The sequence below is a fragment of the Blastocatellia bacterium genome, assembly GCA_025055075.1.
In the GTDB taxonomy this organism is placed as follows: Bacteria; Acidobacteriota; Blastocatellia; order HR10; family HR10; genus HR10.
The window spans coordinates 1-57,671 of record JANWYV010000009.1 but is presented as its reverse complement, the minus strand read 5'-3'; the positions used below and the strand labels follow the sequence as shown (position 1 = coordinate 57,671).

Annotated in this window: 43 protein-coding genes (1 of these 43 running past the window's edge); 35 read left to right on the top strand and 8 right to left on the bottom strand. The window is 61.1% G+C overall.

The window, feature by feature from the left end; translation table 11 throughout:
• The 5 genes from fdhD to nfi all read left to right on the top strand — a co-directional run.
• Positions 1-447, top strand: the 3' portion of a protein-coding gene (gene fdhD / locus NZ746_02860; protein ID MCS6816303.1) for a formate dehydrogenase accessory sulfurtransferase FdhD. Its footprint begins 408 nt before the window's first position; 447 of the gene's 855 nt are visible here — the last part of the coding sequence; its start codon lies beyond the left edge, outside the window; it ends in the stop codon at positions 445-447.
• Between the two features lie 74 nt (positions 448-521).
• Positions 522-1,583 carry a recombinase RecA gene (gene recA / locus NZ746_02855; GenBank protein ID MCS6816302.1) on the top strand — a complete coding sequence of 354 codons (1,062 nt, stop codon included), beginning with the start codon at positions 522-524 and terminating at the stop codon, positions 1,581-1,583.
• A gap of 12 nt (positions 1,584-1,595) precedes the next feature.
• Positions 1,596-3,155 carry an L-aspartate oxidase gene (gene nadB, locus NZ746_02850; GenBank protein ID MCS6816301.1) on the top strand — a complete coding sequence of 520 codons (1,560 nt, stop codon included), beginning with the start codon at positions 1,596-1,598 and terminating at the stop codon, positions 3,153-3,155.
• On the top strand, positions 3,155-4,156 hold the full coding sequence (locus NZ746_02845; protein MCS6816300.1) for a TerC family protein: 1,002 nt from the start codon (positions 3,155-3,157) through the stop codon (positions 4,154-4,156). The genes nadB and NZ746_02845 overlap by 1 nt, the downstream gene beginning before the upstream one ends.
• Positions 4,153-4,860 carry a deoxyribonuclease V gene (nfi, locus tag NZ746_02840; GenBank protein ID MCS6816299.1) on the top strand — a complete coding sequence of 236 codons (708 nt, stop codon included), beginning with the start codon at positions 4,153-4,155 and terminating at the stop codon, positions 4,858-4,860. The genes NZ746_02845 and nfi overlap by 4 nt, the downstream gene beginning before the upstream one ends.
• A gap of 11 nt (positions 4,861-4,871) precedes the next feature.
• Here the strand turns inward: nfi and ftsY are convergent, their stop codons facing one another.
• Positions 4,872-5,897, bottom strand: coding sequence for a signal recognition particle-docking protein FtsY (ftsY, locus tag NZ746_02835; protein MCS6816298.1), 1,026 nt, complete (start codon positions 5,895-5,897; stop codon positions 4,872-4,874).
• Positions 5,898-6,027: 130 nt separating this feature from the next.
• On the opposite strand from ftsY, the gene NZ746_02830 reads away from it, so the two are divergent.
• Together NZ746_02830 and lysS are read left to right on the top strand one after the other, a co-directional pair.
• A complete protein-coding gene (locus NZ746_02830; GenBank protein MCS6816297.1) occupies positions 6,028-6,276 on the top strand; it encodes a hypothetical protein in 249 nt (82 codons plus the stop codon).
• A 65-nt stretch (positions 6,277-6,341) separates the two neighbouring features.
• Positions 6,342-7,907 (top strand): lysine--tRNA ligase, encoded by a 1,566-nt coding sequence (gene lysS, locus NZ746_02825; protein MCS6816296.1) that lies wholly within the window; start codon positions 6,342-6,344, stop codon positions 7,905-7,907.
• Positions 7,908-7,910: 3 nt separating this feature from the next.
• Here lysS and NZ746_02820 read toward each other — a convergent pair whose 3' ends face one another.
• The gene (locus NZ746_02820; GenBank protein ID MCS6816295.1) at positions 7,911-9,329 is read right to left on the bottom strand and encodes an aspartate ammonia-lyase; all 1,419 of its coding nucleotides are present in this window, start codon (positions 9,327-9,329) and stop codon (positions 7,911-7,913) included.
• Between the two features lie 276 nt (positions 9,330-9,605).
• On the opposite strand from NZ746_02820, the gene NZ746_02815 reads away from it, so the two are divergent.
• Positions 9,606-10,928 (top strand): FG-GAP-like repeat-containing protein, encoded by a 1,323-nt coding sequence (locus tag NZ746_02815; GenBank protein ID MCS6816294.1) that lies wholly within the window; start codon positions 9,606-9,608, stop codon positions 10,926-10,928.
• A 1,370-nt stretch (positions 10,929-12,298) separates the two neighbouring features.
• On the opposite strand, the gene folP is transcribed toward NZ746_02815, so the two are convergent.
• From folP to NZ746_02800, 3 genes are read right to left on the bottom strand one after another with little or no spacing between them, the layout of a single operon-like run.
• On the bottom strand, positions 12,299-13,207 hold the full coding sequence (gene folP, locus NZ746_02810; protein MCS6816293.1) for a dihydropteroate synthase: 909 nt from the start codon (positions 13,205-13,207) through the stop codon (positions 12,299-12,301).
• Positions 13,208-14,245, bottom strand: coding sequence for an AIR synthase family protein (locus NZ746_02805; protein ID MCS6816292.1), 1,038 nt, complete (start codon positions 14,243-14,245; stop codon positions 13,208-13,210). It lies immediately after the preceding gene.
• A gap of 23 nt (positions 14,246-14,268) precedes the next feature.
• Positions 14,269-14,607 (bottom strand): hypothetical protein, encoded by a 339-nt coding sequence (locus NZ746_02800; GenBank protein MCS6816291.1) that lies wholly within the window; start codon positions 14,605-14,607, stop codon positions 14,269-14,271.
• A gap of 143 nt (positions 14,608-14,750) precedes the next feature.
• On the opposite strand from NZ746_02800, the gene htpX reads away from it, so the two are divergent.
• From htpX to NZ746_02780, 4 genes are all read left to right on the top strand, one after another.
• A complete protein-coding gene (htpX, locus tag NZ746_02795; protein ID MCS6816290.1) occupies positions 14,751-15,602 on the top strand; it encodes a zinc metalloprotease HtpX in 852 nt (283 codons plus the stop codon).
• Between the two features lie 42 nt (positions 15,603-15,644).
• Positions 15,645-16,364 carry a nucleotide exchange factor GrpE gene (gene grpE, locus NZ746_02790; protein ID MCS6816289.1) on the top strand — a complete coding sequence of 240 codons (720 nt, stop codon included), beginning with the start codon at positions 15,645-15,647 and terminating at the stop codon, positions 16,362-16,364.
• A gap of 87 nt (positions 16,365-16,451) precedes the next feature.
• Complete coding sequence (locus tag NZ746_02785) at positions 16,452-18,674, top strand: ATP-dependent Clp protease ATP-binding subunit (protein MCS6816288.1); 2,223 nt, start codon at positions 16,452-16,454, stop codon at positions 18,672-18,674.
• Between the two features lie 10 nt (positions 18,675-18,684).
• Positions 18,685-19,458, top strand: coding sequence for a hypothetical protein (locus NZ746_02780; GenBank protein MCS6816287.1), 774 nt, complete (start codon positions 18,685-18,687; stop codon positions 19,456-19,458).
• A 15-nt stretch (positions 19,459-19,473) separates the two neighbouring features.
• Here the strand turns inward: NZ746_02780 and NZ746_02775 are convergent, their stop codons facing one another.
• Positions 19,474-20,451 carry a GNAT family N-acetyltransferase gene (locus NZ746_02775; GenBank protein MCS6816286.1) on the bottom strand — a complete coding sequence of 326 codons (978 nt, stop codon included), beginning with the start codon at positions 20,449-20,451 and terminating at the stop codon, positions 19,474-19,476.
• Positions 20,452-20,561: 110 nt separating this feature from the next.
• Here NZ746_02775 and NZ746_02770 point away from each other — a divergent pair, with 110 nt between their 5' ends.
• The 9 genes from NZ746_02770 to NZ746_02730 all read left to right on the top strand — a co-directional run bounded on the left by NZ746_02770 (position 20,562) and on the right by NZ746_02730 (position 29,550).
• On the top strand, positions 20,562-21,605 hold the full coding sequence (locus NZ746_02770) for a DUF4922 domain-containing protein (protein MCS6816285.1): 1,044 nt from the start codon (positions 20,562-20,564) through the stop codon (positions 21,603-21,605).
• 144 nt (positions 21,606-21,749) lie between these two features.
• Complete coding sequence (locus tag NZ746_02765; GenBank protein MCS6816284.1) at positions 21,750-23,201, top strand: porin; 1,452 nt, start codon at positions 21,750-21,752, stop codon at positions 23,199-23,201.
• A 10-nt stretch (positions 23,202-23,211) separates the two neighbouring features.
• Positions 23,212-24,123: a phosphate ABC transporter substrate-binding protein gene (locus NZ746_02760; protein MCS6816283.1), complete on the top strand. Its 912-nt coding sequence runs from the start codon at positions 23,212-23,214 to the stop codon at positions 24,121-24,123.
• Between the two features lie 13 nt (positions 24,124-24,136).
• Positions 24,137-25,087 carry a phosphate ABC transporter permease subunit PstC gene (pstC, locus tag NZ746_02755; protein ID MCS6816282.1) on the top strand — a complete coding sequence of 317 codons (951 nt, stop codon included), beginning with the start codon at positions 24,137-24,139 and terminating at the stop codon, positions 25,085-25,087.
• 128 nt (positions 25,088-25,215) lie between these two features.
• Positions 25,216-26,130 carry a phosphate ABC transporter permease PstA gene (locus tag NZ746_02750; GenBank protein ID MCS6816281.1) on the top strand — a complete coding sequence of 305 codons (915 nt, stop codon included), beginning with the start codon at positions 25,216-25,218 and terminating at the stop codon, positions 26,128-26,130.
• A gap of 120 nt (positions 26,131-26,250) precedes the next feature.
• Positions 26,251-27,009: a phosphate ABC transporter ATP-binding protein PstB gene (gene pstB / locus NZ746_02745; protein ID MCS6816280.1), complete on the top strand. Its 759-nt coding sequence runs from the start codon at positions 26,251-26,253 to the stop codon at positions 27,007-27,009.
• A gap of 23 nt (positions 27,010-27,032) precedes the next feature.
• Positions 27,033-27,710, top strand: a complete 678-nt coding sequence (gene phoU, locus NZ746_02740; protein MCS6816279.1) for a phosphate signaling complex protein PhoU — start codon at positions 27,033-27,035, stop codon at positions 27,708-27,710.
• Complete coding sequence (locus NZ746_02735) at positions 27,707-28,417, top strand: response regulator transcription factor (protein ID MCS6816278.1); 711 nt, start codon at positions 27,707-27,709, stop codon at positions 28,415-28,417. Before phoU ends, NZ746_02735 begins: the two co-directional genes overlap by 4 nt.
• Positions 28,414-29,550 carry an ATP-binding protein gene (locus tag NZ746_02730; GenBank protein MCS6816277.1) on the top strand — a complete coding sequence of 379 codons (1,137 nt, stop codon included), beginning with the start codon at positions 28,414-28,416 and terminating at the stop codon, positions 29,548-29,550. The genes NZ746_02735 and NZ746_02730 overlap by 4 nt, the downstream gene beginning before the upstream one ends.
• A gap of 48 nt (positions 29,551-29,598) precedes the next feature.
• On the opposite strand, the gene NZ746_02725 is transcribed toward NZ746_02730, so the two are convergent.
• Complete coding sequence (locus NZ746_02725; GenBank protein ID MCS6816276.1) at positions 29,599-29,964, bottom strand: hypothetical protein; 366 nt, start codon at positions 29,962-29,964, stop codon at positions 29,599-29,601.
• A 15-nt stretch (positions 29,965-29,979) separates the two neighbouring features.
• Positions 29,980-31,404 (bottom strand): tetratricopeptide repeat protein, encoded by a 1,425-nt coding sequence (locus NZ746_02720; GenBank protein MCS6816275.1) that lies wholly within the window; start codon positions 31,402-31,404, stop codon positions 29,980-29,982.
• A 207-nt stretch (positions 31,405-31,611) separates the two neighbouring features.
• On the opposite strand from NZ746_02720, the gene NZ746_02715 reads away from it, so the two are divergent.
• The 14 genes from NZ746_02715 to NZ746_02650 all read left to right on the top strand — a co-directional run bounded on the left by NZ746_02715 (position 31,612) and on the right by NZ746_02650 (position 57,625).
• Positions 31,612-32,658, top strand: coding sequence for a LacI family transcriptional regulator (locus tag NZ746_02715; protein MCS6816274.1), 1,047 nt, complete (start codon positions 31,612-31,614; stop codon positions 32,656-32,658).
• Positions 32,639-33,490, top strand: coding sequence for a 5-deoxy-glucuronate isomerase (gene iolB / locus NZ746_02710; protein MCS6816273.1), 852 nt, complete (start codon positions 32,639-32,641; stop codon positions 33,488-33,490). The genes NZ746_02715 and iolB overlap by 20 nt, the downstream gene beginning before the upstream one ends.
• 18 nt (positions 33,491-33,508) lie before the next feature.
• Positions 33,509-34,522, top strand: a complete 1,014-nt coding sequence (gene iolC, locus NZ746_02705) for a 5-dehydro-2-deoxygluconokinase (GenBank protein ID MCS6816272.1) — start codon at positions 33,509-33,511, stop codon at positions 34,520-34,522.
• A 26-nt stretch (positions 34,523-34,548) separates the two neighbouring features.
• On the top strand, positions 34,549-36,441 hold the full coding sequence (gene iolD, locus NZ746_02700; protein ID MCS6816271.1) for a 3D-(3,5/4)-trihydroxycyclohexane-1,2-dione acylhydrolase (decyclizing): 1,893 nt from the start codon (positions 34,549-34,551) through the stop codon (positions 36,439-36,441).
• A gap of 60 nt (positions 36,442-36,501) precedes the next feature.
• Entirely contained in the window at positions 36,502-39,861 is a 3,360-nt protein-coding gene (locus NZ746_02695) for a TonB-dependent receptor (GenBank protein MCS6816270.1), read from the top strand.
• Positions 39,862-40,001: 140 nt separating this feature from the next.
• Positions 40,002-42,698, top strand: coding sequence for a PIG-L family deacetylase (locus tag NZ746_02690; GenBank protein MCS6816269.1), 2,697 nt, complete (start codon positions 40,002-40,004; stop codon positions 42,696-42,698).
• Positions 42,699-42,729: 31 nt separating this feature from the next.
• Positions 42,730-44,115: an APC family permease gene (locus tag NZ746_02685; GenBank protein ID MCS6816268.1), complete on the top strand. Its 1,386-nt coding sequence runs from the start codon at positions 42,730-42,732 to the stop codon at positions 44,113-44,115.
• Positions 44,112-45,065 carry a carbohydrate kinase family protein gene (locus NZ746_02680; GenBank protein MCS6816267.1) on the top strand — a complete coding sequence of 318 codons (954 nt, stop codon included), beginning with the start codon at positions 44,112-44,114 and terminating at the stop codon, positions 45,063-45,065. The genes NZ746_02685 and NZ746_02680 overlap by 4 nt, the downstream gene beginning before the upstream one ends.
• Complete coding sequence (locus NZ746_02675) at positions 45,062-46,447, top strand: 6-phospho-beta-glucosidase (GenBank protein ID MCS6816266.1); 1,386 nt, start codon at positions 45,062-45,064, stop codon at positions 46,445-46,447. Before NZ746_02680 ends, NZ746_02675 begins: the two co-directional genes overlap by 4 nt.
• A gap of 76 nt (positions 46,448-46,523) precedes the next feature.
• Positions 46,524-47,990: a CoA-acylating methylmalonate-semialdehyde dehydrogenase gene (locus NZ746_02670; protein ID MCS6816265.1), complete on the top strand. Its 1,467-nt coding sequence runs from the start codon at positions 46,524-46,526 to the stop codon at positions 47,988-47,990.
• 124 nt (positions 47,991-48,114) lie between these two features.
• Positions 48,115-51,474 (top strand): TonB-dependent receptor, encoded by a 3,360-nt coding sequence (locus NZ746_02665; protein ID MCS6816264.1) that lies wholly within the window; start codon positions 48,115-48,117, stop codon positions 51,472-51,474.
• A gap of 54 nt (positions 51,475-51,528) precedes the next feature.
• The gene (locus tag NZ746_02660; protein MCS6816263.1) at positions 51,529-53,013 is read left to right on the top strand and encodes a CehA/McbA family metallohydrolase; all 1,485 of its coding nucleotides are present in this window, start codon (positions 51,529-51,531) and stop codon (positions 53,011-53,013) included.
• Positions 53,014-53,081: 68 nt separating this feature from the next.
• A complete protein-coding gene (locus NZ746_02655; GenBank protein ID MCS6816262.1) occupies positions 53,082-56,252 on the top strand; it encodes an alpha-mannosidase in 3,171 nt (1,056 codons plus the stop codon).
• 23 nt (positions 56,253-56,275) lie between these two features.
• Positions 56,276-57,625, top strand: a complete 1,350-nt coding sequence (locus tag NZ746_02650) for a hypothetical protein (GenBank protein ID MCS6816261.1) — start codon at positions 56,276-56,278, stop codon at positions 57,623-57,625.
• Positions 57,626-57,671 lie beyond the last annotated feature (46 nt).

The window sequence follows — 57,671 nt, the reverse complement described above, 5'->3', positions numbered from 1 at the left end:
GTCCGAGGATCGCTCGCGGAACCCGTTTCGGTCTCTCGCGAAGTGCTCCTCGCCCTGCCGGATCTGGCGCGACGCGCGCAAACGCTTTTCGCTCGCACTGGAGGTGTCCACGCCTCGGCGCTCTTCGACGAGCAAGGGCGACTGCTGCTGGTGCGCGAAGATGTCGGTCGTCACAACGCCATGGATAAGGTGATCGGACATTTGGTGCTCGCCGAGCGGATTCCGGCATCTCACCTGCTCGTTTTCCTCAGCGGGCGCGCGAGCTTCGAATTGGTGCAGAAGGCGCTCGTGGCCGGTATTCCGATCGTGGCTGCCGTCGGAGCGCCGAGCAGCTTGGCTGTGACCGTTGCTCGCGAGTTCGGCCTCACGCTCATCGGTTTCCTCCGAGATGGACGCTTCAACGTCTATGCTGGCGCCGAACGGCTGGCGTTCTCCTCGGGACCATGAGCATGCGTGCTGGACTTCTCAGCTCGCCCCGAAGTAAACTTCCGCTGGGGCGAACCCCTCTGGGAGAGATGGGTATGAGCGAATTGGAGAAGAAGGCCAAAGCCATCGAGATCGCCCTCGCCCAGATCGAGAAGCAATTCGGCAAGGGGGCGATCATGCGGCTCGGTGACCGAAAAGTCGAGGAGATTCCAGTCATCTCGACGACGAGCCTCAGTCTGGATGCCGCGCTGGGCGTTGGCGGCATCCCGCGTGGGCGCATCACGGAGATTTTCGGGCAGGAGGCCAGCGGCAAGACGACCCTGGCTTTGCATGTGGCTGCCGAAGCCCAGCGGCTCGGGGGCGTGGCCGCGTATATAGATGCTGAACATGCCCTGGACGCCGCATACGCCGAGAAGATCGGCGTGCGCATTGACGACTTGCTCGTCTCTCAACCCGACAGTGGCGAGCAAGCCTTGGAGATCGCCGAAGCGCTCGTCCGATCCGGCGGCGTGGATGTGCTCGTCATTGATTCGGTCGCGGCGCTGGTGCCCCGCGCGGAGTTAGAGGGCGAGATGGGGGATGCCCTTCCGGGATTGCAAGCTCGCCTTATGTCGCAAGCCCTGCGGAAATTGGCGGGAGCCGTTTACCGCTCCAACACAGCGCTCATCTTCATCAACCAGATGCGGCAGAAGATCGGCGTCATGTTCGGCTCGCCGGAGACGACGACCGGTGGTCAGGCCCTGAAATTCTACGCGAGCGTGCGTCTGGACATGCGCCGGACCAATGCCCTCAAAGATGGCGAGACGATCATCGGCAATCGCGTGAAGGTGCGCGTCGTCAAGAACAAGGTCGCGCCGCCCTTCAAAGAGGCCGAGTTCGACATGCTCTACAGCGAAGGCATCTCGCGCGAGGGAGAGATCCTGGATCTGGGCGTAGAGCATCGCATCATCGAGAAGAGCGGCGCGTGGTATTCCTACAAAGGTGAACGCCTCGGCCAGGGTCGGGAGAACGCACGCCTCTTTCTGAAGTCGAATCCCGATCTGGCGCTCACCATCGAGAACGAGATCCGACAAGCGCTCGGCTTGCCGCGGCGCGAGGCGGCACGGACGCCGGAATCGGAAGTGATGCCTTCGGCGAAAGCGAAGAAGGCGGAGTGACGCTTCCCAAGCATGCGCGAGACCGAGTTCATCGTGATCGGCAGTGGGATCGCCGGCCTGCGCGCGGCAGTGGAATTAGGGCGAGCGGGATCGGTCCTCATTCTCACCAAAGACGAGCTGACCGAATCGAGCACGAGGTACGCCCAAGGGGGGGTCGCCGTCGCCTTGAGCGACGACGATGAGATCGCCTTGCATTTCGAGGACACGCTGCGCGCGGGCGCTGGCCTGTGCGATCCCGAGGCCGTGCGCGTGCTCGTCGAGGAAGGACCGCATTACGTGCAGGAGCTGATCGAATGGGGCTGTCGCTTCGACCGAACGGGCGATCGGCTGGAATTCGGAAGAGAGGCCGCGCACTCCCGACGCCGCATCGTTCACGCGCGAGGAGATGCGACCGGACGCGAGATCGTGCGGACCTTGCTTGAGCGCCTGCACGATTTGCCGGACGTCGAAATTCTCCCTCATGCTTTCGCCCTACGTTTGCTCATTCAGGAAGGAACGTGTGTGGGCGTACAGTATGTGGATACGCGCGCACGCACGTCCCATACGGTCCGGGCGCATGCGGTCATCCTCACCACCGGAGGCGCCGGACACATCTACGCGCAAACGACCAACCCCGATGTCGTCACCGGTGAAGGGATGGCGATGGCGTATGAGGCCGGCGCTCTCCTCGCCGACATGGAGTTCGTTCAATTCCATCCGACGGCACTGCATTGGGAGGGAGCACCGCGCTTTCTCCTGAGCGAAGCCCTGCGGGGCGAAGGCGGCGTCTTGCGCAACCGCTTCGGCGAACGCTTCATGCCGCGATACCATGAGCAGGCTGAGTTGGCTCCGCGCGATGTCGTCGCGCGCGCCATTGTGAGCGAGCTACAGCGGACGCAAGCCGCGTGCGTCTATCTCGATCTCACGCATTTGCCGTCCCATTTCCTGCGCGAGCGGTTCCCACGCATCTACGAGACGTGCCGACGCTATGGCCTGGACCTGACGCGCGAATGGATCCCCGTCAGTCCAGCGGCGCACTACTTCATGGGTGGCGTGCGCACGGATCTGGACGGATGGACGGGGATCGCGGGCTTGTTCGCAGCCGGCGAGGTGAGCTGCACGGGCGTGCACGGCGCCAATCGCTTAGCCAGCAACTCGCTGCTCGAAGGCCTGGTCTTCGGCGCGCGCGCGGCTCGTCGCGCGCTGGCGACTCCACCTGCTTCGACACCGGCTCCCTTGACGTGGCCGGAGCTGAATCCTGAGGAGGCCGCCATAGATCGGGCGATCGCTGAGCGCATCCGAACGCTCATGTGGGAAGCCGTCGGCCTCATCCGCCACGGTGACGCGCTACGCTCGGCCATAAATGAATTGGAGCGATTGCGCATGACCGCGCCCACGCTCGCCGCACGCCATATCGCCACGGTCGCTTGGCTCGTCGCTCGCGCCGCTCTCTTCCGAGAAGAGAGTCGCGGCGCGCACTTCCGCGCCGATTTCCCTACTCCGGATGATGCTCATTGGCGCTGCCATTCCATCCAACACCGCGATCGCGGCATCTTCACTCATCCCATTGGAACGGAGGTCTTCTCGCAATGATGGGACATGAGCTGTGGCTCTGGATCGCCTTCAATCTCTTCGTGATCGCCATGCTCGCGCTCGACCTCGGCGTCTTCCACCGTCGAGCGCACGTCATCGAGTTGAAGGAAGCGCTCGGTTGGAGCGCGTTCTGGATCGTCTTGGCCGTGCTCTTTAACATCGGCGTCTACTTCTGGTTCGGTCGAGTCTCTGCGCTCGAATTCCTCACGGGCTATCTCATCGAGAAGTCGCTCAGCATGGATAACGTCTTCGTCTTCGCGCTCATCTTCACGTATTTTCGCGTCCCGGCGCTCTATCAGCACAAGGTCCTCTTCTGGGGCATCCTCGGAGCGTTAATCATGCGGTTCCTCTTCATCCTCGCAGGGGTCACGCTGATCCAGAAGTTCCACTGGATGATCTACGTCTTCGGCGCTCTCCTCATCGTGACCGGTGTGCGCATGGCCCGCGAGAAGGAGAAGGAGATTCATCCGGAGCGGAATCCCGTCCTTCGACTCGCCCGCCGACTCGTCCCGATCACGCGGCGCTATGTGGATGGACGATTCTTCATCCGCAGGATGAAACGGACGTTCGCGACTCCACTGTTCGTCGTCCTGATCGTCGTTGAGACGACTGACCTCGTCTTCGCTGTGGACTCGATTCCGGCGATTCTGGCCATCACGCACGATCCCTTCATCGTCTACACGTCGAACGTCTTCGCCATTCTGGGCCTGCGAGCACTCTATTTCGCGCTGGCCGGGCTCATGCGCATCTTCCACTATTTGCACTACGGCCTCTCGATCATCCTCGTCTTCGTCGGGGTGAAGATGCTCATCTCGGACCTCTACAAGATTCCCATCGGCATCGCGCTGGGCGTCGTCGCCACCGTCCTGACCGTTTCGGTCCTCCTCTCGATTTGGCGGCCGGCGAAGGCCGTTCCGGCTGTCGCGGCCGATCCGCCGGAGACGATCTCCGAGGAAGCGACTCAGCCCTATACCTCCTCGCCGGAGAAATCGGTGCGATGAGAATCAGGGACCTGCACCCGTGGGACGTCTCGCCGCGTGAAGCCATGGAGATTCAGCTTCAGCTGCGCGAGCAGTTGCGCTTCACGCCGCTTGCGCTCGAGCGCGTGCGATGGGTCGCCGGCGCTGACGTCTCCTTCGACAAAGGCTCGGATACGATCTTCGCTGCCGTCGTCGTGTTGGAGCTGCCGCATCTGGCGGTCGTCGAGGAAGCAGCAGTGACGACAGTGACACGATTCCCCTACATTCCGGGCCTGCTCTCGTTTCGAGAAGCGCCGGCCGTGCTGCGAGCGTTCGAGAAGCTGACGCGATGGCCGGACGCGCTGCTGCTGGACGGTCAAGGGCTAGCGCACCCACGGCGCATGGGTCTGGCTTGCCATTTGGGGTTGTTGCTCGATCTACCGGCCGTCGGATGCGCGAAGAGCTTGCTGATCGGCACCTATCAAGAACCAGCTCCAGAGGCCGGCAGCTTTTCGCCTTTGCTCGACCGTGGGGAAGTCGTCGGCGTCGCCCTGCGGACGAAAGACAACACGAGTCCGATGTTCGTCTCGCCCGGCCACAAGGTAGATCTGGAGAGCGCAATTCGGCTGGTCTTACGCTGCGTTGCCGGACATCGCCAACCGGAGCCGACGCGTCAGGCGCATCTGCTCGTCAATCGCCTCCGCCGAGGTGAAGGTCCGACGCCAATGACGGGGCGGCTCTTCTGAACTCACGCCGCTCATCCCTCGAAGAGGCTGCGGACGTACGCCTCTGGAGAGAATTCGATGAGGTCCTCTATCCCCTCGCCGACGCCCACGTAGTGAATGGGTAGTCCCAACTCTTTCGCAATGGCGATGACAATCCCCCCCTTGGCCGTTCCGTCGAGCTTGGTCAGGACCAACCCCGTGACCCGAACGGCCTCCAGAAAGCGCCGCGCTTGCTCCAAGCCGTTTTGCCCCGTCACGGCATCCAGCACGAGCAAAACATCATGCGGAGCGCCTTCGACTTCGCGCGCAGCGACGCGGCACATCTTTTGAAGCTCTTGCATGAGATTGACCTTCGTGTGCAAGCGTCCGGCCGTATCCGCGATCACCACATCCGTTTGACGAGCCTTGGCCGAGCGCAGCGCATCGAAGAGCACAGCGGCCGGATCAGCCCCCGGTTGTTGCCCGATCATCGGGACGCCCGCACGTTCGGCCCAAATCTCCAGTTGATCCGTCGCCGCCGCACGAAATGTATCGGCGCCGCAGAGCAACACGCCGAACCCCTGACGCTTCAACCGATACGCGAGCTTGCCGATGGTCGTCGTCTTCCCCGTCCCATTGACGCCGACGACCAGGATCACATACGGACGCACATCCGAGCGTCGCAGACGCTCTTCAGGGAATGGGCTCTCGCCTCGAACGGTGTTCTTCAAAACGGCGAGCAACTCCGACTGGATGAATCCCCTCAAGGCATCCAAGTCGCGCAACGCTTCTCGATCGAGGGCGACCCGCGCCTTCTCGAGGATCTCCATCACCGTGCGCGGCCCCATGTCGGTGGCGATGAGCGTCTCCTCCAATTCTTCCAGCACAGCCGGATCAATCGCCCGCTTCCCCTGCGCGAGGTCTTGAAACCGCTCGATCAGCTGCTGGCGGGTGCGCGCGACGGCGCGCTTGAATCGCTGGAGTAATCCCGACGCTTGGTCCGACCCTTCGGAGGAAGCCTCCACGCCCCCTGAGAACAAACTCGTGATCTCCTCTCGTTCTCTTCGCCAGAATCCCATAGCTTGTCGCCCTTCCTCGATATCCAAAGGAGCAAAAATACCACTGCCCTCGAGGCAGGTCAACGTCATCCCCAGATGCGGGGTCGCTCTCAAGACGCGCGTCGTGCTATAGTCCTTACCGGAGACGGCGATGGGACGCTATCGGGCGGAAGTCATGGAGGAGCTGAAACGCTTCGGACTACTTCCGACGGACCGGACGCCGCCGGAGCTTGTGCGCGAGCAGCTCAACGATCTCTACTGCTACGAGCTGCGACGGCTGCGCGATCGGCGGCGCGCGGGAGAGTTTCCCAAGGGGGAATACGCTGAGCGGGTGCGCTGCCTACGCGAGAAATATGCCTTGCTGGGGCGCCCGCTGAACCTGTGGATCGAACGAGAATAACATGCAGGCGTCCTTGACCAGTTCACCCCCCCTGACTAGCATCATCCCTCTCGCTGCCCAGGAGGATGAAAACCAAAGGAGGCATCAACCGAATGCGTCGGGGAATTTTCGGCGAAGAGAATGAGCTGATCGTGCAACGGCGGAAGAACTTCGAGGTGATTTGTGCGCTCGGGTTCGATCCGTATCCCCACAAATTCGAGCGCACGCATACGATCACCGAGATCGTCCGGACTTACGGTCACTACGCGGGAGCGAAGCCGCCTGAGGAGTTGGAGCGAGTGAATGCTGAGCTGCGACAGATCGCCGTGCGCATCGCCGGTCGGATGATGACGACGCGCTTGATGGGACGCGCGGCCTTCGCGCATCTCTCCGATGGTGACCAGCGGCTCCAGATCTACATTCGAAGCAATGAGGTGAGCGAGCGGGAGTGGCAGTTGTACAACCATCTCGATTTGGGCGATATCATCGGCGCCGAAGGATACCTATTTGTGACGCGCACGGGAGAACTGACCGTCCACGTCCAACGGCTCCATTTCCTGGCGAAAGCCTTCCTTCCGCTGCCGGAGAAATGGCACGGCCTTCAGGACATCGAGACGCGATATCGGCAACGGTATCTCGACCTGATCGCGAACCGTGCTTCGCGCGAGGTCTTCGTGCGGCGCGCGCAGATCATCAAGGAGATTCGGCGCTTCTTCGACGAACGGGGATACATCGAGGTGGAGACGCCGATGCTCACGCCATTGGCGACGGGAGCGGCCGCTCGTCCTTTCATTACGCACCACAATGCGCTCGATATGGATCTCTACGCGCGCATCGCTCCGGAGCTGTATCTGAAGCGGTTGATCGTTGGAGGATTCGAGAAGGTGTACGAGCTGAATCGGAATTTCCGGAACGAGGGCCTCTCCACTAAGCACAATCCGGAATTCACGATGCTCGAATTCTATGAGGCCTACAGTGATTACGAAGACCTCATGGAGCTGACCGAAGAGCTGCTCACGCATTTGGCGCGCACCGTTTGCGGCTCGCTCATCATTGAATACGCCGGACATCGCATAGACCTCACGCGCCCCTGGCGTCGCCTGACGATCAAAGACGCGATCCTGCAATATTGGCCCGAAACGGTGCCGGCGCCGACGCCCCAGGATTTAGACGCGCCCGAGCGCTTACCGGAGTTACTGCACGCCGTCGGCGGACGTTGCGACCCGCGATGGAATCATGCGCAGATGCTCGGGAAGCTCTTCGAATATATCGCCGAGGAGAAGCTCATTCAGCCCACGTTCATCGTGGGCTATCCGACGGAGCTGAGTCCACTGGCGAAGCAGAGCGAAGAGAATCCGGCCATCGTGCACCGCTTCGAGTTGTACATTGGTGGCCTGGAGATCGCCAATGCCTTCTGCGAGTTGAACGATCCGGCAGAGCAATATCGGCGCTTCGAGCAACAGATGCGCCTGCGCGAGCGCGGGGATGAGGAGGCCATGGTCATGGATGAAGACTTCATTCGCGCTTTGGGCTACGGCATGCCCCCAACGGCGGGCGAAGGGATCGGTATTGATCGGCTCGTCATGCTCCTGACCAATCAACGCTCGATCCGCGACGTCATCCTCTTCCCCCACATGCGGCCGGAACGATAGCGGTCATGCTCCCGACGAAGGCTCGGATTCCGCCCCCACGGGTCCCCCCTCGGCCATCGCTTCGACATCGAGCGCGCGACGGAGTTCCTCCTCGCTCATCCATCCCCATTCTCGAACGATCTCCCGAATGGTCTTACGCGTCGAGAGCAGCTCGCGCGCCACGCGAGCAGCGCGTTCGTAGCCGAGACGTGGGGCGAGCGCCGTCACCAAAGCAGGACTGCCCTCGGCATAATACCGGCAGCGTTCCGCATGAGCGCGAATCCCCACGACGGCTTTCTGGGTAAAAACGCGCACGGCATTGGTCAAGAGCTTCGCCGAGAGGAGCAGATCGAAGGCGATCACCGGCATCATCACGTTCAACTCGAACTCCCCGTGAGCGGCCGCCAGCGCGATGGTCGTATCGTTCCCAATGACTTGAAAGCACACCATCGTCATCATCTCGGGCATGACGGGATTGACCTTGCCCGGCATGATCGAGGAGCCCGGCTGAAGCGCCGGTAGCTCGATCTCCGCCAATCCCGCGATCGGCCCCGAGGCCATCAGCCGCAGATCGTCGCAGATCTTGATCATATCCAGCGCCAACCCTCGCATCGCCCCGGAGACAGCGACAAAGGGCGCCATACTTTGCATCGCCGCCATCAAATCCTCGGCAGGACTCAGCTCCTCTCCCGTCTCTCGCTTCAACTCCTCGATGACGCGGAAGCGGAAGGCCGGATGCGCGTTCAACCCCGTCCCGACGGCCGTGCCCCCGATGCCCAGCACGCGCAATTCTTCGAGAGCCTGTCGCAGGCGCCGAGCGTGCTCCTCGACAATGCGCCCATAGGCATGAAACTCTCGTCCCAAACGAACCGGAACAGCATCCTGAAGATGCGTGCGTCCAGCTTTCACGACGTCACGGAATTCCTCCCCTTTGCCACGGAACGCGCGAGCCAATTCCTCCAGATGCTCGAGCAAAGGACGCGCGACCTCCAGCGCCGCCAGACGCATTGCCGTCGGCATGACATCGTTCGTGGACTGCCCCCGATTCACATGGTCGTTCGGATGCACGAACGAATACTCCCCTCGACGTCCGCCGAGGATCTCGTTGGCCCGATTCGCCAACACCTCGTTCACGTTCATGTGAAAGGACACCCCAGCGCCGGAATTGAAAACGTCCACAACGAATTGATCATCGAACCGCCCGGCCAGCACTTCATCGGCCGCCATGATGATCGCGCGCGCGATGGGTTCCTCCACAAGCCCCAGCTCCGCATTGACCCGAGCCGCACACTTTTTGATCCGGACCATCGCCCGAATCATCTCGGGAAATGGACGCCAGCCACTGATCGGATAATTCTCCAGCGCCCGCACCGTCTGAATGCCATAGTAGACGTCGGCCGGAATGGCTCGCTCTCCGAGACTGTCCCGTTCGATTCTCTCCATAGCGGCTCCCTCCGAGGATTAGTGCACCACATGTCGCGGGAAAGTGCCAGTGATATGAGAGGCGCTCGTTCGTGAAGGATTTCTCCCCTTGCCATGGCTCGGAAGATGAGCTAAAAAAGGCGCATGCGAAATCGTAGAGTCTCCAGAGGATGTCCTTGGGAAAGTGGCTGGAGGCTTCAATGACCCGTCGGACGCTCACTGGAGGCATGTGGAGAGTGGCGAGAGCCTGGGCATCGGATCTATGGATCGGATATATGGCCTGATGAGGAGTGAGCCATGATGACAGGGAGAGTCCCACGTCGCCTTTCGCATCTCATGCTTTGGCTCTTTTTGATAGGGAGCCCCGTCGTCCCCCAATCTTTCCAACAATCGCCTCTCATTTTGACCGAATCGCGGCCGACGGTCGATACGTTCTTTGGCTCGGCTCTAGCTATTGGAGATTTCAACGGCGACGGTATCTTGGATCTCGCCGTCTCCAATCGCCGCGAGCGCGTCTTCGTCTTCTACGGGCGTCCGACGCTTCGACAGACGCCCGATCGGACGCTCTCCACGCGTGAGGCGGGAATTGCTTTCGGAAGTGCCCTCGCCTCCGGCGATTGGAATCGGGATAATCGAACCGATCTGGCTATCGGCGCTCCCGAGGCCAGCAATAGCGAGGATTCTTCCTTCGATGGGAGAGTCTTCATCTATCGTGGAGCATCGAATTTCGGGATCAGTCCGGTGACCATACGGAGCCCGCTCCCCCCGGATCCCGATACCCTAATCGGTGGGTTCTTCGGAGATTCCCTGGCCAGTGGCAATGTGGACGGTGATCAAGCGAGCGATCTGATCGCTGGAGCTTGGTTGCTGGACGCCGTGGTCATTCTCTATGGGGGGAGCACGATCGGGTCTCGGCGTACGACCCTACGGGGAACTCTCGGAGAGCAATTCGGCTTAGCTGTCGCAGCCGGAGATATCAATAAAGATGGATTCGCTGACGTCGTCGTGGGCGCACCGCTGGGGGGGACGAACGGAAATGGCGCCATTTATGTCTTCTTTGGAGGGAAGTCCATGAGTGGTCGGCCCAATCTGACGCTCCTCAATCCTCGTCCTCCGGCCGGCCCGCTGATTGATCCCACATTCGCATCATCGCTTGCTGTGGCCGATCTCAACGGTGATGGCTATGCGGACATCGTCGTCGGAGATTCGATCCAATCCCAACCGCCACGAGTTTACATCTATTTTGGTGGACCCGCGATGAGTAATGACCCCAATCTCATTTTAGAGGCCCCCGCTCCACAACTCGATTCTCGGTTCGGGTATGCCGTGGCCACCGGTGATCTGAATGGCGATCGTATCGCTGACCTGGCTGTCGGCGCCATCGGAGCAGTGGTGGGCAATCGTCAAGAGGCCGGACGGGTGTACGTCTTCCAAGGGGGAAGCACTATCGGCCCGAATGCCAATCTGATCCTCGATCCGCCGAGTCCGGAGGTTAATGGTGAGTTCGGAACGGCCATAGCTATCGGGGATCTGAACCGGGATGGAAAACCGGATCTAGCTGTTGGAGAGCCCGGGGGTTTACGAGGAGCCGGTCGAGTCATCGTCTACCTTGGCCGCTAGGCGGCAGAGCGCGCGCCCGGCCTCATGCAACTTTTTGATATTCACCATGTTAGCAGGTGAACGTGCTGCGAGTGGCCCGCCTCGAAAAGGCCCTTATGACCATCCCAGCTCACCGGAAGGACCATATTCGGAGCCAGCTTAGAAAATTTTTTCGGTTGGCGAAATAGCAAGGCCACGCCGGTCCAGAATAGGCCTCGGGCTCAATTAAGTTGAAGCAAAGAGATGAGTTAGGGTCGAGATGGCCTTCCCCCCGCCAATATTAGTCCTTAATTCGCCGAGCGTTAGTTGGGCCGAGTTGAGAAATCACTTGAACTTTTTTCTTGACTTCTGGCGGGACTCGTGGTATAACATGCGCGACCGTCAGCAAGGTGATCTTTGAGACGGCGGGCAGCAAGAGGCGAAACAGATCGAGCGGCTTTTTCCGGAGGTGCAGGGTGACGTTAGCTCGGGCCGGAGAAGAGACCGGGATAAAAGGAGTGGGGCCCAAGAATAGTCTCAGGGCCTTCACGAGCGGCTCGCCTCCGGAGAAGCCTGGCGGAATTGCCGCAGCTCCGTCTGATTCGAATGTGAGGGCGCGAGTTCAAGGGAGCGATCGCATGGATGCGCATTCTGATTGGTTCGAGCGAAAGATGCAGCTGAGGCTCATGATGGACGCTTTCGATGCACATGCGCGTGGGCGAGCGGAAGCGACGGTTCACGCTCAGGTCGAGGCTCGTGCGAATGCGGATGTCCGGCTCATGAAGATGAGGGCGACAGTTCCAGCGAACCGAAGGCAGGCTGAGCTGCGGCATCTCTCTTCTCTCGGATCGTGCTCCACCCTCCTTACCAGGATTGGCCCTGCCATTGCGATGGATCGAGCGGGAGACCAAGTGGTGGGTGCTTTCTTCGCTCCTGATCGGGTGGGCGTTCAAGTAACGACCTCCGGCGAGGATATCTGCGTGAAGTGGCACGTGTGGGAGCGAGCGTTCGTGCGCTGGCGAAAGCGCGAGTGGTTGCAGCATGTCCCCTTCCGAGCAGAAGCGGACGCGGCGGTTCCAAGATGTGCGGGCTCACGTGCTGATAAATGGCAGGGCCATCTTTCCTTCATCCGCCCTTCTCTCCCAGCGAAAATGGATGAAGTCCGAAGGATCCATCGGACGAATTGGGATAAGGCCGGTGAGTTGGACGATCTTCAAGCGGCGGCTTTCTATAGAACGGCAAGCACAACCTTTTCCCTTGCCGGCCTCCCATCGCTTTTGGTCAAGCTCCACCCTAACTGCGAATCGTACGGGCGGGTACCTCCTAACATGCCCCATCCTCCTTTACCTCCCAATCCACCCACCGGGCGTCCAAACGCACCCGCCCGTACTCATCTTCCCTCATAGGAGTTCTCAACGAGCGGGCTCGGACAAGGCCCAGGACTCTTCAGAGTGAAGGATGGCATCGGCGACGCGGATGACGTCGCGCATTTCCCGCACATCGTGAACACGGACAATGTGCGCGCCTCGAAAGATCGCCGCAACGACAGCGGCCGCGGTGCCGAAGGCGCGTTCGCGCGGCGCTCTTCCCGTGAGATGGCCGATGAAAGACTTGCGCGAGGGACCCACAAGCAGCGGACGCCCGAACTGAGCGAAGGTGTCGAGCCGATTCAAGATGAGCAGATTGTCCTCGATGGTTTTGCCGAATCCAAGTCCAGGATCGAGTAGGATCTGTTCGGCGGCCACTCCTCGCGCCTGGGCGCGGGCGAGCGCCCAGGCGAAATAATCCGAGATCTCCCGCAGGATGTCCGAACTCGGGGGCAACTGCTGCATGGTCTCGGGCGTCCCCCGCGAGTGCATGAGGACCAAGGCGGCACCGAATTCAGCGGCTAAATCAGCCAATCGTTCATCGCGGCGAAGACCGCTCACATCATTGATCAGCGCAGCGCCAGCTTCCAAAGCCGCGCGGGCGACCTCGTATTTGGTCGTATCTATGGAGATCGGGATGCGGAGTCGTCCCTGCAGACGTTCGAGAACCGGGAGGACGCGACGATACTCCTCCTCGACGGGGACGGGCTTCGCCCCCGGACGCGTGGACTCTCCACCAATGTCGAGGATGTCAGCACCCTCGGCTTCGATTTCCAGGGCGCGTTCAACCGCTCGCTCCAGCGAGAAGAACTCCCCTCCATCGGAGAACGAATCAGGCGTCACATTGAGGATGCCCATGAGCAGTGTGCGCGTGCCCAGCTCGAGCACGCGGTCCCGTAAGATGAGCCGATACGCCTGACGCTTCGCGGTCGGACGATGATGAACGCCCTGCATTTACCCTCCCGAGGATTCTGGCGAGGCGACTTCGAAGACTCGCGCGATCTCATCCCGCTCGGGGGGAGTTAGCTCGATGAGCGCTCCTTCTACTTCCAGCTTGAGACCATAGGCCTTCTCTCTCACCTCGCCGATCTGAGCCACTGCGATGTGCTCTTGTTGGAGCGTTTCGATGATCTTCGCGCACTCCTGCGGCGGGGCGACGATCAGAAGCGCCCCCGAAGCGATGAGACGAAGCGGATCCAGCCCGAAGCGACGACAGAGAGCTTCGGTCTCCGGCCAGATGCAAATGCGTTCCTTCCAGACGTGCATCCCCACGTCTCCGGCAACGGCCAATTCCCACAGGCCACCAATCAAGCCCCCCTCGGTCGGATCGTGCATGGCGTGCACGCGCGCGACTTCGACGGCGCGTAGCGCTTCGCGCACCACGCTGATGCCCGGGTCGAAGAGGAAGCGCATTGCACGCTCCACAAGAAGCGCCTCGCCGCCCGACGCCAATTCTGCGGCTTTTTCTCGCGCCAAGATCGCTGTCCCTTCGATGGCGATCCCCTTGGTCAAGAGGATATGATCTCCAGGCTCCATCCGCTTTTCGACGAGCCGTTCTCGCGGCACTTCGCCGAGCATGTGGCCGACGATCACCGGACGGTCCAGGCCATAGGTGATCTCCGTGTGTCCCCCGCAGAGCGTGATCCCCAGCTCTTGACATGCGCTCACGATATCCTGGAAGATCTGCTCCACAAACGCCGCGTCGGTCTTCCCTTCCGGCAACAGCAGCGCGGCCAGGAACCATCGCGGGCGCGCTCCCATGACGGCGACGTCGTTGGCATTGATGTGCACAGCGTACCAGCCGATGTGGTCGGTAGCGAACGTGATCGGATCGGTCTTCGCGATGAGATACGTCTGGCCGAAGGCAATGGCCGCGGCGTCTTCGCCGACTCGCGGTCCGATCCTCACGCGCTCGTCTTCAATAGGAACTCGCGCGAGCACTCGTTGAAGAACGCTCGGTGGGAGCTTTCCGACAGCGAAGGCAGGCGACATGCTTCTCCCCACGGCGTCAGAGATCATCGGAGAACGGGCGACACGAGATCGCGTTGCTCGAAGAGCTTTCGCGCAACGTACTGGCTCCGATTCGCGGCATCGTTCCGCAGTCCGTGCTGCAGGAAATACTGCTGCATCTCCTCGACGTTGATCGGAACTTCGATCACGATGATCCCCAGGGCCTCCAGCTTACGTCGGAGCTCGCGATGCGAGCGCATCCAATGGTCGTAGCTCTCGTAGCTGAACCGATCCTCAGCATATTGCTGCTGCTTCTGGAACTCCTCCCGGGTGTAGAACGGCACTCCGATGACCGCCGTCATGAGTGGAACGTGCCTCTCCTGCGCTTTCTGTCGTCGCATCATTGTGCACCTCGGACACCAGCATCTTCAGTGCTGCTTTGATTTTGCCGAGCGGACCGGATTCCGTCAAGCGAGAGAGTTGAATTTTCGCCCCAGCGAGGCCATACTTATGTACCGGACAGTCAGTGGAACGTGGAGGTGAGGCGATGACAGGAAACACCGTTCGGACGATTCTGCTGCTGACGCTGCTTACGGCCTTCTTTCTCCTGGCGGGCGAATTGATCGGAGGCCAGCACGGGTTGATCGTGGCCTTCTTCTTCGCCGCGCTGATGAACTTCGGCGCTTACTACTTCTCGGACAAGATCGCGCTCATGAGCTATGGGGCGCGTCCGGTGAGCGAAGCGGAAGCGCCGGAGTTGTACGAGATCGTCCGCCGACTTTCGGCGCGAGCGGGATTGCCGATGCCGCGGCTCTATATCATCCCCAGCTTCTCGCCGAACGCCTTCGCCACGGGGCGCAATCCGGAGCATGCGGCTGTCGCCGTCACCGAAGGATTGCTCCAGATCTTGAACCGAGAGGAGTTGGAAGGTGTCCTCGCCCACGAGCTGGCTCACGTGAAGAATCGCGACATCCTCATCCAGTCGGTGGCGGCTACGATCGCGGGCGCGATCATGCTGCTCGCGCGATTGGGATTGTTCTTCGGCGGCATGGGGCGCGATGAGCGCGATAATCCGCTGCGGGGCCTGGCGGGCCTGCTCTTCTTCATCCTCGCGCCGCTGGCGGCGCTCTTGATTCAGATGGCTATCTCTCGCGCGCGGGAATTCCAAGCGGATGCCACGGGCGCGGAGATCGCCGGAAATCCCTACGGGTTGGCACGCGCCTTAGAGAAGCTGGAACGCGGAGTCGCGCGCGTCCCAATGCTGGAAGCGAATCCCGCCACGGCACACATGATGATCGTCAATCCCTTGGCTGGGGAGACGCTGATGTCGCTCTTCAGCACGCATCCGCCCATTCGCGAGCGGATTCGCCGCTTGCTGGAGCATGCGGCGCGCATGTAACCGCACTGCAGGGAATTCTCAGGTGACGTCAGGAGGAGCGCGATGAAGCGACCAGAAGAGTTCAAAGAGCCGACGGAGTCTCCCGTGGAGCCGACCGCCGAGGAGTCTACGCCGGACGACGCGCATCCCCGCGTCGTGGATAAGCGGCGCTTCACGCGCTGGCTGGAAGAAGGAGCTCCGGCCGAGGCGCCCCCTGAAGAAGTCCCTCGTTACCCCTCGTATGTGGAGGAGCTGCAGACTCGGCTCCGCCTGAGCGAAGAACGTGCCCAAGCTCTCGAACGGGCATTCCAGGAAGCGCGCGAGCGCATGCGGGAGGAGATCGAAGCCTTCCGCCAGCGACAGACGCGCCTGTTGGAAGAGCGCGTCGAGCAACGCGTCGCTCATATCCTCGGTCCTGTGCTCGATGTCTTCGATGAGTTGAAGCGAGCGGTGCGCGCCGCTCAACAAACGGAGAACGCCCAGGCCCTTTTGGAGGGCATGCGGGCTATTGTCGCGTTGTTCGAACGCCGTCTCCAACAATGTGGGATCACGGTCATCGCGCCTCAGAACCAGCCCTTCGATCCGTCGCTGCACGAGGCCGTTGAGGTCGTGGAGGTCGAGCCCGAGCACGATGGTCTCGTCCTCGACGTCGTAGAGCCCGGATATCGCCTGGGCGAGACGACGCTCATCCGTCCGGCGCGCGTGCGCGTCGGACGCGCGCGCAAGGAGGTCGCCGTCGAAGCGACGGCGGCCAATGAAGGGCCTCGCCTTGAGTCGGGATGAAGCGGCTGTGTATAATTCGCACTTGCGATGGCTATGATTGACCTGGGACCATTCCAAGACAAGTTCTCCGAGAGCGGACGCCGCGTCATGGGGCGAGCCATCGAGGAATCTCGCCACCGGGATCACAATATCGTCGCGCCCGAGCACCTCTTGGCAGCTCTCATCGAGGTCGAGCGTTCACTCTTCAACGAGGTCATGCAAAGCCTCAACATTGATCCGCAGGCCGTCATCCGCGCCTTGAACGAGCAATTGTCGGTCGCGCGTCAGTTCACCGGGCGCGGCGTACGCCTGGATCCTTCCTGTCGCACGATCTTGAAGTTGGCGTTGGATCGCGCTCGCTCCATGGGGCGCAATGAGATTGACTCCTCGGATCTCTTCGTCGCTCTCTTCCAAGATCGCGATAGCGTGCCCGTGGAGCTGATGCGGCGGCTCGGCGCAGACCCGGACGTCGTCTTGCAAAAGATCATCACGCGCGTGCGCTCGCGCGAGGAGCGGGAAGAACGCTTCCGTCGTCGCTACGAATTGCCTCCCTATCTGAAGCATTTCGGCGTCAGCTTCAATAAGCTCGCTCGCGAGGATAAGCTGCCACCGCTCATCGGTCGAGAGAAGGAGCTGCGGCAGGTGATGGAGATCCTCTGCCACCGCGAGCGCGCTAATTCCGTCATGCTCGTCGGAGATCCGGGCGTTGGGAAGACGGCTATTGTCGAAGGGCTCGCGCAGCTCATCGAATTCCACCCCGAACGCGTCCCCCCGCGTTTGCGGAATGCCCACATCGTGGGCTTGCAGATGTCGGGCGTCGTCGCCGGGACGATGCTGCGGGGAATGTTCGAGGAACGTTTGCACGGCATCATCAACGAGGTCAAAGAGCGCGAGAACATCATCCTCTTTATTGACGAAGCGCACACGATCATTGGCGCGGGTGCGGCGCTGGGCGTCTCCAATGACGCCGCCAATATCTTCAAAGGTGCTCTCGCTCGAGGCGAGATCCGCATCATCGGGGCGACGACGATGACCGAATACAAGGAGTACATCGCCGAGGATGAAGCCCTCGCCCGCCGCTTCCGCGTTGTCAAAGTCGAGGAACCGACGCTCGAAGAGACGCGCCAGATCCTGAAAGGGATCAAGCCCCGATTGGAACGCAACTACTCGGTGACGATCTCCGAGGAAGCCATTGAGACGGCCCTGGAGATGGCGCCGCGATACCTGCGCGGGCTCCACTTGCCGGATAAGGTCATCGGCTGGTTGGACACGGCGGCCGTCAAGGTCGAGATCGAGCAGCCGGAGGAGCGGATCGTTCGTCCTGAGCACGTCATCGAGGTCATCTCCCAAGATTCCCGCATCCCCAAGGACATGATCTTCCGCGACACGACCGAGCGTTTCAAGGAGATGGAGGAGGCCCTCAGCCGTCGCGTCGTCGGCCAGAAAGAAGCCATTCGCGCCGTCGCCCGTCGCCTTCGACTGAATAAGGGCCCGCTCAAGGAGAACTTCTATCGTCCCGATGGCGTCTTGCTCTTCCTCGGTCCGACGGGCGTCGGGAAGACGGAACTGGCGAAGGCCGTCGCCGAATTCATGTTCGGCGACGAGAACAAGATGATCCGCATTGATTGCTCGGAATATCAGGACGGCACCATCGGTATCGAGAAGCTCATCGGCATGCCGCGCGGCATCGTCGGGAGCGAGCGCGGCGGCATCCTCACCGAAGCGCTGCGCGACAACCCCTTCACGGTCCTCCTCATTGACGAAGTCGAGAAAGCGTCCATCTATCTCATGCAGCTCTTCCTCCAAGCTTTCGACGAGGGCTGGATCACCGACGGGCGCGGGAAGAAGGTCTATCTCTCGGACGCCATCGTCATCATGACCTCGAACCTGGGGAGCGATCGGTACAAGAAGTACTTGAATCCGCTGGGCTTCGCTCCGCAGAACAAGGACACATTGGAGCAGATCAAGCGAGAAATCATCAAGGCGGCGGAAGATCACTTCTCCCCCGAGTTCCGCAATCGCATTGACGAGATCATCGTCTTCTCCCCGCTCACGCGCGAGGAGGTGCGCGAGATCGCGCGCCTGTATCTGGAGAAGACGCGCGCGCAGATGGCCAAGTACAACAAGAGCCTGACCGTGACCGAAGCCGCCTTGGATCGGCTCGTCGAGATGGGGTACAGCCTTCAGTTCGGGGCTCGCTTCCTCAAGCGCACGATTGATGAACACGTGAAGCTCCCGATCACGCAGATGTGGAAGGAGGCCGATCACTTCCTCGTGGACGTGAAGGAGAACGAGATCCAGGTGCATCCCTTGGAAGCCGTCGTCGTGTGACGGACGATCCATGTCGAGCGGGCCTTTTCGGACGCTGATTCGTTGTAAATTGAGCCTCGTGCTTCTTCTCGGGCTTCTGTCCCCCGCCCCGACTCAAGAAGATCGCGCGCGCGCGCTCTTTGAGGCGGCCACGCGCGCGCTCGGCGGCGAGAAGTATCTCGCGCTCAAATCCATCATGGGACGCGGACTCTATTCGCAATTCAACGAGCGAGAGCAATTGCAAGCCCTTCTCCCCTTCACCGTCTACATCGTCTACCCCGATCGGGAGCGCGTCGAATTCGGACGCGGCAAGGATCGGTTCATTCAGGTCAACGTCGGCGCCCGCGGTTGGATCTACGATGGCCCCTCGCGCAACCTCCGCGACCAAAAAGAAGAGGAGATCGCCCGCTTCCGCACGGCGCAACGGCGGAGCTTGGAGACGGTCATGCGCGACCTCTGGCGGCGATCCGATGTGAAGTTGCGCTATTTGGGCGAACGCGAACTCTGGTTTCGGCAACGCGGCGTCGGCGTGGAGCTGATCGTTCCCCTTGAGGGCGAGGAGGTGGACCGCATCCAGGTCTATTTCGACCCTCAGACGTATCTGCCGGTGAAGCTCGCCTACGAGGACGAGGAGGAGCGTTTCCACCTCTATCAGGACTTCGACGGGATCAAGCTCCCCTTGCGAATTGACCGCTACAAGGGCAATGTCCAGGTCTCCCGCGCGAGCTTCGAAGATGTGCAGGTGAACATTTCCATTGATCCCAAGCTCTTCGAGAAGCCGCCGAGCCCAGACAAGGTTCGGTGATCCGCCCGGACCTGCTTAAAAGTGATCAGTCCCCCAGAATAAGTCCCCCCAAGCGGTGAGCCGCTCCACATCGAACGTGGGATCGAGAGAAGCCATCATCGTCAGCTCCCGCACTCGCGGACGCGGGCGAATGTGTTCGCTCACGAGAAAGCGCGACCACGCCAGCGGCGGCCACCATCCGATGAGTTGCGCGGCGCCGAGCGCTTCTCCATCTCGTCGGATCGCCGCCAGAAGAGCCTCAGCGGTCTCTTGAGCCTCATCGGCGACGATCAGCTCTTTGAGGACGAGCGTGGGCGGCTCCACGACCGTCAGTGCGTATCCCACACTCTCTCCCTCGCGTCGCGCGATCCAGTGTCGCGGCGACTTCATGCCCGCAGGCAAGTGCCTCATGCGCTCCTGTTCCTTCTGCCGCCAATGCGCCCAATAGGTCGGGGATCGAGACAGGACGAACGGATCCGAAGCCGTCGCTCGCTCATAGAGGCGTTCGACGTCTGACCAATCCGCGTCCTGAATCCGCTCGACCTCAAGAAGGGAACCTTCGCGCACCGGAATGGCGGCCAGCGGCACAACGAATTCGTGCGAGGGAAGTGGGCGAAACCCGAGCCGTTGATAGTACGCCGTCCCAATGTCCGAGAAGAGGAGCGCACCATGAACCCCTTCCGCCCGCAAGCGTTCCAGGACGGCGGCGAGCATCGCGCGCGCATGGCCGTGGCCGCGATGCGCTCGAGGGGTGTATACGGCGCCGATCCCGCCAAGGATCACATGCCGTGAACCGCACCGCGCATGCAATCGGTAGAGTTTCAGGCTGCTCAGGACAAGCGCCCCTTCCTTCCACACGAGGTATCGGAAGTTCTCCCGCCCCCACGGACTCTCCATCTGCGCCCATACGAAGGCGAGGTAGTCGTCGAACTGCATCCCTTCCCCCCAGAGGACATGCGTCTCCGCGAGGATCGCGCGCATCTCATCCGACGACGCTAGGCTCAAGACAGGCATCCTCCACTCCCTTCGCTTTCTCGTCGAGCGCTCAAGGGCACGCCACAGCGTGTGACCGAAACAGCCTTTAGGTGTATAATGGCGGCCTTCCTCTGTCAATCGAGGGACGTATGTCACGAGCATGGGACGAACGTCTGCTGCGCGATGAGGAACTCGCGCTCCCGGCTGCGGACACGACTTGGCGCGCCCGCGTGGATGCGCTCTTCCGGGAACAGAGCGCGCGCTGGCCAGCCCTCGCTCGAGGTCGGGAAGCGCTTGCTCAAGTGCTCGTCAGGGAGGTTCCGTTGGGACCGGTCACGATCCTCCTACAACATAATCCACTTCGGCTGACGAGCACGACAGCCGCCGTGGATGATGAAGCTGTGCGCCGGCGCCCGTGCTTCCTTTGTCCCGAACACCTCCCAGACGAAGAGCGCGGGCTCGCCTATGGACGCGAGTACGTGATCCTTTGCAACCCTTATCCCATTCTCGATAAGCACGTGACGATCGTTCACCGCGAGCACATCCCTCAAGCCCTTGCCGGGAGATTCGACGTCCTGCTCGATATGGCGGCCGCGCTCTCGCCGGATTTCTTCCTCCTCTACAATGGGCCGAAGTGCGGCGCATCAGCTCCGGATCACTTGCATTTTCAGGCTGCCGTGCGCGCCCCTTTGCCCATTGGACGGAATTTCGCCGATCAGCAGCTCGTGATGAGTGCGCCGGGGATCACGATCTCCCGCACCGTCTCCTACCCGGTGCCAACTTTGATCTACCGAGCGACAGATCGCCAGCAATTGTGCCTCTGGATTGCCGAGACGCTCTCCGCACTCGCGGATATAACTGGCTCCTCTGAGGAACCCATGCTCAACCTCATCGTCTTTGCGGAGATGGCGCCGGGAGATTGGCATGTCACCTCGACAGAATGGACGGTGTTGGTCTTTCCCCGCGCCCGCCATCGTCCGAGCTGTTTTTTCGCTGAGGAGCCAAAGCGCTTGGTGATCAGCCCGGCGGCTATTGATCTGGCGGGATTCGTGATCGTTCCCATTCGGGAACACTTCGAGAGAGTCACGGCCCAGGATCTGGAGCGCATCTTCTCCGAAGTCGCCCTCTCGACGGAGCACTTCGATGAATTGGTCGCTCGCCTGCGCGCGCGTCGAAATTTTACACAGATTTAACCTGTCGCTTACACGCCTTTTACCTCCCCCTCCTACACTGGAGGGGCATATGGGCATCGCCGAACCCAGGGGGGAATGTGGACAAGCGCCGCCGGATCGAGTAAAGTCCATAGCTAAGCGAGACCACCAGGAGAGCACAGTGCGATGAGCGATCATGGGGCGCAGTGGACGCTCGTTCGGAGAGGGTTCCAGATGTGGATCCTTCTCCTGCTTTTCACCCCCCTGCTTCTAGCAAATCCGCCACAGTCGGAGTCTTCGACGGAGTTGGAGGCGCTGCGAAAGCGGGTGCGAGAACAAGAGCAGACAATCGAACATCTGAAGCAACAGCTAGCCGAACAGCGCCGGCTCCTCGAAGAGCTTCGCCAAGAGGTGCGGGCGCTGGCGCGCCGAGCTGGCGACGCGCCCGAAGTGGCGAATCGCGCTTCGGAAAGCGGGACCGTATCGGGAGAGCGCCTCTCTTCGACGACCGCGCAATTCCTTTGGTCGAACGGACGTCCAATATTCCGAAGCTCGGACGGAGATTTCGAACTGGCTCTCTCCGGAGAAGGGCAGTTTGACTTTCGCGCCTATCGGCAAGAGCCGTTCGCACCATCGAATACATTCCTCGTGCGCCGATTTCGGCTGGCCGCTTCTGGGCGAGTGCTCTCTCGCTACGAGTATCGGATTCAAGCGGATTTCGCGGAGCGCGGCACTGGACTGCTCCGAGATGGATGGTTGCGAGTACACGTGCGCCCGGGATTGAACCTGCAAGTTGGCCACTTCAAGGAGCCTTTCTCGCAAGAAGAACTGCGCAGCGCCATGCACATAGATTTCGTGGAGCGGGCGATGGCGACGCGGATCGCGCCGAGCCGAAGCCCTGGTCTGCAGCTGGCGGGAGAGATCGCCGGAGGGAAGATCGCCTATCAAATCGGCGCTTTCAATGGGAAGGGGAACCTCGCGTTGAATACGACGCGCACGCCGGAAGGTGTCGTGCGCGTGCACATCTCACCGTGGCCGGAGCGAAACGGCCATAATGGACGTCACTTGAGCTTTGGGGGAGCCATAGCGCTCGGTCGGCAGCGAGGGGGGATGAGCCTGAGTGGACAGACGGAGAGTCAGAGCGCCACGTTCTTCGCTCCGCGCCCGGTGAATGGACAACTGCTGCGCGCCAATGGGGAATTGACCTATCTGGCTGGTCCCTTCGCTCTGCGTGCCGAGTACAACCAAATGGCTCAAGACCGATATCAGTTGGGGCCGAACAAAACGACGCTGCCAGCCGTAGTCGCGAAAGGCTACGCCGCGCAAGCCACCTATGTGCTCACGGGGGAGAAGAAGCCGGAGAATGGTCCGGTCATCCCTCGCCGCGCCTTCCTCTCCTTTAGACCGGGAGAACGCGGGTGGGGCGCGTGGGAGGCGAAGATCCGATACTCGGTGTTGCAGCTCTCGGACGGGATGGAGTCGGCGCGGGCTGAGACGATCACATGGGGGCTGAATTGGTATCTGACGCCGTTCGTCAAGTATATGCTCGATCTCTCCATGGAGCGTTTCCCAGCGCCGCCGTGGGGCCGCGCGGAGCGCTCCGTCTCCGTGCTCACGCGGCTGCAATTCGCTTTCTGAAGGAGGGAGTATGAGAGACGTTCGTGGAACGAACCGATGGCTTTCCATTGGGTGCGGTGTCCTCATTCTCTGGAGCCTCGCTTGCTCTTCGCGCGCGCCGTCGGACCGCGCGCGCGCGGTCACCGTCAAAGGCTCGGATACGATGGTCATCCTGGGCCAGCGATTCGCTGAGATCTACATGCAGAAGCATCCGGGCACGGTGATTCAGGTCACGGGCGGGGGATCAGGGACTGGGATCGCGGCGTTGATCAACGGGACGACGGACATCGCGCAAAGTTCGCGTCCGATCAAGCCTGCCGAGGCCGAACAAGTGAAGGCCAAATTCGGCGTGGAGGTGATCGAGACGCCGGTCGCTCTCGATGGCTTGGCCGTGTACGTCCATCAGTCGAACCCCGTGAGCGAGCTGTCGTTGGCACAACTCAAAGCCATCTACACGGGACGAATCACGAGATGGAAGGATGTCGGTGGACCGGATCTCCCCATCGTCCTCTACAGCCGAGAGAATAATTCGGGCACTTACGTCTACTTCAAGGAGCACGTGCTGGAAAACGCCGATTTTGCTCCGGAGACGCAGACGCTTCCGGGGACGGCGGCGGTCATCAACGCCGTGGCGAAGGATCCGAAGGCCATCGGCTACGGCGGGATCGCCTACGGAGCGGGAATCAAGGCGCTCAAGATCAAGAAGGACGCGACGGCTCCGGCGATCGCTCCGACTCTGGAGAATGTCATTTCGGGTCAGTATCCGATCAGTCGGCAGTTATACTTCTACACGGTGGGGAAGCCGAGCAATCCGGTGGCGCGCGACTTCATCCGATGGATTCTCTCGCCCGAAGGACAGGCGGTGGTGAAGGACGTCGGGTATTATCCGCTGCCGGAGGAGAAGCGCCGAGAAGTCGCCCAACAATGGGAACGCGATTCGTGAGATGAGGCGCGAGATGAAGATCGGAGATGATCGGAGACGTTTGTGGGCCGACCGATGGGCGCGCCGTGTGATCCTTTTGCTCTCGCTCACGGCTATTGCGACGATCGTTCTCATCTTCATCTTCATCTTTCGAGAAGCGCTGCCGATCCTCACCGATCCGGAGATCCAGCGGGAAGCGAGCCTTCGTCACTTCTTCCGTCCGACGGAGGGGCCGGATCTGGCGAGCCGATACATGTGGCAACCCATCGCGTTGGTGCCCAAATATAGCCTCATTCCCCTCATCCTGGGGACGCTGAAGACGACACTGGTGGCTCTGCTGATTGCGGCGCCGTTGGCCATCGCCGCGGCGCTTTACACGTCCGAATTCGCGCCCGCGCGGGTTCGAGAAACAATCAAGCCAGCCATCGAGCTTTTAGCCGGCATCCCTTCGGTGGTCCTCGGGTTCTTCGCGTTGATCGTCCTCGCGACATGGATACAGCAACTGTTCGGACTCGAGACGCGATTGAACGCGATCACGGCGGGGACAGCGCTCGCCTTGGCGTTGATCCCGATCATTTACACGGTGAGCGAGGACGCGTTGAACGCCGTTCCGCAAAGTCTGCGTGAGGCGAGTTTGGCGCTGGGTGCCACGCGTTGGCAAACGGCGACGCGCGTCGTCCTGCCAGCCGCCTTGCCCGGCATCTTCGCCAGCCTCATCTTGGGCTTCGGGCGCGCCGTCGGGGAGACGATGATCGTGTTGATGGCCTCGGGGAATGCCGCGATCACGTCCTGGCAGTTCACGGATTCGGTGCGCACGCTGGCGGCGACGATCGCCGCCGAACTGGGGGAGGTCGTCTTCGGGAGCCCGCATTATCACGTCCTCTTCTTCATCGGGGCATTGCTCTTTGTCGTCACGTTCATCGTGAATTCGGTGGGGATGTACATCATCCACCGCGTCCAACACCGATTGCGAGGAGGGCTATGAGCGCCGGGCCTCGTTTGGAGGAGCGGACGACCTCGCTGATCATCTCGCGACGGGCATTGTTTTGGGAGCGCTTCCGCGAACAGATTCCCATCGGATTGCTCGCCGTGGCGAGCGCGATCATCGTAGCGATGCTCGGGATCATCTTGGGGAACATCGTCTGGAACGGAGCCGGACAGATCACATGGGACTTTCTGACGACTGCGCCGCGCGCGGGCATGACTGAAGGGGGAATTTTCCCGGCGATCTTCGGGACGGTAGCGCTCGTCATCCTGATGACCATCGCCGCCGTTCCGATCGGCGTAGCGACAGCGGTGTACTTACGCGAATTCATCCCCGGATCGAATCTCTCCTACGCGTGGGCCCGCGCTCGCGCAGCGTCGTCCTGGCGCGCGCGCCTTCTGGAGGGGATGCACGTTCTTGAGATCCTCCTCGCACGAGCGACGCGCGCTGCCGTCAACAACTTGGCTGGCGTTCCCTCCATCGTCTTCGGCCTTTTCGGACTCGGGTTCTTCGTGCAATTCGTAGGTGGAAGCATTGACCGACTGTTCTACGGAGGAGAATTGACCTATGGGCAACCGGCCATCCTCTGGGCGGCGCTGACGCTGGCATTGCTCACGTTGCCCGTGGTGATCGTCTCCACCGATGAGGCGCTGCGCGCCGTGCCGCGCGAATTGCGCGAGGCGAGTTTAGCGCTAGGCGCCACGCGCTGGCAGACGATTTGGCGCGTCGTCTTGCCGGAGGCACTGCCCGGGATCCTCACCGGCGCCATTCTCGCTGTCAGCCGTGGGGCTGGAGAGGTCGCCCCAGTTCTCTTCACAGGCGCCGCGTACTTCCTTCCTTATCTGCCGAGTCGGCTGAACGATCAGTTCATGGAGCTCGGCTATCACGTTTTCATCCTTTCGACGCAATCTCCGGACGTGGAGAAGACCAAGCCTTTGCTCTATGGGACGGTCCTCGTCCTGCTCCTGCTCACGTTCGCCCTCAACGTCATCGCCGTGCTCATTCGCGCCCGCGTTCGACGGCGATTGCGGGCTCGCGCCTGAGGAGCGAAGGCTGAGGTCTCGTCAGGCAGGAGGAGAATGGTGCGGCCAAGAGTCGAGCTGCTCAAAGAGAACGCTTCGAGATCGGGGGCCGCTGAGATGCACGCGGCCGAGCAGCAAACGATGCCGGTGAAAGTCCAGGTCGAGCGGTTCAGCTTCTACTATGGGGACGCCCGGGTCTTGCACGACATCACGTTGGGGTTCCCGCGGAACAAGGTGACAGCCCTCATCGGCCCCTCAGGATGCGGGAAGACGACGTTGTTGCGCGCCATCAATCGCATGAACGATCTCATTCCAGACACGCGCGCGGAAGGACGCATCCTCTTGGACGGAGAGAACATCTACGATCCGCAGGTAGATGTCGTGCGCTTGCGGCGACGCGTGGGCATGGTCTTTCAGCGTTCGAATCCCTTCCCGAAGACGATCTTTGAGAACGTCGCCTATGGCTTGCGAGTGAACGGGCTGGTGCGCAATCAGCGAGAGCTGCATGAGCGCGTCGAGGAGAGCTTGCGTCAAGCCGCCCTCTGGGATGAGGTCAAGGATCGGTTACACGAATCGGCGCTCACGCTCTCCGGAGGACAACAGCAACGGCTCTGCATTGCCCGAGCGCTGGCCGTGCGACCGGAGGTCTTGCTCCTGGATGAACCGGCCTCGGCCCTAGATCCGATCGCCACCGAGAAGATCGAGGAGTTGATCGCGGAGTTGAAGCGCTACTACACGATCATCATCGTCACGCACAATATGCAACAGGCCGCTCGCGTCTCCGATTACACGGCTTTCCTTTGGTTGGGCCGTCTTGTAGAATTCAATCAAACGGAGAAATTGTTCACGGTGCCGCGTGAGAAGTTGACCGAAGATTATCTCACGGGGCGCTTCGGATGAAGGGGAAGGAAGGAGAGGGCAGCATGGCCGATCATCTCAGGCCGATCGACCACGATTTGAATCGGCTGCGCGACAAGCTTCTGATGCTCGGCGGGCGGGCTGAGATGGCCATCGCTCGGGCGATCCGCGCCCTGATCGAGCGCGATTCGGAGCTGGCCGAACAGGTCATCCGGGAGGACGATAAGATCGACCAACTGGAGAACGAAGTGGATGAGTTGTGCATTGACATCCTCGTGCTCCGACAGCCGACGGCCTCGGATCTGCGCTTCGTCATCGCCGCGGTGAAGACGGCGCCGGCGATCGAGCGGATCGCCGATCACGCGGTGAATATCGCCCGTCATGTCCTCCGGCTGAATCGAGAGCCGCAGCTGAAGATCTATTTTGACATCCCGGAGATGGCCCACATCGTCCAGCAGATGTTGCTCGATGGCCTGGACGCATTCACGAGCGGAGACGCCGAGAAAGCGCTGGAGACGATCCGACACGATGACCAGGCCGACGCGCTCTACAAGCGCATCTACGATGAGTTGATCGAGCTCATGACCGAAGATCCGACGACCGTCCGACGGGGAGCGGAGCTGCTCTTCATCATCAAGCATCTGGAGCGCATCGCCGACTACGTGACGAACATCTGCGAGCAAATCGTCTACATGGCACGTGGCGAAGTCATCAAGCACCATCGCGGATGGCCAGAGCCATGAAGCCGACGATCTTGATCATCGAGGACGACGCCGAACTGGCTCATCTGCTCAAGCAACATTTGGAACGCGGAGGGCGATATGAGGTGGAGATCGCCCTGACGGGCGAGGAAGGCTTGCGGGCCCTCGCTCGACGGCGCCCAAACGCGCTCATTCTCGACGTGAACCTCCCGGAGATGAATGGATTCGAACTGTGCCGCCGCCTGCGCTCAGAGAGCGCGACGCGCCGGTTGCCGATCCTCTTGCTCACAGCGCGGACGAGCGAATCAGATAAGGTCCTCGGGTTGAACCTCGGAGCGGACGACTACGTGACCAAGCCCTTCAGCCTGCGCGAGCTGGAGGCGCGACTGCAAGCCCTGCTGCGCCGGACTCAGGAGGAGGAAGAGCCGGCGTTCGTTTATGATGATGGGACGCTCTATCTGGATCCGGCGCATTTCATCGTGAAGGTCGAGGGGCGCGAGATCCGGTTGACCCGAAAAGAGTTCGCGTTACTCGCCCTTTTGGCGCGCAATCCCGGTCGCACGCTCACGCGCGAATATCTGCTGGATCGCATCTGGGGTCTCGCCTACTATGGCGATACGCGCACGCTCGATGTGCACGTGCGCAATCTGCGGAAGAAGCTCGGCGTTGAAGGGTACATCGAGACGGTCGTCGGCATCGGCTATCGCTTCCGCCCCCGATCACAAGGACCTTTCGATACTTCGCTGTGAGCCTTGCCGAAGAAAGCGCTGATCGTGAGCTTTTTCACGAGTTGGTCCATGCCGCCCATCCCGTGTGGCGGACCATTCTGGCTGCCATGCGGGAAGGGGTGCTTGTCGTGGACCGGGAGATGACCGTCCTCGTTCAAAATCCGGCAGCGGCTGAGATCTTCCCCCCACCGCCGCTCTCCTCTCGTCCCATTCGATTGATTGATCTCACCCGCGATCCCACGCTGCACGAGGGCTTCCAACAAGCGCTCGAGCATGGCGCCTCCGTCGAGTTGCGCTTCGAGCTGCGCCGCGGCGAACCGCGTACATTTCAGGCCAGGATTGCCCCGCTCCGCATCGTTTCCAACATGCCGCAAGCTGCCTTGGGCGTCTTCGTAGAGATCACCGCTTTAGAGCGATTGGAACGTATACGGCGCGACTTCTTCGCTAACCTCTCACACGAGCTGCGTACGCCGCTGGCGGCCATTCTCGCTTACGTTGAGACGTTACAGGAGACCGGACTGGATGATCCCGAGCACGTGCGCCGTTGCCTAGATGGTCTCTTTCGTCAGGCGCAACGGCTCCATGCCCTGGTGCGGGATATCACTGACTTGGCAGAGATCGAGTCAGGCGCGATCACGCTTTCGCTAGAGGCGATTCCATTGCATGCCTCCGTTGAGGAAGTCCTGGAGTTGACTCGGCTGCAAGCGCAAGAGCGCGGCATTACGATCGTGAACGAAGTCCCCGAACAGATTCACGTGCTGGCCGATCCCTTCCGCTTGACCCAGATCCTGCAGAACCTTTTGGATAATGCCGTGAAGTTCAACCGCCCCGGCGGTCATGTTTGGGTTCGCGCACGCCGCCTGGGGGAGCATATAGAGATCTCGATCGCCGACACAGGGATCGGCATCCCTCCAGCCGATCAACCTCGGATCTTCGAGCGCTTCTATCGGAGTGAGAAGTCCCGATCCCGGGAGACCGGAGGAAGCGGCCTTGGCCTGGCCATTGTGAAGCATCTCGTCCAACTCCATGGAGGGGAAATTCGCGTCAGGAGCGAACCGGGAGTCGGTTCGGAATTCATCCTCAGCTTGAGGGCAGCTCCTGAGCCAAAAGCTGCGCAGGCAGAGGCCTCAACCGATGCGGCAATGAGTGGATAAATCTCGGGCGCGGCCCCGAGGGGGGCCACTCTCGGAACCGCGCCTCCTTCAGTAGAGGAAGAAGAAAAAGCTGGCGGGAAGACCAAAGAGGAAATCGAGGACACCAAATAGTCCCCATCCGAACCAAGACCAAGAGGGCCACCATATCAGATCACTCCATCCGCCCCCGCCCCAATAGGGATTCGATTCGGCCTCCCATCCCTCATCATAGAACTGGGCGCCAAAGCCGAAGCCCGTTGGGGTGAATACTCCCCCACCGGGGACGAAAGGTCGGCCTCCAGCCGTCACTCCCCCAACCGGCAAGTCTTCTCCAGGAAGATACGGTCTTCCACCAGCCGTGACCCCTGCATCCGCAGGCACGGTGAGAGTTCCAAGCAAGAACACGAGGAACGCGATCCCGAGAAGCTTCCTCATACCTGAGCCCTCCTTTCAAATCCCATACTTCTTCCGCAGCATCGTGATATAGGCTTTCGTGACGCCGAGCAGCTCGGCGGCTTTCGTCTGGTTCTCACCAGCATGCCGCAACGCTTCCGCCAAGAGGAACTTCCCCAGCATCTCGTGGGCCTCTCGCCATGTGGGTAAGAAGCTGCTTCGGATCATGAAGATCCCTTCCTCGGCCTTGATCCGCTGCTGTTGCACTAACTGTTCGATTCGCTCGATCTGCGCGAACAGATAGGCATCGCGATATCCGTTGATCAACGTCTTCGTCCGCCTGAGATGTTCAAGCGCCTGCATCCCGTTGCCTCGATGCACCCATAGCTCCGCCAGATACGCATGGCTCTCGGCCTGAAGCGACTTATTCTTCAATTGCAGAGCTAGGTCCAAGGCTTCTTCCAGAAGCTGCTGGCTCTCCTCCCATCGCCCCTGCGCCATAAGCACACGCCCCAGAGTGATTGCGGCGACTGCCTTCTCGTGCGGATTCTTCCCCAACTCCGCCAACTCGATGGCTTGCCGAAGGATGGCCTCCGCCTCGGATAACTGCCCCTGCTCGAAGCGCAGCCGTCCGAAAAGCTCCAGCGTCGCCGACTCTCCAGCAATATCTTTCGACCGGCGGCGCAGCTCCAGACTCTCCTCCAGCAACCGCGCCGCGCGCTCGAACTGCCCCATACGGAGGCACGCGTAGGCCAGGTTATTCGTCGCATGCGCCAAGTCGTCGAAGAACGCGCTCTCGGCCAAGCATTCGTACGCCGCTTGAATGATTCGCGCTGCCTCCTCGTACATTCCTTTTCCGATCAGCAGCGTCCCGTAGAAGTTCAAGGCATTGCCATAATACCGACCTCGCTCCACCTCAAGAGCACGAATGGCCGCCAGTAACTCCTCCTCCGCCCGAACCAGATCCCCCAGAAAATAATGAACGACGCCCAGGTTGAAAGTGATGAGCCCGATTAGGAACGTCGTCGGCCGATCCGCAACGGCCTCCGTCTCCTCCAGGGCACGCAGCATCTCCTGCCGCGCTTGCTCGTAATCGCCCTGACGCCGATACACCCGCCCCAACACATAGAGTGCGCGTGCCAGTCCGAAATGATCGCGATTGAGACTGTAGATCCCGAAGACGACTTGCGCCTGCCGCTTGGCCTCTTCGTACTCGCCCCGCCAATAGTGCCACTCCGCTTTCGCTAGACCGAATTCGGCTGCCTCCTTCAGACTCGCTTCCGTAAGCCGCTTCTCGAACGCTTCGAAAAGCTTCCCCGCCTCCTCTAACTCCCCTTTGTAGATCAAAACCTGCGCCTTTGCAGCCGCTGACCGCAAGTCAGCCGGCGAGACCTCCTCGGCTATCCGCTCCGCTTCCCGGAATCGCCCGGAGAAGATGGCCTGCTCTAACAGCGTGATCTCTCGAACCTTCGTCGCCCTCATGACTCCCCTCGACGATCGTTCACGATCATTGACCTCAACGATCGCAAGGAGAATTATAGACGAATCCCGCTCGATGTCAAGGATTTTTTCGGCCTTGACAAGCCAGAGATTCGGAGTATGATAAGGGGCTCTTACGGAGGGCGCGGTGAGGAAACGGTCTCAGCGAGTAATTCTCGAAGTTTTTCTTTAGCCGATGGCTGAAAACGTGTGCAACCGGCCATGAGTACGGTCTCGATCAAAGATATCGCGCGCGTAGCGAAGGTCTCTCACTCAACGGTCTCGCGGGCCCTGCACAATAGCCCACTCGTCAACCGCGAGACGGCCGAACGCATTCGCCGAATTGCCGAGGAGATGGGCTATCGGCCGAGCGCCGTCGCTCGCAGCCTGGTCACTAAGAAGACCAGGACCATTGGGGTTGTGGTCACGACGATCGCTGATCCGTTCATCGCCGAGGTCGTCAGCGGCATTGAGGAGGTCGCCAATGATCATGGCTATTCGGTCTTCTTGGCGAATTCCAATGCCGATCCGGATCGCGAGATCAAGGTCGTTCATTCGTTTCACGAACGACGTGTGGATGGGATTTTGGTCACGGCTTCGCGCGTCGGGGCACTCTATATAGACCATTTGAGCGAGATGAAGGTCCCGATCGTGCTCATCAATAATCAACACCCTGGCGAATTCGTTCATTCGGTCATGATTGATAACGTCACGGCCAGTCGAGTGGCCACCGAGCATCTCATTCAGCTTGGCCACCGACGCATCGCGTACATCGGCGATCAATTCGGGTATCAATCCGACACTGAACGGTTCGCCGGATACCGTCAGGCGCTCGAGCGCGCGGGGCTCACGTTTCAACCGGAACTGGTTGTTCACGGTGACGGGAAGCCAGAAGGGGGGATGCGGGCGATGGAGCAATTGCTGGCACTCGCTCCGATGCCGACGGCCGTCTTCTGCTACAACGACATGACGGCTCTTGGCGCGTTGCGCGTCGCGCGCATGAGAGGACTTCGCGTTCCAGAGGACATCTCGTTCGTCGGATTCGACGATCTCTTCATCGCTTCATACACGGAGCCCCCGTTGACGACAATCCGCCAACCGAAACGACAGATGGGACGGCGAGCGATGTCACTACTGCTGCAACTCCTCAAGGGAGAGAACTCCCAGCAGACGATTTGGGTGCAAGGCGAGTTGATCATTCGAAATTCGACGGCCCCGCCACGAAAGGAGGAGGAGCATGTCCACCCTCGCTCATGATTTGCTCATCCGGCCGCGTCCTCTGGAGGGAAAGACGGGAGAACGCATCTCCATCACTCCGGAAGCCGTAGGATTCGAGTACCTGAGCTTCTCCGTGCGCGCATTCACTGCTGGAGAGACGGTCTCTGGGCAGACAGGGCGCGATGAATTGGGGATCGTGATCCTGGGCGGGCGCTTCACGGTTCACTCTTCGGTGGGTTCGTGGTCGCACATTGGCGCGCGTGCACACGTTTTCGATGGGCTCCCGACGGCCCTATATCTCCCCATCGGCACCTCCTACACGGTCATGGCCGAGACCGATGGCGAGTTGGCCTTTTGTCGAGCCCGCGCTGAAAAGGCCTTTCCAGCTCGACTGATCTCTCCCGAAGATGTCCAGATCGAAATTCGGGGTGGTGGAAACGCGACTCGACAGATCAATCACATCCTCACACCTGACTTTCCCGCCGATCGGCTGATGATCGTCGAGGTCTACACGCCCAGCGGGAACTGGTCGAGCTATCCTCCGCACAAGCACGATGTCCACAACCCGCCGGAGGAAGTCGACCTGGAGGAGATTTACTACTACAAGGTGGACCGTCCGGAGGGGTATGCCATCCAACGCATTTACACGGCGGACGGACGACGGGACGTGACGCTCACGGTCCGGGATGGCGACCTGGTGTTGATTCCGGAAGGGTATCATCCGGTCGTAGCCGCGCATGGGTACAACGTCTATTACTTGAACGCGCTGGCCGGAAGCGCGCGTTCGATGGCGGCCTCCGATGATCCAACCCATGCGTGGGTGCGCACGACATGGACGGAGAAAGATCCGCGCGTCCCGCTCGTGCGGTGAAAGACGAAGAGGAATGCGATGACGGAGCGTCGGTACGATCTTCTCGCCATGGGGCGCAGCTCGATTGATCTCTATGCCGCCGACATCGGCGCGCCGTTCCCGGAGATCAAGAGCTTCGCGGCTTATGTCGGGGGATGTCCGACCAACATCAGCGTGGGGGCGCGACGATTGGGATTACGTTCCGCATTGCTGACGGCTGTCGGAGACGATCTTGTGGGGGATTTCGTCTTGCGCTTCCTGGAGCGAGAGGGAGTCGAGACGCGGTTCATTCCGCGAAAGCCGGGGCGTCGAACGAGCGCCGTGTTGCTGGGCGTCGAGCCACCGGATCGCTTCCCGCTGGTCTACTATCGCGACAATTGCGCGGATATGGAGCTGACCATTGATGATGTCCTGGCAGCTCCGATCGCGGAGAGCCGCGTGTTGCTCATCAGCGGAACGGGTCTCAGCCGGGAACCCAGCCGCAGCGCGACGCTCTTTGCCGCCGAGCGCGCGCGAGCGCACGGCACGGAGGTCTTCCTCGACCTGGATTTTCGCCCCACGCTCTGGCACGATGTGCGCGGGTATGGAGTGACGATCCGCCTGGTCCTGCCGCTTGTGGACGTGGTGCTCGGGACCGTGAATGAGGTGAAAGCGGCGGCTCTTGTGGAAGCGGAAGACGTCCACATCGAGCATGCGCAGATCTCCGAATCTCACGTCGCAGGCGAAGTGGACCGAGCGATTCGAATGCTTCTGGAGCGCGGCCCACGAGCGCTCATCGTGAAGCGCGGGGCCGAAGGCGCGACCGTTCATCTGGCTCAAGGAGACGTGATCGTCGCTCCCGCGTTTCCCGTCGAGGTCCTCAATGTCCTCGGCGCTGGAGATGCCTTCGCCGCCGGGTTCCTCTACGGCTACCTGAAGGGGTGGAATTGGTATCGCGCGGCGCGCATGGGAAACGCCTGCGGGGCGATCATCGTCACGCGCCACGGCTGCGCGAACTTCATGCCGTATGAGGCCGAGGTCTTGTCGTTCATCGAGACGCATGGAGGATTTTAGCAGGGGATGAGGAAGGGAGGGGGGTGATGCGAACGCGACGCTTGACGATGGCACAAGCGCTCATCGCGTTTTTGAAGAATCAATACGTCGAGCGAGACGGACGCGAGATCCCCTTCTTCGCCGGCATATGGGGGATCTTCGGGCACGGGAACGTGGCGGGGATAGGTGAAGCGCTTCAACAAAATCCCGATTTCCCATACTACCTGCCGCGCAACGAGCAAGCGATGGTGCATATCGCCGTGGCCTTCGCCAAGATGCACAATCGGCTGCGCACCTTCGCCTGCACCTCCTCGATCGGGCCAGGAGCAACGAATATGCTCACGGGAGCGGCGACGGCCACGATCAATCGCCTGCCAGTTCTCCTCTTGCCGGGAGACATTTTCGCCCGACGGAATGTGGCTCCTGTCCTGCAACAGCTCGAATCCGAGCACACGCTGGACATCTCGGTGAACGATGCCTTTCGGCCCGTCTCTCGCTATTGGGATCGCCTTTCGCGCCCCGACCAATTACCGTTCGCGCTGCTGGAAGCCATGCGCGTCTTGACTTCGCCGGCGGACACGGGCGCCGTGACGCTCGCCCTGCCTCAGGATGTGCAAGCAGAGGCTTGGGACTATCCGGAAGAGCTTTTTGAAAAGCGCGTTTGGCATATTCCTCGTCCTCCTGCCGATCGCGAGCGGCTGCGTCGGGCCGTGCAATGGATTCGCGCGGCGCGGCGACCGCTTGTGATCGCTGGTGGTGGCGTCATCTACAGTGAGGCGACCGAAGCGCTAGCGCGCTTCGTCGAGCAGACGGGGATTCCCGTCGCCGAGACGCAGGCCGGCAAGGGTTCGCTTCCTTTCGATCATCCGCAGAATCTCGGCGCCATCGGCGTGACGGGCACGCGCGCGGCTAATGTGATCGCCCGCGAGGCCGATCTGGTCATCGCCATCGGCACGCGGTTGGGGGATTTTCCGACAGCCTCGAAGACGGCTTTTCAACATCCCGATGTGCGCTTTCTCGCGATCAATGTCGCGGAGATGGATGCTCATAAGCATGCCGCGCTACCGTTGGTGGCTGATGCGCGAGTCACTCTCGAAGAGTTACGAGAAGCGCTCGTGGACTATCGCGTCTCGACTGACTACGCGGCGACAATCGGGCGCCTGAAGGCGGAATGGGAGGCCGAAGTCGAGCGCCTATTCGATCTCCGCCATGGCCCGCCGATGGCGCAGAGTGAGGTCATCGGTATCCTCAATCGGTTCGCTGGTCCGCGCGACGTCGTCGTCTGCGCGGCCGGCAGTTTGCCGGGGGATCTACACAAACTCTGGCGCACGCGCGATCCAAAGGGGTATCACCTCGAATACGGCTATTCGTGCATGGGCTATGAGATCGCCGGAGGACTGGGCGTGAAGATGGCCGATCCCTCGCGGGAGGTCTACGTCCTGGTTGGCGATGGCTCTTACTTGATGATGTCCTCGGAGATCGTGACCTCGATTCAGGAAGGGTACAAGCTCGTGATCTTGGTGCTCGATAATCACGGCTTCAGCAGCATCGGCGGGCTCTCGCAATCGCTCGGGCTCGGAACGTTCGGCACGGAGTATCGCGCTCGGAATCCGCAGACCGGGCAATTGGATGGCGAGTGGTTGCCGGTGGATTTCGCGGCGAACGCTGCGAGCCTGGGCGCGCACGCGCTTCGCGCCCGAACGCGCGAAGAATTGGAGCACGCTCTTGAGGAAGCTCGACGACAAACGCGGACGACCGTCATCGCTGTCGAGGTAGACAAGGAAGTGCGCGTGCCGAACTACGAGTCCTGGTGGGACGTGCCCGTGGCCGAGGTCTCCGAGATGGACGTTGTGCGTCAAGTTCGCGCACAGTACGAAGAGGCGAAGAAGCGCGAACGTTTCTTCGTGTCATCTCGTCCACCGATGGACGTCCAATCGTGAGCGGACGTCCACATGCCCTGCGCCCAATTGCGCAGGGAATCGAAGATGGAGGGAGACAGCATGAGGAGGTATCACAAAGCGTGGTGGAACATTTTCGGAATGCCTACTCTCCTTCTGACTCTCGGCCTGTTTTACGGGATGAATGCGCAGATCAACACGGGGATCATCCTCGGGACGGTCACCGATCCAACAGGAGCTGTGGTTCCGAACGCGGAAGTGACCCTCATCCACCTGGAGCGGCGAACGAGCGTGAAGGTCGTGACCGATGCGACCGGCGCCTACATCGCTACGGCTCTGCAACCCGGGCCGTATGAGATTCGCGTCTCAGCCCCCGGATTTCAAACGGCCGTCCGCAGCAATGTCATCCTGCACGTGCAAGAACGCCTGCAAGTGGATGTGACGCTCCAACCGGGGATGATCACCGAGGAATTGATCGTCACCGAATCGGTCCCGATCCTCCAGACGCAGAGCGCTGATGTGGGCGCCGTTGTGGAGCAACGGCGGATCGTGGATCTGCCCTTGGATGGCCGACGGTATTCGGACTTGATCCTACTTGCCCCGGGCGCCGTGCCGACTCCAAGCGGCGGCAATCCGCGCGAGGCGAAGATCAACGTGAACGGGAACTTCTCCTTGCAAAATTACTTCGCGCTGAACGGCGTGGATAACAATTCGTTCTCGACCAACGCGCAAGAGCGTAGTCCGCAAGTCGTGCAACCGCCTCCGGACGCCCTCCGAGAATTTCGCGTGCAGACGCGCACCTACAACGCCGAGTTCGGGTGGTTCCAAGGCGCGGTGATCAACGCCGAGATCCGCTCCGGGAGCAACAATCTCTTCGGAACGGCCTGGTGGTTCCATCGCAACGACAATTTGGACGCTGCTGATTTCTTCTCCAACGCGGCGGGGCGACGCCCGGATGGCTCGCGCGTGATCCCGAAAGGGGAATTCCTTCGCAATCAAGCGGGATTCGTCGTCGGTGGACCGATTCGACGAGATCGCACCTTCTGGTTCTTCGACTATCAGGGCCTGCGTTCGCGGCGGGAGACGACGCTGACGGGCACGGTGCCGACGGCGAGGATGCGCCAAGGTGATTTCAGCGAGCGTCCCGTATTGACAGCGCCGCCGGATTTCCTCTCGGTCATCGCCCCCTGCATCTCGCCGCCCAATCGGCTCAATCTGAACGCTACGCGCACAGATGGACGTCCGTGCGCCGATCCCGTGGGGATGAGGCTCGCCGCGCTCTATCCGCTGCCGAACGCGCCGGGCATCTCTCCGTTCACCTTCGTCTCCTCGATCAACATTCCGACGAACAACGATTCATTCGACGCTCGCATTGATCACCGGATCGGTGAGAAGGACGTGATCTTCGGCGTTTACAGCTTCTTCGACGAACGCGCGCTGATCGAGCGCGGACCGTTCCCGAATCCGCTGGCCACCGGTGGCTTCAGCGCCAATAGCGAAGTGCGGGGCCAGGTCTTCTCGTTCACTTGGGATCACACGTTCTCGCCGAATCTGCTCAACGATTTCCGCTTCGGGTTCAATCGCATCAAGAGCTGGTCCCGACCGCTCGCGCCGAAAGGGAGCGCGGCGGCCGAGTTCGGTCTCCGGAATGCCCCCGCGAACGAGTTCGTCTACGGCCTGCCGTGGATTCGCGTCGTCGGGTATAGTTTCCTGGGGACGTCGGGATGGCGTCCGCAGTTTCAGGTCTCGCAGGTCTACCAGTTCCTCGACAATGTCTCCTACATTCGCGGAGCCCACTCATACAAATTCGGCTTCGAGTACAAGCGGCTCGTGAATAACTTCCTCGACGTGCGCGCGCCACATGGGGAGCTGGCGTTCAACACGTTCTGGATCGGCGACAGTTTCGCCAATCTGCTGCTCGGGCAAGCCTTCTTCCAGCAGACGACGACGCCACATGTCGTGCACAACTACATTGACGGTTTCATGTGGTACGTTCAGGATGCGTGGCGCGCGACGCCGAAGCTGACGCTCACCTACGGTGTGCGCTACGAGTACTTCACGCCGTTCATCGAGCGGAACGATCTGACGACTAATTTCGATCCTTCGGCCAACGGCGGGCGCGGAGGATTGATCACGGCAGCGCCGAATCCCTTCCCGCCGATTCAACCGGCGCCGAAGGGACAGGGGCTCTTCTCCCGCACGCTCGTTCGTCCGGACCGGAATAACCTGGCGCCGCGGCTCGGCTTCGCTTACGCGCCGAATCGGCGAATGGTCTGGCGCGGCGGATTCGGCATCTTCTACCAGGTGATGGATCGCATGGGGAGCGAGAGCATGCTCCAGTTGAACCCGCCGCAGGTCATTGATGCGAGTTTGAGCGTGCCCAGCAGTGCGCCGCCGCTGCTATTGCTCCGAGATGGCTTCTTGCCAGCGCCACCGACGGTGGACGTCCGACGGCTCCAGATCCGCTCGCGCAGTTTCCACGAGCGTTCGCCGTATTCGCAGCAGGTTAGCTTCGGACCGCAGATCCTCCTCACGAATGATCTCTCGGTGGACGTCTCCTTCGTCGGCAACTACAACCGCAAGATTCGGAAGCTGCGGAATCTGAATCAGGGTCGGATCGTCACGCCGGGCGTCGGTCCGGTCATCTTCCCCTTCCCGGATTTCTGCCTCGCGCCGGGCACCTGTGCGTACATTCAATGGCTCGGCACCGATGGGACATCCAACTACAACTCGCTGCAGATCACGGTGAACAAACGCTACTCGCGCGGCTTCGCGTTCAACGTGGCGTATACGTTGGGAAAGGCGTTGGGCACGGTGAGCGAGCAACTCTCGCCAACGTTCGGAAATGTGAACCCGCAAAACCTGCCGCAGAACGTCTACAACATGCGCGCTGACTACGGACGACTGCCCTTCGATCAACGCCATCGTCTTGTGGTGAATTGGGTCTGGGAGCTGCCCTTCGGGCCGCGCCAACCGTTCCTGAATCAAGGCGTGCTGGCGAAGCTGCTGGGCGATTGGCAACTGAATGGGATCGTCAGCTCCACAAGCGGCGTCCCGATCACGATCTACGCGCCGGATCGGAGCAATACGGGTCCCGGACACACCTCGCGCGCCGACTGCGTAGGGAATCCCTTCCCCTCTGGCTTCAAGCCTACGCTCGCGCGCTACTTCGACACGAGCGCCTTCCGCATTCCGGCGCCCTTCACCTTCGGCAATTGCGGTCCGAATACGATCAGCTCATGGGCCTTTCACAATTGGGACATCTCCCTGTTCAAGAAGTTCCGCTTCACGGAAGAGCGCTATCTGGAGTTCCGCGTGGAGTTCTTCAACGTGTGGAACACCCCGCAGTTCGCGGCACCGGACTCGAATGTCGCCAGCGCTACGTTCGGACGGACGACGAGTCTGCGGAATCCCGAACGTCCGGCCCGTGAGATTCAACTGGGGTTGAAGCTGTACTTCTGAACCGGCCTTGCCGGAACGCGATCATGGAGAGAGCGCCCTCGTGGGGATCCTCCCACGAGGGCCATCGGTCGTAGCCCCCATGAGGGGATGGGCGGTAGCCTGCGCTTTTCCCTGGAAGGCGGAGAAAGGAGCCAGTGATCATGAGGAAACTCTCCACATGCCTCATCGGGCTAGTCGTCCTCAGTTCGCTCGGTGGGTTCGTCCCCATTTCGGCGCAAGTCCAAGAGATCGCTGAGAATCAGAATGCCGCGGCCGTCTGGCAGGCGCTCCTGCGCTTGCGCACGACGGTGACCGTCCTCCACACGACGGCGCATCCGGATGACGAGAACGAAGCATTGCTCGCGTGGCTCAGTCGCGGACAAGGGGTCCGGACGGGCTTGCTGACGCTCACACGGGGAGAGGGGGGAGCGAACCTGATCGGCCCAGAGCTTTTCGATGCACTGGGTATTCTCCGCACGGAGGAGCTGCTCGCGGCCGGGCGCTACTACGGCGTGGATCAGTTCTTCACGCGCGTCGTGGATTTCGGCTTCTCGAAGCGGCTCGATGAGACGCTGGAGAAATGGGGGCGGGAGACCGTCTTGCGCGATGTCGTGCGCGTCATTCGCTTGTATCGGCCCGATATCATCATCTCCCGATTTCGGGGCGATCCTTCCGATGGACACGGCAACCATCAAGCGGCTGGCGTGATCACGCGCGAAGCGTTTCGCGCCGCTGCCGATCCCAATCGCTTTCCGGAGCACTTCGCCGAAGGGCTGCGCCCTTGGCAGGCGAAGAAGCTTTACGTCGCGCCTTTCCGCTTCGGGGTTGCTGATCGAGAGTCCCCCACGTTAGAGATCGAGACGGGAATGTACGATCCTCTGCTCGGCCGCACATATCGAGAGATCGGTCGCGAAGGCTTGAGCCGTCAACGCTCGCAAGGAGCTGGTCAGGCGCGAGCTCCGCGCGGTTCTTCGCGCGTCGCATTGCAACTAGTGGACACAACGTTGCCGAGAGTCGAGCGAGAGGCGAGCCTCTTCGACGGATTAGAGACGAGTTGGCTCGGTCTGGCGAAGCTCGCTGCCCCGGCGCTCGATCTCCGCTCTGAGCTGGCGGAGGTGCAAACGCTCGTGGAAGGAGCCATCACGAGCTTTGACGCGCGGCATCCGTGGATCGTCGTGCCCCAGCTCACTGCGGGACTCCGCCGGACGCGCGCGCTCATCGAGCGCGTGGAACGCGCATCGCTCGAAGAGGGAGCGAAGGACCATCTGCTTTTCCTCTTGCGCAATAAAGAGCGAGAGTTCATGGAAGCGATGAATAAGGCTTTGGGCATGGCCTTCGATGTTCTCGTAGATCCGAGCGAAGAAGGAGAAGGCTTTCCCAGCAACGCGCAATGGATGCGGCTTCGAGAGACGTTCTCGGTCGCCATTCCCGGGCAACGCTTCACCCTGACGGCGACGGCCATCAATCGAAGTCCCATACGGGTGGAGCCGGTGGAGATCGCCCTGCGCACTCCCGCGGGATGGCGCGTTCGTTCATTGCAGCAGGAGCTGCGCCCCTTGGAGCGGAATGATCAAGCCCGCGCGCGATTCGAGGTCACTGTTCCCGAGGACGCTGAGCCGACGCGTCCCTATTGGTCGCGCGCGTCGGAATACCACGACGCCGTGTACCTGATCCACAAACCGGAATTTCTGAACTTGCCGTGGCCTCCGCCAGAGGTCGTCGGCGTGTTCACGTATCGCGTGGATGGAGTGATCTTCACAGTGATGCAGCCGGCGCAAACAATCTTCGTGGATCGCCCCTGGGGAGAACAGCGTCGGCTGCTGATGGTCGCCCCACCGATAAGCGTGACCGTCTCTCCGCGCATCGGCATCATCCCTTCGGGCGTGACGCGGCTACCCTATCCCGTGCGCGTCGAAGTGCGAAACGCCGTGAAAGGTGCGGCCGAGGGCAAAGTCCGCCTGCGCGTGCCTCTGGGATGGACTGTCTCGCCGCCGGAAGCGACCTTCCGGTTCACCTACGAGGGAGAGATTCGAACATTTGCGTTCCATCTCTCGATACCCCGTGTCGAAGCTGGCAAGAGCTATCGGGTGCACGCCGTGGCCGAATACAATGGGCGAGAGTACGCGGAGGGGTATCAAGTGATCGCCTATCGCGAGTTGGAGCCGCGCCATCTCTATCGCCCGGCGACGATCGAACTGCGCGGCGTGGACGTGAAGGTCGCCCCGGGTTTGACGATTGGCTACATCATGGGCGTCGGAGATGACGTCCCCGAAGCATTGGCGCAATTGGGCGTCACCGTTCGATTGCTTGATTCATCGTATCTGGCCACGGGCAATCTTGAGGTCTTTGACGCCATCGTGATCGGCATTCGCGCCTACGCCGTGCGGGATGATCTGAAGGCCTACAATCGGCGCGTGCTCGACTACGTCGAGCGCGGTGGAGTGCTCATCGTGCAATATCAAACGCAGGAGTTCGACGCCGCACCTTTTGGTCCATATCCGTATCTGCTCGGCGCGCGCGCGGAAGAAGTCTCTGAGGAAGATGCGCCGGTGACGATCCTCGATCCTACGCACCCCATCTTCACGTGGCCGAATCGGATCACGGCAGCCGATTTCGAGGGATGGGTCGAACAGCGCGGCTCGAAGTTCATGACCCAGTGGGATTCGCGATATCAACCGCTGCTCATGTCGCACGATCGCGGGCAAGAGCCCCAGCGCGGAGGGATGCTCGCCGCTCGGTATGGGCGTGGGACCTACATCTATGCCGCGTATGCCTTCTATCGCCAGCTTCCGGCCGGTGTGGTCGGTGCCTACCGACTCTTCGCGAACATGATCAGCTTGCGCCGCGCGAAGCTCTGACTCCTCGGTCGCGCGCCAAAGGAGCGCTCGCATGGAACGCGCGGAGACGCACGATCGCCCCGGTCTCGTTCGAGGGATCGGCCTGCTGCAGGCGACCTCGACCAACATGCTCAACATGATTGGGATCGGGCCGTTCATCACGATCCCGATCATGATCGCGACAATGGGCGGACCGCACGCTTTGATCGGATGGATCGTGGGCGCGCTCATCTCGCTCTGCGATGGATTGGTCTGGGCGGAGTTGGGGGCGGCGATGCCGGGCGCCGGAGGCCCCTACCTCTATTTGCAACAAGCTTATGGACCGAACCGGTTGGGGCGATTGATGAGCTTCCTCTATATCTGGCAGACGATCTTCATCGCGCCGCTTTCGATCGCGTCCGGGGCTGTTGGCTTCGCGCTCTACACGAAATATTTCTGGCCCGCGATGACGGCGTGGGAGACGAAGCTACTGGCCGCAGGTCTTTGCCTCTTCGTCACCGCGCTACTTTATCGAGACATCCGTTCGGTCGGACGCTTATCCGTCGCCCTTTGGATCGTCGTGATGTTGACCGTGGGATGGGTCGTCATCTCCGGGCTGCGACATTTCGATTGGCGACTCGTCCTCGACGTCCCTCCCGGAGCGTTCGACCTCTCCCGAGATTTCGTCCTGAGCCTTGGGAGCGCGACGCTCATCGCGATGTACAGCTACGGGGGATACTTCAACGTGTGCCTCTTCGGCGGCGAGGTAAAGAATCCGAGCACGACGATCCCGCGTTCGATTATCCTCGCGATCCTCGCCGTGGCCGTTCTCTATATCACCATGAGCGTCACAATCTTGGGCGTCATCCCTTGGCACGAGGCCATGCGGAGCAGCTCGATCGTCTCCGATTTCATCGAACGCCTGTACGGTCCATGGGCCGGCCATCTCGTCACGGGATTGATCTTATGGGCTTCGCTCGGCTCGATCTTCGCCATTCTGCTCGGATATTCGCGCGTCCCCTATGCGGCGGCGATCGAAGGCCGATTCTTCGCGCCATTCGCTCGACTTCATCCGACTAAACGATTTCCAGCCTTCTCGCTCGTGACGATCGGAGTGCTCTCGGCGGCGGCCTGTTGGTTCACGCTCGATGAGATCATCAAAGCGCTTCTCGTCATTCAGATCGTCATCCAATACCTCGCACAGGTCTTGGCTGTGGTGATGCTCCGGCGATTTCGACCGGACATCGTCCGTCCTTTCCGCATGTGGTTGTATCCGGTGCCCGTGCTCGTCGCCTTCTTCGGATGGATGTACATCCTCGTCTCCAGTGGCCTTCCCTTCATCCTGGCGGGAATGGGATTGCTCGTGTTGGGCATCGGCGCCTATCTCTGGCGGGCTCGCCGAAGAGGCGAATGGCCTTTCGTCCCCGAGACGATGGGGGAGGTTTCACTTCGCCCATGATGGATGCGAAGACCTGGGATGTCATCACTGTGGGCGATGTCTTCGTGGATCTGATCTTGAGCGGCCTCCCGGCATGGCCGCAACCTGGTGAAGAAGTCTTCGCCCAGCGCTTCGCCCGCGAGATCGGAGGAGGCGCCGCCATCACGGCATGCGGATTAGCGCGATGGGGGATGCGGGTGAGCTTGCTGGCCGTCCTCGGATGCGATGAAGGCGAATGGATGAAACGACGGCTGACGGCTTGCGGGGTGGATACGCGCCAGCTCATTTGGCATGACGAGGAACCGACGGCAGTGACCGTGAGCGTCTCGCGCGAAGGGGATCGAATGTTCTTCACCTACATGGGCGCCAATCGGGCGCTCCCGGAATGGCTCGCGAAGGAGAGCACCTGGATGGAACTCAGGGCGGCACGACATGTGCATTTGGCGTGCGCGCCCGAGCCATCGGTGTTGATCTCACTGGGCGACTTCTTGCACGAGCATGGGACGAGCCTCTCGCTGGACGTCGGATGGCATCCCGAATGGCTTCAGTCTTCGGAAACCCGGCGCGCGCTGTGCGTCCTCGATCTCTTCTTCCCGAGCGAGCGGGAGGCTTTCGAGTTGACGGGGGAGCGCGATCCGGAGAGCGCCTTGCGCGCGCTCGTTGGCATGGGCATCTCGCGGATCGCATTGAAGCGCGGATCAGCCGGAGCAATGCTCCTCTGGAACGGCGAGTTGTTCGCGCAGGAAGCATATCCCGTCTCTCCAGTGGATACGACTGGGGCAGGCGATTGCTTCGACGCCGGTTTTCTGTACGCATGGCTTTCGGGCGAGTCGCCAGAGCGTTGCTTGCAGATCGCCACTCTTTGTGGCGCTCTCTCGACGCGACGCTTAGGCGGGGTGGCCGCCTTTCCAACGAAGGAAGAGATCGAAGAAGCGCTGCGAAGGATTTCGGCAGGGAGCGCGGAACCATGAGTCGGCGGAAGCTGACGATCATCGGTGGTGGAGGGGTGCGCACGCCGTTGCTGCTGTACGGACTCCTGGAGCAACAAGCATCGCTCGGCCTGCGTGAGGTGACCCTCTATGATGTCGAGCGCGAGCGGGTGGAACTCATGGCTGCGCTCGGGCAGGAGCTGCTCCGGCAGAGGGATGGGACCTTCGCTTTGACGGTGACGGATGATCTGCAGGAGGCGGTGGCCGATGCCGCGGCGATCATCACGAGCATTCGCGTCGGCGGCCTCCGCGCTCGCGCCCGCGACGAACGCACGGCCATCGAGCACGGCTTGGTCGGACAAGAGACGACGGGCGTAGGGGGATGGGCCATGGCGTTGCGCACGATCCCCGTCGTGCTCGAACACGCGCGCGTGATCGAACGCGTGAATCCCGAAGCGTGGATCCTCGTCTTCACGAATCCGGCAGGAGTGATCACGCAAGCGCTCACGATGCAAACGCGGTTGCGCGTCCTCGGCATTTGCGATACGCCGAGCGAACTCTTTCACCGCATCGCGCGCGTCCTCGGAGAGCCGCCGGAAGACGTCGTGTGCGACTATTTCGGACTCAATCACCTGGGATGGGTGCGAGCCGTCTTCGTGCGCGGTCGCGATGAGATGGCGCGATTACTCCATGACGACGAGAAGCTGCGGCGCCTCTATCCGGCGGATCTCTTCGACCCCGAGCTAATTCGCGCGCTCGGGCTCATCCCGACCGAATACCTCTTCTTCTACTACGGACACGCGCGGGCGCTGGCGAATCAAAAGCGCGTGGGGGCGAGCCGCGGTGAGGAGTTGGAGCAGTTGAACGAGAGGCTCTTTCGAGACCTCAAGCGGGAGATCGGGACTGGTCGTCCCGAGAAAGCGGTGGCGATCTATCGCGCTTATCTCCAGCGCCGCTCGGCATCGTACTTGAGATTGGAGGGACAGGCCGAATCGGCTCTACGCGCGGAGTTGCTCGAGGCGGAAGATCCATTCGCAGCGGCGACCGGCTATCATCGCGTTGCGCTGGATGTGTTGACGGCGCTCTGGGGAACGGAATCGCGACGCCTCGTCTTGAATGTGTGCAATCGCGGCGCGATCGCCGATTTGGGACCGGACGATGTGGTCGAAGTCCCATGTGTGGTCGCGCGCGAGGATGTGCGCCCGTTGGCTCTCGGACGAATGCCCGAGGTCGTTCGCGGTCTCGTTCTCTCGGTGAAAGCCTACGAGCGCTCGGTGATTCGCGCCGCCGTAGAACGTTCGGCGAAATGGGCGCGGCTGGCGCTACTTGTTCACCCGCTGATCGGCGAATGGGAGCTGGCCGATCGGCTGCTGGCGATCTTCCGAGAGCAAGATCCCGATTACTTCGGAGACTTCGCGCCATGAGGCGTGCGAAGCGCTGCGGTGATGATCTTCCTCGCGCATCTTTCGCACGGCGCGAGGGGAAGGAGGAGAGGAACCCATGCGGCTTGTCAACTACATCAACGGACAATGGGTGCCAGCGATGACGAGAGAGGCATTGCCGGTGACCAATCCGGCGACGGCGGAAGTCCTCGCCGAAGTGCCGCTCTCCGGGGAAGCCGACATCGCGCGCGCTGTCGAAGCGGCCGCTGCGGCGTTCCCCGAATGGCGACGCACGCCGGCTGAGGAGCGCATCCAGTACCTCTTCAAGCTGAAGGCGCTCTTCGAGGCGCATCTTGACGAGTTGGCTCGTTTGATCACCATAGAGAACGGCAAGACGCTCGCGGAATCGCGGAGCGAGCTGCGCCGCGCGATCGAGAACATCGAAGTCGCCTGCGGAATCCCCACGCTCATGCAGGGCTACAATCTCGAAGACGTCGCGCGCGGCATTGATGAGCACATGATCCGTCAACCCCTGGGTGTCGTGGCCGCCATCACACCGTTCAATTTTCCGGTCATGATACCATTTTGGTTCCTCCCCTATGCCATCGCGTGCGGGAATACGTTCGTCCTGAAGCCTTCGGAGAAAGTCCCCATTTCGATCATGCGCGCGTTCGAGCTGATCGAGCAAACGGGCCTTCCACCGGGCGTGGTGAATCTCGTGCATGGGACGAAGGCGGCCGTGGATGCGCTTCTGGACCATCCGGATGTACGGGCGATCAGTTTCGTCGGTTCGACCCCCGTGGCCAAGTACATCTACGCGCGCGCGGCCGCTCAAGGCAAGCGCGTGCAATGCCAGGGCGGTGCGAAAAATCACGTCGTCGTCCTACCCGATGCGGATATGGAAATGGCGACGCGGATCATCAGCGAGAGCGCCTTCGGATGCGCTGGGCAGCGGTGTCTGGCCATCTCGGTCGCCGTCACCGTCGGCGAAGCACATCGCGTATTCCGCGAAGCTATCGCTGACACCGCGCGCGCGATCCGGGTCGGATACGGGTTGGACGAAGGCGTACAAATGGGGCCGGTCATCACCCGCGAGAGCAAGGCGCGGATCGAAGCTTTGATCGCGAAGGGGGTGAGCGAGGGCGCGACGCTGCTGCTCGATGGACGCGGGGCGAAGATCCCCCATTACGAGCGAGGGAATTTCATCAAGCCGACGCTTCTGGAGAATGTCCCGCCTGGCGGTGAGGTCTGGCAAACGGAGATCTTCGGACCAGTCCTCAGCCTGATTCGCGCCGACACGGTGGACGAAGCCATCGCGATCATCTCCCGCCATGCCTATGGGAACATGGCTTCGCTCTTCACCAGCAGCGGTGCGGCGGCGCGCAAGTTCCGCTACGAAGTGCCAGCCGGCAACATCGGTATCAACGTCGGCGTAGCTGCGCCAATGGCGTTCTTTCCGTTCAGCGGCTGGAAGGAGAGTTTCTTCGGCGTCGTGCACGGCCAGGGACGCGATGCCATTGAGTTCTACACGGAGAAGAAGGTCATCGTCGAGCGATGGTCGAGCGAATGGACGCGCACGTTCTGAATCACCGCCGCGGCGCTCGAGGGCGCGGCGACGGATTTCACGCCGATTTCAGGCCTTTTTTACCCGGCGTTAATGCCGATCGCATATAATGGTGAGCCAATCAATCCTGAAAGGAGGGAAGCGTATGCGACGCGAGAACCTGTTCATCGCGTGCCTGTGGGTGCTCTGCGCAGGATTGCTCCTGCGCGGAGCGGCGCAGATCCACACGGCTAGCCTCACCGGGCTGGTCACGGATCCGACGGGCGCGGTGATCGCGAACGCGACCATCGTCGCCAAGAATAAGGCAACGGGCGTCGAGTATTCGACGGTCACCGACCAGTCGGGCTATTACACGTTCGCGAGCTTGCCCGTTGGGACCTACACGATCACGGCGGAAGCGCAGGGGTTCAAGAAATTCATTCGCGAGAACGTCGTGCTGGAGGTGGGACAGCGAGCGCGTTTGGATCTGACGCTCGAAGTGGGCGAGATCGCTGAGACGGTCATCGTGGAAGCGCAGACGCCGTTGCTTTCGACTCAAGATGCTTCTCCGGGAGCCGTCGTGCAGAATCGCATGGTGACCGATCTGCCGCTCAGCATGCGCAACTGGGATGATTTGATGGGCTTGATCGCGGGCGTGCAGGGCGACCGCTATACGGAAGAAGGGGGAGCGACGGCGGCTGGACGCACGGGCGGCGTCAACGTCCACGGTGTGCGCTCGCTGCAGAACAACTTCATCTTGGACGGCGTGGACAACAACTCCATCTCCACGAACGTGCAGGAGCTGACGACGCAGGTCGTGCGCCCGTCGGTGGATTCCATCCAAGAGTTCAGGATCATCACGAACCCGTACTCGGCGGAATACGGACGCAGTCCTGGAGCGGCCATCACCGTGACGACCAAAAGCGGCACGAACGAGTTCCACGGGACGGCCTATTGGTTCGGACGCAATGACATCTTCGACGCGACGAGCTTCTTCCTGAATCGCGCGGGAGCGAAGAAGGCGAAGAATCGGCAGAACCAGTTCGGCTTCAACGTGGGAGGACCGATCGTGCGCAATCACGCGTTCTTCTTCTTCGACTACGAGGGCACGCGCATTCGTCGAGGGGTGACGCGCCTGGGGAACGTCCCACTGCCGAACGAGCGTATCGGTGACTTCTCTGCACCCGGATATGCGAGGATCTTCGACCGCGTGGGCGACTGCCGGGCGAAGGTCCCCACTGCTTTCAATCCCGACGGCTCCTTCAAGGACAACAAGATCCCGCCCGAGTGCATTGATCCGGTGGCCAAGCGCATTCTCGATCTGGTACCGCTGCCGAACCTGCCGGGTTCAGGACCGCTCCGAAACGTCTTCAACTTCTTGCGCACGCCGACGCTCATTGACGACACGGACAAGTTCACCGTGCGCGGCGATTGGCAGGTCAATCCCAACAACAACGTCTTCGTGCGCTACACCTTCTCGGACCGCTTCCGCTACGTCCCGGGGGTGTTCGGCGGGATCATTGACGGCACATCCACTTCGGCCTTCGGACGACTCTTCATGAAAGGGCATTCGGCGGCGATCGGATGGAATCGCACGCTGGGCCCCCGCGTGCTGAACGAGTTCCGGATCGGATGGGGGCGCAACTGGTCGAACGGCGTGCAGGATCCGTATAGGAAGAACACGCTCGCGGAATTCGGAATCCTCGGGGTTCGGGACGATCCGCTCTATAGCGGCGGATTGCCGGCCATTCGCATCCAAGCCCGAGGTGGGACGCAGACGATTCCGGGCGGTCAAGGCGGCGGGCTCGATCACTTGGGCTCTCCCGTCTTCCTGCCCAAGTTCCAATTCACGAACCAGTTCCAATGGTGGGACATGGTGAGCGTGACCGCCGGAGCGCATCAGCTTCGATTTGGCGTGGACGTGCGCCTGCCCATGCGCAACATCTATCTCGACCTGCCGGCGATGCGCGGCGATTGGACGTTCGATGGGAACCGCACGGGCATCGGTATGGCCGATTTCCTGCTCGGTTACCCTTCGGCGGCTCAATTGACGAATCCGCATGTCGTGGACCTGCGCATTTGGATGGCGTCTTTCTTCTGGCAGGATGACTGGAAAGTCACGCCGAAGCTCACGATGAACATCGGGTTCCGATACGACTTCGCCACGTGGCCTTATGAGGGGCGAGATCGGTTGACGAACTTCGATCCGAGGACGGGGCGACGCTTCACGGCCGCGCCCTTCCCGGGCTTCGAACGTTCGACCGTTGGCAAGAGCCTCGTCCGGTCAGACAAGAACAACGTCGCGCCGCGCATCGGTCTGGCGTATCGGCTGACGCCCAATACGGTCCTTCGCACCGGATATGGGCGGTTCTTCATGCTCTTCGAGCGCGCGGGGAGCGAAGATCAACTCGGGCTCAACCTCCCGTGGGTCGTCAATAACGTGGTGACAGCTCCCAACCCGAACACGACGGCCAACAACATGCGCTTGCGCACGGGCTTCAACCTCTCGCTCGATCCGGGCGCCGTAGATCCGCGGAACGTGCGATTGCGCGCAGTGAACCCCGAGGCCGTGATCCCCACCGTGGATCAGTGGAACTTCGGGATCCAGCGACTGCTCCCCGGCAACATCATCGCGACGATCGAATACGTGGGGACGAAGGGAACGCACCTCTCGGTCCTGCGCAACATCAATCAGCAGTTCTTCAATCCCGATGGGACGCCGACAGGGATCCTGCCCTATCCCGATCTCGGGCCGATCGAGTACCGAGACAACATGGGGAACTCGAGCTACCACGGGATGGAGGTGACGGTCGAGAAGCGCTTCAGCCACGGCCTGAGCTTCCAGGGAGCGTGGACGTGGTCGAAGTCCATTGATTACGCGATGGAGCATTTGTTCACGGGCGGCTCGGGGAGCTTCCTGCAGAACGCGCACAATATCCGGGAGCGACGCGGACCGAGCGACTTCGATTATCGGCATCGCTTCGTGTTCGCGTACAACTACGAGCTGCCGATCGGGCGCGGGCGCGCGTATCTGAATGAGGGCGTGGCTTCCCACATCCTGGGCGGCTGGCGGATCAGTGGCATCACCGTCATGCGAACGGGTCGTCCCTTCACGATCATCGCCACTGCCAACAACACTGCCCTAGGCGGAGCGCGCGGCGGAGGCATGGTCACGGCGTTGGCCGATTGCTTGCGCGACGGGACCTTGCCCGAGGATCAGCGCACGGTGGACCGCTGGTTCGACACGACGGCCTATCGCGTTCCATCGCCACCGCGTTTGGGAACGTGTGGGCGGAATACGCTCTACGGGCCAGGCTTGGTCAACTTCGATTTCGCGCTCGCGCGCACGTTCGAGTACTTCGGCGAGGGCCGACGCCTGGAATTCCGCTGGGAGATGTTCAACGCCTTCAACACGCCGCAGTTCGGCTTGCCCGACCGCAATGCTTCCAGCGGCAGTTTCGGTCGCATCGGTAACCTCGCCGGTGATCCGCGCGTCATGCAATTCGCGCTGAAGTTCTACTTCTGAAGTCGCCAAGGCGCAGGGCGAGTCGCTCTCGCCCTGCGCCTTCTGATGTCGGCCATGCGTGGGATCTTCATCCCGCCATTTGTCCTCGGCTGTCTCCTCGCTCTCGCTCTTCCTTCTTCCCCGCGTCAATCCACCGAGATCGTCCTCGAAGGAACCATCACGCGCGCCGATCACGGGACGTATCTCGTGCGGGAGTTCGTCGTCCCCGAACCACTCGAACGCCTGGAAGTCGAATACGCTTATACCCATCGGGGTGAGGGCACGACCATAGACATCGGCGTGTTTGATCCTGTACGCTTTCGTGGCTGGAGCGGCAGCGATAAGACGCGCTTCTTCATCGCGCGTGATGAGGCAACGCCCTCTTATTTGCCCGGCGACCTTCCGGCGGGGACGTGGCGTATTCTCCTCGGCGTCCCACACATTCGTCCGGATCAGGTCTCCCGCTATACGATCCGAATCCGATTATTCCCCGCTCGTTCGCCCGCACCACCCGCTTCCGAACCGAGCACACCGCGCGTGTTGAAGAAGGAGCCGGGTTGGTATCGCGGCGATCTTCACACACACAGCGGGCACAGTGACGGACGCTGTCGCAATGGCCAGGGCGAGCTGATTCCCTGCCCCGTCTTCCGCGTCGCGCAAGCAGCGGTGGCGCGGGGCCTCGATTTCCTTGCCATCACTGATCACAACACGACGAGTCACCATTCGGAGATGCGCCGGTTGCAGGAATACTTCGCTCCCCTGCTCCTCCTGCCCGGGCGCGAGTTGACGACCTATCGCGGGCACGCGAACGTTTACGGGACGAGCGCGTTCATTGACTTCCGTCTCGGCTGGCAAGGGCGAACGATCAACGATCTTCTCGACGACGTCCGTCGCGCTGGAGGACTGATCTCGATCAATCATCCCGCGCATCCTACGGGTGAACAGTGCATGGGTTGCGGATGGGAGGAGGTCCACGCCACGGATTTCCGCAAGGTGGATATGATCGAAGTCATCAACGGCAATCGCGTGGAAGGACCGCTCAGCGGAATCCCCTTCTGGGAAGCTCGTCTCAATGAGGGGTATCGCCTCACGGGCATCGGCGGCAGCGACGATCATCGGGCGGGGACCGGCGAACATCCCGATCACGTCATGGGTGTTCCGACGACCGTCGTCTATGCGACCGAACTTTCGGAGCCAGCCATCTTAGCGGGATTGAAATCGGGTCGCGTCTTCATCAAAACGCGCGGACCAGATGGTCCCGATCTCTTCCTCTTCGCTGAGGACGCGCGCGGCCATCGCTACATGATGGGCGACGAGATCCCTATCGCTCGCGCGGGCGAGCGCCTCGCACTGCGCATCGAGGTGAAAGGAGGCGTCGGGCAGATCGTCGAGGTCATCGTCAACGGGCGCGTGGCCGATCGGATCCACGTGGACGCGCCGGAATTCGTGCGCGTGCTTCCCTGGCCCGCGGAACCGCGCACGTGGGTTCGTTTGAACCTGCGCGACGAGCGGGGAATTACAGCGCTCACCAATCCTCTCTATTTCTCGATTCGAGAATGACGAGGATGCCGCACATCCCCTCGGGGATGCGCACGGCCTCGCAGAATTCCACATGGAGGATAAGAGCGATGCGCTGGAAGAGATGGAGCTGCGCCTTCTTCATCCCTTTGATCTCGGCCTCCTTCTTGTCACCCTCCCTCTTCGCTCAATCTGTGGATCGCGCGGCGATCTTCAAACGCCTGGAGGAGGCGACCGTCCTCCCCCTCTCGCCGTGGCGCTTCAAGGAAGGATTCGTCTTGAGGGGAGAGGCGACGGATCTCGATGACTCGATGTGGAAGCCTTTCCCGGTCGGCGACGAATGGAGCACGGGGCCAGCGTGGTTCCGCTACCGCGTGACGTTGCCTTCGACGATTGGAGGGTATGACATTCGAGGAGCGCGACTGCGCCTGCGCATCCGCATCGTCGGGGAGAATCCTGTCCATCTCACCGTCTTCTTCAATGGGGAGAAACGAGCCGAAGGGAACGATCTCGATCCCATCGTCCTGACCGAGAGCGCGCGTCCGGGCGATACGTTCGTGATCGCGGTGAAAGCCGATGTGCCCGGTGGGCGCACATGGGTGCGCGCCGGACAATTGGAGGTCGAGGCACCGCCCTCTCGTCCCGATCCCCGAACGTTCCTGCAGGAGTGTCAGGCCGCGGAGTTGCTGCTGAATGTGCGGAGAGATGATCGCGCGCGATGGGAACAATATCTGGAGGCCGCGTTGCGGAGGCTCGATCTCGATGCTCTCGACCGAGGCGACCAGCAGGCCTTTGATCGTTCTCTGCGTGAAGCGCGCGAGGCACTGGCGCCGATCCTTCCCATGCTTCGAGAATTCTCGATTCGCGCCGTGGGCAACTCTCATATCGACTTGGCCTGGCTCTGGCCATGGACGGAGACGGTCGAGATCGTGCGCGACACTTTCTCTACAGTCCTGCAGTTGATGCACGAATTCCCGGAGTTCACGTTCACGCACGGAGCCGCTCAGACTTACGCCTGGATGGAGGAGAAATACCCGAAGCTCTTCGAACAGATCCGACAGCGCGTGCGCGAGGGCCGATGGGAGATCGTCGGCGGCGTGTGGGTCGAATCGGATATGAACTTGCCGCATGGGGAATCGCTCGTCCGACAATTCCTGCATGGGACTCGCTATTTCAAGGAGAAATTCGGCATTGAGATCCGCGTCGGCTGGAATCCGGATGCCTTCGGCTACAATTGGCAACTGCCGCAGATCTTGAAGAAGTCCGGCATGGATTTCTTCATCACGCAGAAGCTCTTCTGGAACGAAGTCACGCGCTTTCCCTATCGGCTCTTCTGGTGGGAGGCGCCAGATGGCAGTCGCGTCCTCACCTACTTCCCGAATCACTACGGAAATCCCATCGAGCCCGTCCCGATGGCGAAGGACCTGGCCGATTACGCGGCGGCGACAGGGCATCGCGAGTACATGCACCTTTATGGCGTCGGAGATCACGGCGGGGGACCAACGCGGAGCATGTTGGAGACTGCTGCACGATGGCGATCGGCCGGCGCGATCTATCCCCGGCTCTTTTTCGGCACCGCGCACGAATTCTTCGAGCGGGCGATGGCCGAGTTACCACGGTTGAATCCGCCGGTCTGGCGCGATGAGCTATATCTCGAAACGCATCGCGGCACGTACACGAGCCAGGCGGAGACGAAGCGAAACAATCGCCAGAGTGAGGTCCTCCTTCTCAACGCGGAGAAATTCGCCTCGCTCGCACAACTCTTCGGTCACCGCTATCCGCAGGGTGATCTCGATGCCGCGTGGAAGAAAGTGCTCTTCAACCAATTTCACGACATCCTTCCCGGCAGCAGCATCGCCGCCGTTTATCGTGATGCCGATCGGGATTATGCCGAAGTGCGTCGCGCCGGACGCGAGGTCCTCCATGATGCTCTGCGAGAGCTGGCCGATCGCATCCATACGAAAGGTCCCGGACTGCCGCTCATCGTCTTCAATCCGCTCTCATGGACGCGCACAGATGTCGTCGAGGCTGTTCTCACGTTCCCGGATCCCATCGCCGAGGTCGAAGTCCGCGATCCTCAAGGCCGACGGCTCATCGCCGAGACGATCGCGCGCGATCCGGAGACAAACCGCGCGAAGATTCGCTTCATTGCCGAAGATGTACCACCGCTCGGATATAAGGTCTTCCGCGCTATCCCCGTAGCACGGCGCGCTCCTCTCCGATCTTCCCTCTCGGTCTCCGGTCTGACGATGGAGAACGAGTTCCTCCGGGTCACCGTGGACGCCCAATCCGGATGCATCACGAGCCTGTACGATAAGATCGCTCGTCGAGAAGTCCTTGATGAATCTCGATGCGGGAATCTCCTGCAGACGTTCTACGACAAACCCTCCGTCTACGACGCCTGGAACATCGACGCTAACTTCGAGGAGAAGAAATGGGAGCTGCGTCGAGCTGAGGAAGTGAAGGTGTTGGAGACCGGCCCCACGCGCGCCGTGATCCGCGTGGTGAAGAAGTTCCAGAATTCGACGTTCATCCAAGACCTCGTCCTCTATCCGAAGATCCCGCGTCTGGAATGTCAGATGGATGCGGATTGGCGCGAGAAGCACATCCTGCTGAAAGTGGCTTTCCCCGTCTCCGTGCGCAGCCCGAAGGCGACGTTCGAGATCCCCTTCGGTTCAATTCAGCGCCCGACGACGCGTCGCACGCCCGAAGAGCAAGCGAAGTTCGAAGTCCCGGCGCTCTTTTGGGCAGACCTCTCGGATGGGACCTACGGCGTCAGCGTGCTCAACGATAGCAAATACGGATACGACGTGCGCGATAACGTTATTCGCTTGACGCTGCTGCGCTCGCCCGCGTATCCCGATCCGCATGCCGATGAGGGACGGCATCGTTTCACCTACGCCGTATATCCCCACGTGGGGGATTGGGTTCACGCGGGAACCGTTCAACGAGGATACGAGTTGAACTACCCGCTCATTCCATATCCCACGACGGGACATCGCGGCTCGCTTCCTCCGATCCATTCGTTCCTTCGCTTGGAACCGAGCACGGTGGTTCTCACGGCTTTGAAGAAGGCCGAGGACGCCGAAGCGTGGATCCTCCGATTCTACGAATTCGCCGGGAGAGCAGCCGACGTGAAGATCCAACTTCCCAAGCCACCGAAGGCCGCCGCAGAAGTTACCCTTGTGGAACGTGAGATCGCCCCGGTTACTGTGAATGGGCGAGAAGTGATTGTCCCCACTAAGCCCTACGAGATCAAAACGGTGAGGATCGAATTCTGACGCCGGAGGAAGCGAGTCCTGAGATGACATGCCGGCGATGGCCTCAACGGATCCGCGGGTGGCCGTGGGGTATATGGGGGATTCTGCTCATCCATGGCTTCCTCTTTCTCCCGCGCGCTCACGCACAGGTTCTCCTGGAGCGTTCTTTCCGCGTGGATGTGGAATCAGAGGTTTGGGCCGAGCTGCGCGCCCGAGTTCCAGAAGCGAACTGGGGCGAGAAGGGACGCGAAGCTGCCACGCTCACTATCCTGGTGAATGGACGGTATCATCAAGACGTGATCCTCTTCGCGGGAGAGGCGTCCTTCCGCTATTCCTTTCATCTGGGAAGGATACGACCAGGACCCCACACGATTCGTGTACTCTGGAATCGCTCTCGATCCGCACCTCACGTCGCTGCCCCTCTCATCGAGGAGCTGGCATTGCATCCGGTGAGTCGTACCGATCCAGAATTTCTCCCGCTGGCGCATGCGCCGATCCTCTACGCCCGCCCGAACAGCATCGGGAGGTTCACGGACATTCCTCTCCTTATGTGGTACGAGACGATGCGCGAGCATGAGACGCTCACGATTCGCTATAGCGTCATCTTCAGCAACGAAGATGGAGGGACGGAGACCAATGCCCTGATGGCACGATGGGGACGAGCGACCGACATCGAATGGGTGTACGAGGTGACGGTCACCTCGGAAGGCCACATCCTGGACGCTCGCTATCAAGGCACGCGACATCGAACGCTCCGCTTTCGCGGGCGACGAGAAGACGCTCACCCACTGCTCTTGATCGCCTCCGACAACAATAACTTCTCAGATCGCGGACACTCGTCCATGCGGTTCGCACTTCGTCCCATCCCCTTCGACACGAGCGCGGCCGCGCGCGAGGAGTTGATGGATCAACACCCATGGACGTATCGCATCATGACCGAAGAGCTACGCCGAGAAGGTAAGCTGGGTTCGACGCTCCACGTCGGTCGGCGCATTCTCGACCCCCGCCGCTATCTGTACGTTGAGATCGCTTCCGAGCAACGCGATGCGGGCGTGAGCCTCGCCGTGAAACGCGCAGGAGACCCAAGCTGGTATACATCGGACCTGGGGTTAGCTTATTTCAAGCTCGAGCGGAGCGGTTTCTTGCGCACGACGATCCCTCTTCCGGAAGGAACGACGGTATCGCAAATCGAGCGGATCCTCCTTCGATGCGATGCGCTGTTGGACCCTCGAGTGCAACGCGCCGATGAGCGATGGGCGCAAGCGGGGTGCTTCGTTCGAGGACTGCGCAAAATGTTCTTCCTGGGCCCGGATTTCCGTCCGGGTCCTTCCCTGCCGGTTCGAATGGATCCCATCCACCTTCGAGTCGGCGATATGGTGGAGATCTGGCCATGAGAGAGACGATGCGCGCTGTGGTCTTTCGCGGTGAGGGGGAGTGGAG

Coding starts and splice junctions, on each gene's coding strand:
- iolC (MCS6816272.1), top strand. CDS start 33,509: ATGACGGAGCGTCGGTACGATCTTCTCGCCATGGGGCGCAGCTCGATT.
- NZ746_02785 (MCS6816288.1), top strand. CDS start 16,452: ATGGGGCGAGCCATCGAGGAATCTCGCCACCGGGATCACAATATCGTC.
- NZ746_02650 (MCS6816261.1), top strand. CDS start 56,276: ATGACATGCCGGCGATGGCCTCAACGGATCCGCGGGTGGCCGTGGGGT.
- iolD (MCS6816271.1), top strand. CDS start 34,549: ATGCGAACGCGACGCTTGACGATGGCACAAGCGCTCATCGCGTTTTTG.
- NZ746_02685 (MCS6816268.1), top strand. CDS start 42,730: ATGGAACGCGCGGAGACGCACGATCGCCCCGGTCTCGTTCGAGGGATC.
- NZ746_02665 (MCS6816264.1), top strand. CDS start 48,115: ATGCGACGCGAGAACCTGTTCATCGCGTGCCTGTGGGTGCTCTGCGCA.
- NZ746_02670 (MCS6816265.1), top strand. CDS start 46,524: ATGCGGCTTGTCAACTACATCAACGGACAATGGGTGCCAGCGATGACG.
- NZ746_02775 (MCS6816286.1), bottom strand. CDS start 20,451: ATGCCTGTCTTGAGCCTAGCGTCGTCGGATGAGATGCGCGCGATCCTC.
- folP (MCS6816293.1), bottom strand. CDS start 13,207: ATGCAGGGCGTTCATCATCGTCCGACCGCGAAGCGTCAGGCGTATCGG.
- NZ746_02725 (MCS6816276.1), bottom strand. CDS start 29,964: ATGAGGAAGCTTCTCGGGATCGCGTTCCTCGTGTTCTTGCTTGGAACT.
- htpX (MCS6816290.1), top strand. CDS start 14,751: ATGACAGGAAACACCGTTCGGACGATTCTGCTGCTGACGCTGCTTACG.
- NZ746_02750 (MCS6816281.1), top strand. CDS start 25,216: ATGCTCGGGATCATCTTGGGGAACATCGTCTGGAACGGAGCCGGACAG.
- NZ746_02760 (MCS6816283.1), top strand. CDS start 23,212: ATGAGAGACGTTCGTGGAACGAACCGATGGCTTTCCATTGGGTGCGGT.
- NZ746_02815 (MCS6816294.1), top strand. CDS start 9,606: ATGATGACAGGGAGAGTCCCACGTCGCCTTTCGCATCTCATGCTTTGG.
- NZ746_02770 (MCS6816285.1), top strand. CDS start 20,562: ATGTCACGAGCATGGGACGAACGTCTGCTGCGCGATGAGGAACTCGCG.
- nadB (MCS6816301.1), top strand. CDS start 1,596: ATGCGCGAGACCGAGTTCATCGTGATCGGCAGTGGGATCGCCGGCCTG.
- iolB (MCS6816273.1), top strand. CDS start 32,639: ATGTCCACCCTCGCTCATGATTTGCTCATCCGGCCGCGTCCTCTGGAG.
- recA (MCS6816302.1), top strand. CDS start 522: ATGAGCGAATTGGAGAAGAAGGCCAAAGCCATCGAGATCGCCCTCGCC.
- NZ746_02720 (MCS6816275.1), bottom strand. CDS start 31,404: ATGAGGGCGACGAAGGTTCGAGAGATCACGCTGTTAGAGCAGGCCATC.
- ftsY (MCS6816298.1), bottom strand. CDS start 5,897: ATGGGATTCTGGCGAAGAGAACGAGAGGAGATCACGAGTTTGTTCTCA.
- grpE (MCS6816289.1), top strand. CDS start 15,645: ATGAAGCGACCAGAAGAGTTCAAAGAGCCGACGGAGTCTCCCGTGGAG.
- NZ746_02765 (MCS6816284.1), top strand. CDS start 21,750: ATGAGCGATCATGGGGCGCAGTGGACGCTCGTTCGGAGAGGGTTCCAG.
- pstC (MCS6816282.1), top strand. CDS start 24,137: ATGAAGATCGGAGATGATCGGAGACGTTTGTGGGCCGACCGATGGGCG.
- pstB (MCS6816280.1), top strand. CDS start 26,251: ATGCCGGTGAAAGTCCAGGTCGAGCGGTTCAGCTTCTACTATGGGGAC.
- NZ746_02655 (MCS6816262.1), top strand. CDS start 53,082: ATGCGCTGGAAGAGATGGAGCTGCGCCTTCTTCATCCCTTTGATCTCG.
- NZ746_02735 (MCS6816278.1), top strand. CDS start 27,707: ATGAAGCCGACGATCTTGATCATCGAGGACGACGCCGAACTGGCTCAT.
- NZ746_02675 (MCS6816266.1), top strand. CDS start 45,062: ATGAGTCGGCGGAAGCTGACGATCATCGGTGGTGGAGGGGTGCGCACG.
- NZ746_02660 (MCS6816263.1), top strand. CDS start 51,529: ATGCGTGGGATCTTCATCCCGCCATTTGTCCTCGGCTGTCTCCTCGCT.
- NZ746_02830 (MCS6816297.1), top strand. CDS start 6,028: ATGGGACGCTATCGGGCGGAAGTCATGGAGGAGCTGAAACGCTTCGGA.
- NZ746_02805 (MCS6816292.1), bottom strand. CDS start 14,245: ATGTCGCCTGCCTTCGCTGTCGGAAAGCTCCCACCGAGCGTTCTTCAA.
- lysS (MCS6816296.1), top strand. CDS start 6,342: ATGAAAACCAAAGGAGGCATCAACCGAATGCGTCGGGGAATTTTCGGC.
- NZ746_02690 (MCS6816269.1), top strand. CDS start 40,002: ATGAGGAAACTCTCCACATGCCTCATCGGGCTAGTCGTCCTCAGTTCG.
- NZ746_02820 (MCS6816295.1), bottom strand. CDS start 9,329: ATGGAGAGAATCGAACGGGACAGTCTCGGAGAGCGAGCCATTCCGGCC.
- NZ746_02680 (MCS6816267.1), top strand. CDS start 44,112: ATGATGGATGCGAAGACCTGGGATGTCATCACTGTGGGCGATGTCTTC.
- NZ746_02780 (MCS6816287.1), top strand. CDS start 18,685: ATGTCGAGCGGGCCTTTTCGGACGCTGATTCGTTGTAAATTGAGCCTC.
- phoU (MCS6816279.1), top strand. CDS start 27,033: ATGGCCGATCATCTCAGGCCGATCGACCACGATTTGAATCGGCTGCGC.
- NZ746_02800 (MCS6816291.1), bottom strand. CDS start 14,607: ATGATGCGACGACAGAAAGCGCAGGAGAGGCACGTTCCACTCATGACG.
- NZ746_02845 (MCS6816300.1), top strand. CDS start 3,155: ATGGGACATGAGCTGTGGCTCTGGATCGCCTTCAATCTCTTCGTGATC.
- nfi (MCS6816299.1), top strand. CDS start 4,153: ATGAGAATCAGGGACCTGCACCCGTGGGACGTCTCGCCGCGTGAAGCC.
- NZ746_02695 (MCS6816270.1), top strand. CDS start 36,502: ATGAGGAGGTATCACAAAGCGTGGTGGAACATTTTCGGAATGCCTACT.